The organism is Kitasatospora sp. NPDC096140 (assembly GCF_040303045.1).
Classification (GTDB): Bacteria; Actinomycetota; Actinomycetes; order Streptomycetales; family Streptomycetaceae; genus Kitasatospora.
Genome location: NZ_JBEOUW010000033.1, coordinates 57157 through 104588, shown reverse-complemented (window position 1 = coordinate 104588; position 47432 = coordinate 57157). Strand labels below are relative to the sequence as shown.

The following is a 47432-nucleotide window of genomic DNA, read 5'->3' as shown; positions in this document are numbered from 1 at the left end:
ACACGGACCCGGCCGCCACGAGATCCTGGAACCGAGTCCGCGCCGCGCGAGTCAAAGCCGGACAGTTGGGGGGAATCCCCTATCGAACACCCTCTGAGGGGACGAGTGTGGTCGACCCGAGCGGGTTCGGGCTGCGGCTTGCCGAGCCGGCTGCCTTCGATGCGACGGTTGCCGCGGTTCCCTTTCTGCGGGAGGACGGGGCTTCGGCGGGTCAGGTCAGGAACTCGGCGAGCCCGTGTCGATGACGATCATCTTTTCCAGCGTGTACCCGTCCAGGTCCGGATGGTGCCATCGCTGGCCGGCGCGGATGCGGTGGAAGCGGAAGGTCCTGTTGGTGGTACCTGTGCTGACGATGCATCGGATCTGCAGTGGAGGTTCGGTCGAGCGGCCGAGGTGGCAGATGTGCAGGGCCAGCGTGAGCCCCTGGGCCAGTAGTAGCCGTTGATCGGCCTCGGCGATGACGGGCTCACCGTCAGCCAGGACGTCGACGGTCACGGGCACGTAGTCCTCTGCACTGTGAGCACGTGGGCAAGGATCCCTCACGGTCCTGGTACTGGGTGAGTTCGCCTGTTTCGCCACCGTCAGTCCCCCGTGTGGTCCGGTCGAATGGTGACCTCAGGCGGGTGCCTGCTCGTCGGGGGTGCAGCAGGCCGTGGTGCCGCAGCCGGTGTCGGGGGTGCTGTCGGCGCTCTTGCCGAGGGTGTCGGCGTCGGCCTTGACGACGTAGACCTCCCAGGGTTCCTTGCCGGGGCCGGTGGCCCAGACCTTGTCCTGGAGGGCGTAGCAGCAGGTCGTGTTGGTCTCCTCGAAGGTGGCCAGGTCGGCGTCCTTCAGGCGGGTGGCGGCGGCGGTGACCTGCTCGGTGGTCTCGACTTCGACGCCGAGGTGGTCCAGGCGGGTGTCTTCGCCGGGCTCGCCCTCGATGAGGACGAGCTTGAGCGGGGGCTCGGCGACGGCGAAGTTCGCGTAGCCGGGGCGGCGCTTGGCGGGCGCGGTGTTGAAGAGCGTGGTGTAGAAGGCGATGGAGCCTTCGAGGTCGGCGACGCGCAGGGCGAGCTGAACACGGGACATGGTGGTCTCCCCGATCCGAGGTCTTGATTCGACACCTGTCGATACAGCGAGCTTGCTCCACAATTAGATGGCTGTCAACATAGACGTATGTCGAATTCAGAGCTGGTCGTGCTCGGGCAGGACGAGGCCGCGGTGTGCTGCTCGCCGATGGTGCGCGAGCCGCTGGGCGAAGAGGCCGCCGTGGACCTGGCGCGGATGTTCAAGGCGCTGTCGGACCCGGTACGGCTGCGGTTGCTGTCGCTGATCGCTTCACACGAGGGCGGGGAGGCGTGCGTCTGCGACCTGACCGGACCGTTCGACGTGTCCCAGCCGACCATCTCCCACCATCTGAAGGTGCTGCGCGAGGCCGGGCTGGTGGGCTCCGAGCGGCGCGGGACCTGGGTCTACTACTGGGTGCTCCCGGCGGCCCTGGCCAAGCTGTCCGCCCTGCTGCAGGCCCCGGTCGGCACGGACGCCGGAGGTGCGAGATGAGTGCGACAGCCCCGCTCGGGCGCCGGGCGGCGGTGGAGTTCACCGGGAGCGGCGCGCTGGTCGCCGTCGTCGTCGGCTCCGGGATCCAGGCGAGCAAGCTCTCCCAGGACGTCGGGTTGCAGCTGCTGGCGAACTCGCTGGCCACCGTGTTCGGGCTCGGCGTGCTGATCGCGCTGCTCGGCCCGGTCTCCGGCGCGCACTTCAACCCGGTCGTCACGCTGGCCGCCTGGTGGGCCGGGCGCCGCGGCGACGGGCCGACAGCACGCGAGGTCGCCGCCTACGTTCCGGCCCAGGTCGCCGGGGCGATCGGCGGGGCGGTGCTGGCGGACGCGATGTTCGCCGAGCCGCTGGTGCGCTTGTCCGCCCACACCCGATCCGCGCCGCACCTGTGGCTGGGCGAGGTCGTGGCGACCGCCGGGCTGGTGCTGCTGGTCCTCGGACTCGCCCGGGTCGGCCGCGCACACCTGGCCCCGGTCGCGGTCGCCTCCTACATCGGCGCCGCCTACTGGTTCACCTCCAGCACCTCGTTCGCCAACCCGGCCGTCACGATCGGCCGCGCGTTCACCGACACCTTCGCCGGCATCGCACCCGCCTCCGTTCCCGGCTTCGTCGTCGCCCAGCTGGTCGGCCTGGTCGTCGGCTGTGCCCTGGTCCTCGCGCTCTTCGGCCGCTCCGCACCCGCTGCCGAGGACATCGTGATCCCGCACGGCGAGCACCAGAGCGCATCGACCGGCCGCTGAACCGCCGCCCTGCCCCGCCCCGTTCCGTCCCGTCCCCCCGCCCTGCCCCGCCTCTGCTCGAAGGAAGAACCCGTGAGCTCTCCCGCTGTCCCGTCCGTGCTGTTCGTCTGCGTGCACAACGCCGGCCGCTCCCAGATGGCCGCCGCGTTCCTGACCCACCTCGGCCGTGGCCGGGTCGAGGTCCGCTCGGCCGGCTCCGCCCCCGCCGACACCGTGAACCCGGCCGTGGTCGAGGCCATGGCCGAGGCCGGGATCGACATCTCCGCCGAGGTGCCGAAGGTGCTGACCGTCGAAGCCGTGCAGGCGTCCGACGTGGTGATCACCATGGGCTGCGGCGACGCCTGTCCGTACTTCCCCGGCAAGCGGTACCTGGACTGGACGCTGGACGACCCGGCCGGCCGAGGCGTGGACGCCGTGCGCCCCATCCGCGACCGGATCGAGCAGCGCATCCGCCACCTGCTCGCCGAACTCGGCATCGAGCCCACCGCCTGACCACCTCCGACGTCGGCCGTGGTCCGCCGCGTAGGGCGGTCTCATCCCACGGCCTTCGCGCTGGTCGAGTGCCCCGGTCGGCCCTGGTGCGCCGGGAGTTTGAGCAGGTCGCGCATCGTGGCGGAGGGCATGTAGCAGCGGAGCAGGGAGAGGCCGATCCGGGGCAGATCGGCCTCGTCGCGGTAGAGGAGGAACATGGGTTCGTGGCGGGGCTGGAACTTCGCCTTGAAGGCGTGGAGCGAGCGGAAGCCGTAGTACGGCTCCATGGTGGCGCCCAGTTGGTCGAGGATCCGGTCGAGCACGGTGGGGGCTTCGGTGGTCTCGGTGCGGGCGAGTGGGGCGCCGGAGAGGGACAGGAAGCGGGCGCCGTCCTCGCGGAGGGCCAGGCAGCTGGAGGCGATCATGAACTCGACGACGGGCCGGAAGCCGTCGCGGCGGCGCATCATGTCGAGCGTCCAGCCGTGCGGGCTCCCGTCGCCGTCGTAGACCGGCATCCAGGACGTGACGCCGTGGATGTGGTCGTCGCCGTCCGTCGCGAGGCCGACCCACATCCGCGGGTCCAGGGCCTCCTCCACCCCGCCGAGGGTGAAGCCCATCTCCGGCAGGCCCTTGTCGCCGACCCACTCCTCGGAGATCGCGCGGACCTGGGACTGGACCGGGCGGGGCTGTTCGGCGAGGGCGACGAGCCGGTACTCCACGCCGTCCTTCTTGGCCCGGTTCAGCGCGGTGCGCACGTCCTGCCAGGCCTTGCCGCGGAACTCCAGGTCGGGCAGGTCGATGATGGTGTCCTCGGCCACCTGGACGGAGCGCCAGCCCAGTCGACCGGTCGCCCCTGCGGCCTGCCCGGTGGCGGAGAACAGGCAGGGGACCAGTCCGGAGTGGTCGCACATGTCGGCGAAGCCGGCGATGGTGCGGGCCCAGGTCCGCTCGGCGCCCACCGGGTCGCCGAGCGCGACGGCGACGCCGGCGTGCACCCGGTAGGCGAGGTAGCCCTCGTCCTCGTCGTCGGGGAAGAAGTAGGAGTTGTCGCGCCAGGTGGTCATCCAGGAGAGGTTGCCGCCGCCGTGACGCACCAGGAGGTCGGTGGCGCGCTCCTGCGGGTCGGTGTCCGCGGTCCGGTCGTGAGCGCCCGCGGGGTGCGGGCGGGTGGCCGGGGCGTGCCCGCGTTCCCTGCGGCGCGGGCGTCTGGCCCGGAACGCCTCCCGGCCGGCGAGCAGGACGACGGCTTCGGCAGTCCACAGGACGGCCGCGGGCACGAAGACCGCCGCCCCCGTGACCGTGACCTCGGCACCCACGATGTGGGCGACGACGTAGGCCACCGCCACGAACAGGCCCAGCAGGACGTTGGCCAGGCAGAGCGCCATGCTCCAGCGCCAGGCGGCCCGGCGCCCGCCGCGCAGCCCGTTGACCAGCAGGGCGATCAGCACCAGTGAGATCAGGAGTTGCCAGCCCGAGCCGCCCTGGCCCTCGGTGTTCCCGAGCGGACCGCGGCTCGGCGACAGCCAGACCACCGTCTGGATCGCCGCGATGACGACCAGTCCGGTGACCGCCAGCAGCCGCCACTCACGCCGGCTGAGCCGGCCCGAGGTCGGGGCCGCGCCGGGCACCTTCAGCCAGTGGGTCGCGATCAGTGCGCCCGTGACGGCGAGCGCGTGCTCCACCTCGACGAGGCTGCCGACGTAGAGCAGCCACACGACGACGTACGTGAGCAGGCCCATCCTCAGGCGTTGCCGCCACGGCGAGGGCAAGGCGGCGGAGGCCAGCGCTCCGGCGCACAACGCGCCCGCGGAGAGGCCGACGTCCACGGCGCGCGCCTGCTCCTGGGCCCAGGCCCAGTCCGCGTGGCGCAGCACCAGGAACAGCAGGGCCGCCAGCAGCACCGCGCCGAGCTGGCCGACGATCGTCGTCGCCGCGGCCCACCGGGTGCCGAGGCGGGCCTCGGCGAGCCCGACGAGCAGCACGATCCCGAGCGTGACGAGCAGGTAGTCGGCGGGGGTCGCGCACAGCAGCGACCCGGTGACCAGCGTCCACCAGCGGCCGGCCTCGAAGGAGGGCAGACCGTACGCCACGTCCGGGTACCAGGAGCGGTCGGACAGTGAGTTCCACAGGCCACCGAGGCTCAGACCCACCAGCAGGATGACCACGGCCGTTCCGGTGGTGAAGGGCAGCCGCCGGGCCGTCGATGCCATCGCGGTCACTGCTGATCCGGTGCGCCGCCACCGCGGGCTCGTGTCTGCGGGCACCTCGTACCTCCGTGCCGATGGTCCCGCCGGGGCTGGAGCGCGACCGGCAGCCCTTCACACAGCGTAGACCAATCCGGTTGGCCCAGCCCGGCGGGCGCCGCTCGCCGACATCGGCTCCCGACGGTACGGACCGCGCCGCCCCGGTCATGGATCGGAGTGGCGGGGGCGGCGCGGTCCGGGCTGCGGGGTATCAGCGGAACGGCTGGGCGTTCTGCGAGCAGCTCGCGCCGTCCGGCGGGAGGGTGCCGCCGGTCAGGTAGCCGGAGAGGAACGCCTGGGCGCACGAGCTCGGGTTGAAGAGCTCGGTGTGCCCGTAGCCGTTGACGGTGACGAGGCGCGCCCCGGGGAGCAGCTTGGCGACGGCCTGGGCGTCGCCGTAGGGCGTGGCCGGATCCCCGGTCGTGCCCACCACCACGATGGGTGTGTCGACCTTGTTCCACGGGCCGAGGTACGAGGAGGCGGCCTTGGCGGGCCAGTTGACGCAGTAGGCCGTCCAGGGCCAGTTCTGGCTGACGGTCCCGGCCCGGCGCAGCGAGGTCTGCGCCTGGTCGATCGCGGCGCTCACCGTGGCGGGGTTGGGGCTCTCACCGCAGATGACCGCGAGTTGCTGCTCCACGCCATGGTAGGGCTGGGGCGCGGCGCTTCCGCCGGCACCGGTGCTTCCGCCGCCGGCCGACTGCGGTCCCGTCGGCGACTGCGCTCCGGTCGGTGACTGGGCTCCCGCCGGTGACTGCGGGCCGGTGGGTGACTGGGCTTCCGCCGGTGACTGCGTGCCGGGTGCGGTGCCGCTCGGTGCCGGACTGGTCGTGCCGGCCTGCCAGAGTGCCTGGAGCTGTGTGGCGAGTCCGGTCCAGCCGGGGAAGGCGCTGAACCCGGGGACGGGTCGGACGACGTAGAGGCTGTTGGTCATCAGCGCGACGAGGTCGCTGTCGGTGACGCCCGGCTGCGAGGGATCGACGACGAGGGGTTGTTGTCCCGCGCGGGTGAGCAGGGTCTGGAACTTGGCGCTGGTGGCGTCGGGCGTGCCGGCCGAGAACGCGCACTGCTGGGTGGTGCTGTTCCCGCACAGCCGGAGGAAGTCCTGCACCACGGCCGCCGTGGAGAGGTCGGATCCGGCGCGGACGAAGGTGCTGAGCGGCGAGGTGTTGTCGGCCCACGCCGTGGGGTCGACGGCTCCGTCGAGGATCATTCGCTGCACGTTGGACGGGAACATGTTGGCGTACGTGGCGCCGAGGAAGGTGCCGTAGGAGGTGCCGTAGTAGAACAGCTTGTCCTCACCGACCGCCTGGCGCATCAGGTCGAGGTCGCGGGCGTTGTCCGCGGTGGACACATGGGTCAGCAGCTCGTCGTCGCGCCCGGCGCAGGCCTGGAAGAGCTGCCCGTAGGCGGATGTCCACTGTTGCTGTTGCGCGCTGGTCAGGGGTGGGAAGGACGTGGAGGAGAGGAGGGCGCCCTCCTGGTCCTCGGTGTCGAAGCACTGGACGGTCGGCGAGCTGAGACCGCCCATGCCGCGCGGGTCCCAGGACACGATGTCGAAGGTGGAGAGCACATCGGGGCCGAAGCCGTCGATGCCGGCGGGGAGGAAGACCGAGCCGAGTCCGCCGGGGCCGCCGGGGTTGTAGAAGAGCGTGCCGAGCGGTTTGGCGGATCCGCCGGCGAGGTGCTTGACGAGGCCGAGCTTGATCGTGCGGCCGGTCGGGTTCGCGTAGTCCAGCGGGGCCGTCATGGTGGCGCACTGGTAGCCGTCGAGGCTCGGGTCTCCCGGCTGCGCGGCGGGGCATCGGCTCCAGTGCAGTTGGGGGACCGCGGTCGTCGACGTGGGGGAGCCGGTGGTGGACGGCGAGGGACTCTGCGCCTGGGCGGCGGTGGCGGGCAGGAGCAGGGAAGCGGCGAGCAGGGCTGCCGCCGACGAGGCTCCGAGCGGTTTCGGTGCGTTGAGCATGGCTACCTCCCGTCGCCGCCTTCGGCGGCAGACACCTTCGGGGGACCGACCGGCCGTGGACGGGTGGCGGGGAGGCGGAGTGGCGTCTGCCGGACGGCGACGTCCTTCATGCCGACCGCGGACCCGCGGGCCGGCTCAGTCGTCGCGGCCGGCTTCGTCCCCGCCGGCGGCGGGCTTGGGGAGCTTCTCCTGGAGGTAGGACACCAGCTCGCCCGGGCTGCGGGTCTGCAGCAGCACGCGGCCGGGGCCGGTCAGGTCGCACACCAGGAACTGCCCGGTCTTCAGGGACCGGATGGTCCGGCCCCGCGCCATGCGGCGGGCGTCGAGTGCCACGCCGACGTCGTAGCCGACGATGTGTCCGGCGGCCACGGTCAGTTGCTCGCCCGGGCCCAGGTCGACGGCGTCCAGTGCCCCGTAGCATCCGAGGACCACGGTGCCCGTGCCCTCCATGCGCAGCACGAAACCGCCCTCGCCGCCGAGCACGTTCTGCATGCCGGCCCACTTCGTCTGCGGCGTGACCTCGGCGGAGCATCCGAGCCAGTTCCCCTGTGTGACCTGGACGGGGCGGTCGCCGGTGACCTCCAGGGCGGTCACGTCGCCCGGCAGCTCGTGCACCAGGTCCACCCAACTGCCCCCGCCGTGTGCCGTGTAGCGGGTGAGGAAGAGCGAACTCCCGCCCAGGGCGGCGCGTTTGAGGCCGGCCAGGACGCCGCCCTGGGCCATCGCCTCGATGTCGAGGTCCGGCCCGCAGCGGTACATCGAACCGGACTGTCCCACCAGCGACTCACCCGGGGAGAGCAGGCACCGGGCGACCGCGAATCCCGGCTGGTGACGTGTCTCGACCTGCATCGCGACCTCCACGACCCCGCGATCGGGGCGCCCTCCTCATCGTGGCACAGGGGGCTGCCGGTTTCCCGCCGGGCGGGACCGCGCTCAGCCCTGCCGCTTCGCCGTTGCCGTTGTCGACGACGGCAACGACGGCGACACTCCCCGGGCCCTGGGCAGCAGGCCGGTGAGCAGGCCGTCGACGGTGGTGTCCACGACGGCGGTCACGTCGTCGCCCGTGATCATGCCGCTGTTGAGCAGGACCGCCAGGCCGTGCAGCGTCGAGAACACCAGCCGCCCCGCGGCCTGTTCGTCGTCGGTGCCGAGCTCGCCGTCGCGCCGGGCGGCCGCGACGGCCTCGAAGGGCACGGTGTACGCGGCGTGGGCCGCGGCCCGTGTGGCGTCCGTACCCTCCCGGTGCTTGCTCGCGAACATCAGCTCCACGAGCGGCATCCGGCCTGCGGTGAACGCGATGTAGGTGTGGGCGATCGCCCGGAGCCGGGCCTCGAAGGAGGGGCCCGCGTCGCCCAGCGCTTCGGCGATCCTCTCCGACAGGCTCTCGAAGCCCCGGACGGCGAGCGCCTCCAGCAGTGCCGCCCGATCGGCGAAGTGCCGGCGGGGCGCGCCGTGGCTCACACCGAGGTCGCGGGCGAGCGCGCGCAGTGACAGGTCCTCCACGCCCGAGGCGATGACCGAGCGTTCCGCCTGGTCCAGGAGCTCGGTCCTCAGGTTGCCGTGGTGGTAGCTCCGTTCTGACATGTCCGGATGCTAACAAACGGCGATGTTGTCATTGACAACATTGGTCGGCGCTGGCAGCCTGGAGCCATGAGTACCTCGCACAGCAAGTGGACCGCCGCAGACCTCCCGGCGCAGACCGGCCGCACGATCGTCGTCACCGGAGCCACCAGCGGTCTCGGCGCCGTGACCGCGCGTGAGTTGGCCCGCGCCGGTGCCCACGTGGTGCTGGCCGTCCGGGACACCCGCCGCGGCGAAGCCCTCGCCCGGGGCCTGTCCGGCAGTACCGAGGTGCGGCGGCTCGACCTCGCCGACCTCTCCTCGGTCCGCGAGTTCGCCGAGGGCTGGCACGGCCCGCTCGACGTCCTGGTGAACAACGCCGGCGTGATGGCGATCCCCGAGGCGCGCACGGCCGACGGCTTCGAGATGCAGCTCGGCACCAACCACCTCGGGCCGTTCGCCCTCACCAACCTGCTGCTGCCGCACATCACCGACCGCGTCGTCACGGTCGCCTCCAACGCCCACCGCAGGCCCGGCGTCGACATCGACTTCGACGACCTCAACTCGACGAAGTCGTACAGCCCCTGGCGGGCCTACCAGCAGTCCAAGCTGGCCAACCTGCTCTTCGTCCGGGAGCTCCAGCGCCGCCTCACCGCGGCCGGCTCCACCGTCACCGTGCACGCCGCGCACCCCGGCTACGCCGCGACCAACCTGCAGAGCGGCTCCGCCGGCGCCGGCCAGCGGTTGGTGCTGGCGATCGCCAACCGCCTGGTCGCCCAGTCCGAGGAGCAGGGTGCGCTGCCCTCGCTCTACGCGGCCACCCAGCCCCTGCCCGGAGCCAGTTACACCGGCCCTGACGGCCGCGGCGAGCTGCGCGGCTACCCCGCCCCCGCCCAGCTCAGCGCCAACGCCACGGACGACACCAAGGCCCGCCGCCTCTGGGACGCCTCCGAGAAGCTCACCGGCGTGGGCTTCCCCGCGACCCTGGACCACTGAGCGGCGCCCGCGGGCACGCCGTTCACCCTCCGACCATTCCGGTCGGCCACGCCTACGGGCAGGCGCGGCCCGCCCGCGCGCTCGCTGTCCGGACCGCCGGGCGGCTGACCGAGTGCGTCACGGAGGGGGAGTGGCGGCGCGGAAATGGGTCGCCCGGTCGGGTGCGGTCGGGGCATGATCCGCACCTGTGACGATGTCGAACCACTCCCTGGTACGGGCGGCCGCCCGCAACAACGCCGAATGGTGTGCGGTGATGAGCCGATCGCACGGCTCGGTGGGCGCCTTCGAGGAGGAGGCGTGGGCTGCCGCGAGCCGCACACCCCTCTACTACCCCGACGCGGTGACGCTGCTGCCCGGGGCGGACGCGGCCGCGCTGGTCGCCCGGATCGACAACGCGGTCCCCGGGGCGTCGGTCAAGGACAGCTTCGCCGACCTCGATCTGACCGAGGCCGGCTTCCGGGTGCTGTTCGACGCGCAGTGGGTCCACCGCCCGGCGGGCCCGCCCACCACCGCGTCGGACCTCGCCTGGGAGGTGGTGGACAGCGCCGACGCCCTGCGCGCCTGGGCGCTCGCCTGGGACGACGGAGCCGGCTACGCGCACCTCTTCCGGCCCGAACTGCTCGACGACCCGGCCACCTTCGTGATCGCCGGACGGTCTCCCGACGGCCGGGTGGTGGCCGGTGCGGTGGCGAGCCGCAGTGACCGGGTGGTGGGGATCTCCAATGTTTTCGCCCTGGACGGGGGCGTCGACGCGGCCTGGCCGGTCGTGCTGGAGGCGGTCCACCGGCTGTTCCCCGCCCTGCCCCTGGTCGGCTACGAGGGTGACGACGATCTGGTGGCCGCCCAGCGGCACGGCTTCGAGGCGGTCGGTCCGCTGCGGGTCTGGATCGGCTCGGGCCGCGCCTGACGGCTGGGTTGCGCCTGACCGCCGGGCCGGGCCTGACCGCTGGGTTGCGCCTGACCGTCGGGCCGCGCCTGACCGCCGGGCCGCGCCAGACCGCCGCGCCGCGGCCCCGTCCGGCCCCTGTCCCTCGATGCGGACCCGCCGTCGCACGAGCTCCGCTCGGGAGGTCCGACCGGCACGAGGGCTCCTGACATGCGATCAGGCATGCGGAGCGGCCCTGTCCGCTGCCAGGCGGGTGAGCCACTCGCGCAGCAGGTGCTGCTCGGCCTCGCTCAGGACGTCGGCGTCGTCGGGGAGAGCGGCGCGCAGCGCGCGGGCCGCCGCGGCGGGGCCGGCCTCCGCGGCGGGGACCGTCGGTTCGGCGCGGGTGACGGCGGCGACCATGGCCTCGCGGAGCGTGGTCAGCAGCGCCGGGTTGCGGCGTTCTGCCGGGGTGGAGCGCCAGGTGGTGACCGCGCCTCGGCCGGTGGCCTGGATGATCTGGGCGGCCAGCTCCTCGTCGACCCGCAGCCACCCCCCGGCCGCCAGTCGGCGCACCCGGCCGTGCAGGATTTCCAGGCCCGCGCGGTGTGCCGTGTCCGCCTCCCGGCCGGTGGCCCTGTCCATGACCGCGAACAGCTCGGGGCGGGAGATCCCGAACTCCACCACCACGTCCCAGCCGCGGCGCAGGTCCTCCACCGCGTCCTGCGGATCGGGGTCGAGTTGCGCGCGCTTGCTCTCCAGGAACTGCGCGTAGCCGTGCTCGGCGACGGCCTCAAGCAGCCCCTCCTTGTCGCCGAAGAGGCGGTAGATCGCCGGCGGTTGCATTCCGGCCGCAGCGGCGACCGCGCGGGTGCTCATCGCGTCCGGGCCGCCGTTCTCCAGGAGCTCGACGGCCGCCTCGACGATACGGCGACGAGGGCTGTCGGTGGTGTCACGCGTAACCATGGATCGATGGTATCGGAGGTTTGATTCCATCGATATTCCGGTGTTACTGTCAAAGTGATTCCGCTGGAAACACCGTTGGGGGAACCAATGATCATCGTCACCGGAGCCACCGGGAAGCTCGGCCGCCGCACCGTCGAACGCCTCCTGGAGCGCGTCCCCGCCGACCGCGTCGGCGTCAGCGTCCGCGACCCTCGCAAGGCCCAGGACCTCGCCGACCGCGGCGTTCGTGTCCGGCAGGGCAGCTTCGACGACCCCGCCTCGCTCGTGCACGCCTTCGAAGGGGCCGAGCAGGTGCTCCTCGTCTCCCTCGACCGAACGGGCGAGGAGTGCGTCAGCGGCCATCGCACCGCCATCGACGCAGCCGTGAAGGCCGGCGTCGGCCGCATCCTCTACACCAGCCAGACGGGCGCCGCCCACGACTCCCGCTTCCAGGCATGCCGTGACCACGCCCGGACCGAGGACCTGCTGCGCGCCACCGGTCTGCCGTGGACCGCGCTGCGCAACGGCTTCTACACGGCCAGCGCCTTGCTGTTCCTGGAGTCCGCCCGCCACACCGGCGACATCGCCCTCCCCGCCGACGGCCCCGTCGCCTGGACCGGCCACGACGACCTCGCCGAGGCCACTGCGGCGATCCTCACCGCGGAGGAGGGCCGCTTCGAGGGGCCCACCCCGCCGCTCACCGGCGCGGCGACGCTCGACTTCAGCGCCATCGCCGAGGTCGCCTCCCGGGCCACCGGACGGCCCTTCACCCGCACCGTCGTCCCCGACGACGCCTTCCGGGAGCAGGCACTGGCGCACGGCGCCCCGGCCTCGCTGGCCGACCTGATGGTGAGCATCTTCGCAGCAGCGCGGAACGGCGAGTTCTCCGCCGTCGACTCGACGCTGGCCGAGCTGATCGGGCGAGAGCCCGCCACCTTCGGCGCCCTGCTGACGCGTGCCTGGGCCGAATAGATCCCGAGGGAGCCGATGTCCACGCGTCCGCCGCCGGTGATGTCGGCGGGGACGGCCGGAAGACCGCCTCCTGTAGGCGAAGTCGAGGGGCGGTCTTCCGGGGTTTCCTCAGGGTGTGGGGAGCGTAGCCCCTGCCACTGACACCGCCACGTGACGTCGACACTGCCACGTGACGTCCCGGTGCCGGACGATCCGCGCCGGCTCCAGGTCCGCGAACGGGCCGGGCGCCCCGAAGCGGCTGGCCGGGCTGCGCCTGCGCCGGTTGGCCATCGGATGGGCGGGTAACCCGCAGTTATGGGCACTGGCACCGGCATGACAGGCGGTGACGGCGGGCTCACCCTGGATGCGGGCGGCCGTCCGACCATCGGCGTCGAGGAGGAGTACCTGCTGCTCGACCCGGACAGCGGTCTGCCGCTGCCGCACGTCGACGCGGTGCAGGAGACCGCCGGACTGCACCCCGCCGTGCACCACACCGAGCTGCAGAACGAGCTGCTCCAGGCGCAGGTGGAGGTGGCCACCCCGGTCTGCCGGGACCTCGCCGAGGTCGGCGGCCATCTGCTGCGCCTGCGGCACGCGCTCGCGGCCGCCGCCGAGACGGCCGGCTGCCGGCTCGCCGCGTGCGGCACCGCCCCGTACGCCCCCTCCACGCCCCCGGCGATCGTCGACGCCCCGCGCTACCGCGCCATCAGGCAGAACATGTCGCGGCTGGCTGACGAGGCGCTCATCAACGGCATGCACGTACACGTGGCCGTGCCCGACCCGCAGACGGGTGTCGAGGTGCTGAACCGCCTCCGGCCCTGGCTGCCGGTGCTGACCGCTCTGTCGGCCAACTCGCCGCTGTGGTACGGCTCCGACACCGGCTACGCGAGTTGGCGCACGGTGGTCTTCAGCCGCTGGCCGATCAGCGGGATCCCGCCGTACTTCAGGGACGCGGAGGACTACGACCGCCGCATCGACCACCTGCTGGACGCCCGGCTGATCCGCGACCGAGGCCAGCTGTACTGGCAGGCCCGGCTCTCGGCGAAGTTCCCGACCGTCGAACTGCGCGCGATGGACGTCCAGCTGCGCGCCGACGAGGCGGTGATGCTGGCCGGGCTGGTGCGCGCGCTGGTCGTCACGGCGATGCGGGACGCGGCCGCCGGACGTCCCGCGCCCGATCGGACGCCGGAGAGCCTGGACGGCGCGGGGTGGCACGCCGCCCGGTACGGAATGGACGGCACCCTGCACGATCCGGCGACGGGACTGTCCCAGCCGACCGGCGAGCTCGTCGGCTCCATGCTGGCCGCGCTCCGTCCGGTCATGGACGAACTGGGTGACACCCGCGCGGTGGTCCCGCTGGTCGAGCGCCTGCTGGACGAGGGCAACGGCGCCGAACGCCAGCGTCGGCACCTGGCGGAACACGGGCGCTCCGGACTGATCGCGATGATCGCGGCGGAGAGCGCGGCGGCCTGAGCGCGGTGGCCGGAGCGGGGTGGCCGGAGCGTGACGCCGCGGCGACGAGCGTGACGGCGCGGCGACGAGCGTGACGGCGCGGCGACGTCCGGCCGCCCGTCCTGGCCACCGGGGCCGCGCTGCCACGGCGGTCCAGCGATTCGTCGTCCGCGCTTCGGGGCGTCGTCCTCGGAGCCGTGGCGTCTCTCCACACCGGGTGGAGCGAGCCGACCGCGCTGGGGGATGATCTCCTGCGTGACTGAGGAAGTGGTTGCAGGTGCGGACGACGCTCGTGCATGGGACGAGCGACTGGGCTGGGCATTCGGTCTGATAGCGGACGATCCGGCTGAGCGGGCTGCGGCGCTGGTTCGTCTGGCCGAGGCGCAGAGGAAGGTCTCGGACGCGCTCGGTCGGTTCAATGAGATGTGGTGGCTGACGTCGTCTTTGGGAACGGAAGAGCAGTACCAGGAGTCGGCCTTGGTACAGGCGCGTCGGATGTATCACCAAGCCCAGAGGAGTTCGCTGCCTGACGGGCTGTGGGGTCTCCATGCAGCCGGGGATCTGGCGACCTGGCCGGGGCTGCCCTATGCGCTGCTCTTCCTGGAGTGGGAGGCGAGATACCCGCGGGAGTGGACGCACCATGCGAAGGCGTGGGGTACGAAGCAGGGGCTCATCCGGGACCTGGCCCTCGCCCGCCCGGAGGACGCGGTGAAGGCGAAGCTCACCGATCTGGTCGAGATCGTCGTCCATCGTGCGTACCGCTGCAAGGACCGCGAATACGTGCGGGTCGCCCGGGCCGTCGACAGCGCCGACCTGCGCGACCGGCTCGATCGTGCAATCGACTCGGACAGTCCGTGGGCCCGGTGCCAGGCAGGGTACGTGCTCTGGCTCCTTGACCGCCCTGACGTGCCGAACACCCGTCATGTCTGGCGGTCCTGGGTGGCCGGCAGGGCCTCGGCGTAGCCGCGGAACCTGTTTGTCAGTACTGGGTGAGAGGGTGCGGCCATGAACCTCGACGAGTTCTGGGCCGTCATCGAAGGAGCCCGCACCGACGCCGCCCCGGCTCCCGGAGACCCGGGCCAAGCCTTCACATCGGCCCTGGTCGAGCGGCTCGCGGCGATGTCGAAGCAGACGATCCTCGAATACCAGCAGTGCTTTGATCAGCTCCACGGGGCGATCCACCGCTGGGACTTGTGGGCCGCCGGCTATCTCATCGGTGGAGGATGCTCCGACGACGCCTTCATGGACTTCCGCGCCGGACTCATCGCCCAGGGCCGGGATTGGTACGAGCGGGCCGCCACCACACCTGATGTGCTCGCCGAGAATCCGGACGTCATCGCTGCAGCCGCCGAAGGCGACGACGAGGCCCTGTTCAACGAGACCGTCAACTACGCAGCCTCCTACGCCTACGAGCGCATCAACGGCGAAGAACCCGACGCCAGCTTCTACGACGACTACGCACGGTTCTGCGGACCCCGCACCGACCGGGAGCCTGCCGACATGGGCGAGGACTTCGACTTCGACGACGCCTCAGAGATGCATGCGCGCCTTCCCCGACTGGCCCGACTCTTCCTCACCCACGACAACTGAGGAGGTGGTCCGCACCAACCGCTACGCGGTGCCGGTGAGGCTGACCGGCAGGCGCGTTTCGGGTGCTGCTTCATGCCCTCACCGAACCCGCCGTGTGGGTCCGGTGAGGGCAGTGGAGCCTGCGACCCGGCCCGAATGCCGTGGTGGTCCGACCAGCGGGCGGTCACCCATGGCACTTGAGGTGCTGTTCATGAGGAGTCATGTGCCAGGTCCGCTCGGGTCGGGCCGGCTGTTCCGTCGGCCTGATGCGCGAGTCCGGGTACCGGCCGTCGGCGTCGGTGGTTCCCGGGGCCTTGGCGGGGCCGGCCGGTCAGCGGCCGGCGAGGTGGCGGGAGAGTTGCTCGACCGCGTCGAGCTGGGCGGTGGTGAGGCGTCGTGCCTCCCAGATCACCGCGGCCACGTCGGAGGCCCGGGAGTGGAGCGGCGGCAGGTCGTCGGGCAGGCGGATGCCGCCGAGCGCGGCCAGATCGCCGGCGGGAATGCCGAGCACGCCCGCGAAACCGGCCACCAGCTCGGGGGTCGCTTCGACGGTGCCGCGGCCCACCCCGCCGATCGTGGACGCCGCCAGGTAGATCCGCCCGTCGGTCACCGCGTACAGGGCCTTCGCCGTGGACAGCCAGGTGAGGTTGCGACTGTGCGCCAGCTGCAGCAGCACCGCGCCGAAGCCCGGCTCGTACCGGTGGTGCGGCCGGTCGACACCACCCCTTCCCTCCCGCCGGACCAAGGGCTGCGCCCGGATCGCGTCCAGCAGCGGGCGCCGGTTCCCGGCGGGCATGACCATCGTGTTGTAGACGACATGGCTGACCGACCAGTGCGGATTGCGGGTGACCGGCGTCAGGTCGTCGGGTAGCGGCTGCCCGGCCAGGACGAACAGGTCGGCGGTGTGCAGCCCGATCGCCGGTCCGAGGGCCCTGACCAGCCCTTCGGTCGGTACCCGTCCGTCGAGCACGGCCTGCAGCTCCTCCGTCCCGGTGCCGGCCGCCGTCGACAGCACGGAGACATCGATCGTTCGATGCTCCATCAGGCGCGCCAGCAGCACGCCGAACTCCAGCACTCCTGTCATACCGTCAGCCTATCGACCCTTGTGCAGAGGCCATCGGGAGCCCGCCCGGCGGCCCTTGGTGCACCGACTGTTGCACCGAGGTCCGGCGCGGATCCGGACACCCTGACGACTCGTGGCGGCGTCAGGCCCCCGCCGGGTTCCGCGGCTCGCGAGTACCCGGCGTGAAGCCGGCCTGCGCGGCGAGCGCGAGGGCAGCGGTCGGACGCAGGTCCTCGGGATCGGCCAGGTAGGCCAGGACCGGCGTCAGTTCCTCCACGGTCAGGCGCTGGGCGCGGGCCGCGTCCAGCAGCTCCTCCAGCCGCCGGTAGAACCCGGCGACATACGCCCACTCGTCCTCCTCCTCCTCCTCCTCCTCCGGGACGCGTTCGTGGACCCGGTCGGCCAGCAGGTCCTCGGCCTTCGTCGCCGAGCCGGTCAGGCGCGCGCCGGGGTCCGTGACACCGGGCGCGCACCGCCACTGCCCGTCCCCCGGCTCCCACCAGAAGCAGAACCCGGCCCGGTCCGCCGGCACGGGCACCCAGCGCGGCGCGCCCGCGAGCAGCTCCTGCCCGTCGCGCGCGGTGCTGAAATCGACGTCGAAGCCGCTGACCACGGCCCTGCCCCCCGGCAGCCAGGTCAGCCGCCAGCCGTTGCCGCTCCCGTCGTCGTGGCTCAGCACGCCGTCCGGCTCCACCCAGTACCCCAGCTGCTGCCCGATGCCCTCCTGCAGCACGGCGGTCACTCCGCCCAGCAGCCAGGACTCGGCGGGCGGCGGCGGCACGAAGTCGGACACGGCGGGCTCCTCGATGGTCCGGGGAATCGGGTACGTCTGCCCGGACGTCTGCCGGCCCCGGCAGGTTCCCGGCGAGATGCGCGGGTCCGTCCGCCGGCGGGCAGGCGGCCCCGAGGGCTGCTTCGGCCGCGGGCCGCCTCCGGTGCCTGGAATTATTGACTGGTCGCGATGGAGGGCATGGGCCAGACTCCGTGGCCATGGACGGCACGATTGCCCAGCGGGTTGGTGAGCTCGACGCGGATTCGAGCGAAGTGGCAGAAGACGCTCAGCACGCGCTGATCGCCATGGGGCCGGAGGTGCTGGACGAGTTGATCGCCGCAGTGCCGCAGCTGGGGGCGTTCGGGCAGCTCTGCGCCATCGACGTCTTCACCGCGCTGAAGGATCCGCGGCCGGGCGACGTGCTGATCGGCCTGTTGGACAGCGAGAACGCCACCGTTCGCCAATGGGCGGCCGAAGCCTTGGCGGGCCTGGGGATCCAGCGTGCCGTGCCCGATCTGCAACGGGTCTACGAAGCCTTCCGGCAGCGAGGGGAGGCCCCCGATGACAGCGAAGGAGAGGCGCTGCGCTGGGCGCTGACGGATCTCGGCGCCCGCGAGCTCGTGATCCCGCCACGGGCCGATGCGCTGCGGGCCTCGCCGGGGAACCTGGACCCGGCATGGCCGACGGCTCACCTTGCCGAGGTCATCGAGGATCTCGCCGCTCACGGTCAGGCGGTGCTCTACTTCCAGGTGTGGCAGATCAAGCCGGACGACGGGGCCTACTGGCGTCGGGGTCCGGGCATCGACTGGGACATCGACCGCCGCTTGCCCTGGGCCCGGATCGTGACCGAATGCCGGGACTGGGCACTTCTGGCAGCCGAAGAAACCGACAAGGCCCCCGATCTGGTGGCGACGATTTCTTGGATTGACGCCTCGGATCTGTGAGGCCCCGAGTCGAGTTCGGCTGTTTCGGCTATCCGGTCAGCCGGTCTCGGCCGCGCAGGCGAGATCCTGCGCCGGTCGCTCCCCGGTGGTCAGGAACGTGGTCACCGCTCTGTCGCCGCACTTGTTCTTGGCGAACAGGTACGAACCGTGCCCGCCCGCGTCGACGGTCACCATCCTGGCCCGGTCGCCGAGGGCCCGCCGCAGCTGCAGGGCTCCGGTGAGCGGCGTTCCCGGGTCGCGGAGGTTCTGCAGCAGGAGCACGTTCGACGGGCCCTCGCCCGTAAGGCGCACCTGCGGCTCGACCGGCTCGGACGGCCAGAACGCACACGGCGTGATGTTGGCCCCGGAGGCACCCAGCATCGGGTACTTGACCCGGTCGACCTCGACATCCACCTGGTACCGCAGCACCGACTTCGGCCAGCTGGAGTCGCCGCAGAGGGTGTAGAGCCGGGCGGCGGAGGGATTGTCGGAAGCAGGCACGGGTGGTGGCAGTGGCCGGCCCTGGTCGAGCAGCCGCCAGTTCTCGGCCAGCTCCGGCATGCCGAAGTCGCTGTAGAGGGCGCCGAAGTTGAGCCCGCGGAACAGTGAACCGTCGACCCCGCCGACCGGCTTGCGGTCCAGCCGCGCGGCGAGTTCGAAGAACTTCGCCGTCACCTCTTCAGGCGTGGCGCCCAGTCCGTACGTCGCGTTCTCCGCGGCGGCGAACTTCGCGAAGTCCGGGAACCGGTCCGCCATGCCACGACCGAACAGCCGCATGGCCGTGCGGTCGTACCCGCCCGGCCCGAGGTTGCTGTCGAGCACGATCCGGTCGGTGCGCTCCGGGAACAGCTGCGCGTACACCGCGCCGAGATAGGTGCCGTAGGAAACCCCGTGGTACGAGATCTTCGGCTCGCCGAGGGCTTCCCGGATCCGATCCAGATCGCGAGCCGCGTTCGCGGTGGTGACGTGCGGCAGCATGTACCCGCTTTCCGAGGCGGCGCACTGCTTGGCGACGGTCTCGGCGATCTCGGCCTGCTTCACCACATCGCCCGGATTCCTCGCATACGGCAGGTTGCCCGGTGCCATCTGCTCCTCGGTGAGATCACAGGTCACCGGCGTGCTGTGGCCGACGCCGCGCGGATCGATCCCGATCACGTCGTAGGCGTCCCGCACCTCCTGGGGCAGCAACTGGCCGAGTTGACCCGCCCACCGCAGCCCCACCCCGCCCGGACCACCCGGGTTGGTGAACAGCACCCCTCGCCGCTGCGCCGGCTTCCGGCTCGCCAGCCGGGAGACCGCGATCTCGATCTTCCTCCCGTCCGGCTGCCGGTAGTCCAGCGGCACCAGCACCGTCGAGCACTCCAGGCCGGCCCACGCGGCATCCTCCGGGCACGCCCCCCAGTGCGCCGCACCCGGTGCGGCCGCCGCGGACACCCCCGGTACCAGTGCGGCTGCCAACACGGCGACGCCGAGCACCACGGACAAGCTCCTGCGCATCCGACCTCTCCCCGGCTCCCGACGCGATCACGTCGTCCCGACCAACGTAAGCGACGCCGTTGCGGCATGGTCGACAGGAATCGACGGGCCAGGCCCGATCAGGTGATCGGAATGACACCGCAGGCACCGCTCCAGTGACACCGTGGCTTCAGGGCGAGCAATCCGTCATCGCTGCGGAACGCGTCAGCCGGGCAAGTCAGTACCGGTTGAGACGGACCGCCCGGCCTGGATCGCCCAACTGCCCACCGCCGACACCGCCGTGGCCGCGGCCACACTGCGCCACTGGGCGGGGGTGCAGCCGGAAAGGGCGCCCGGGCCGCGGTGGCGTGGCGATATGGTGCCGGTCATGGGAAGTCGTATACGTGCGGACCGGCCGCTGCGTGACCTGCTCGACCGGCTGGGGGCCGACGAGCCGCAATCGGCGCGGCGGCGCAGGGTGCTGGGCGGCGCCCTGGTCGTGGTGGCGCTGTTCGGGTCGAACGCGGCGGAGCAAACGTGGCTCGGGACCTGGCCCGAGATGTGGATCGGCACGGAGGACCTGCTCCAGTGCGCCGCACTGATCGTCACCGCGTTTCTCCTGACGGGGCGTTCGCGGATGGTCGCGTGGGCCGCGGCCGCGAGCGTGACCCTGATGCTGATCGGTACCTTGATCGACGTGATGACGATGGGGGGCGACGGTGATTCCTACGTGGCATTTGCCGTGTCTCTGGTGATCAAACTGCCCACCGTGGTGGTGCTGGCGGTCCTGGTCAGGAGCGGCAGGGAGTGGTGACGGACCGGCTGCGGGTAGGCCGGGGCGGCCGAGGCGCAATCCCGTTGCTCCTGACTGCACGTAGGTGGATCCGGACTCCGGACAGGGCCTGATTCTCTTTGCACTGCTCTCGCCACGCTCGGAGCGCGGAGCCCTCCTCTGTTCTCAGCCATGTCACTTGATGCTGCGTGTTCTTGACGGACGTCAGGGGTCACGTCACCTGCCCGTGCTGGTGGTGACCTGTGGTGGCAATGCCGGAATGCCGGTCCGAACGCCCGGCTCACGCACCCCATGGTGCGGGCTCCCGGGGGAGATCGTCCGGGTGACCGGGGCCGGTCACCCGGACCAGCAGGCCTCCCCGCGCGTGGAGCGCTGCGGCGCCGTGCCCGCCCGCTTCGGGGGCCGGGTGCGACGACCCGGCAGCCGGGCGGCGGAGGGTGAGGGAACCGCCTGTCGTCCCTCACGTACACCGAGGGCCCGTCCCACCGAGCCGAACGGGTGTATGCGTACGGCTGGTCGGCCCGGAGGGGTTGTCGCGACGACCCTTGCACCAGCACGGTGAAGGCAGGCCACCAGTGGGGGAAGCGCAACCCGAGCAAGGAGTTCCTTCCCATGTCACGCAGGACGATCCTCGTCGTCGTCTCCGCCACCGTTCTGACCGCTGCTGCGGCTGCGGCTCCGTTCTGCTTCGCCGGTACCTCGGTCACGCTGCCGTTGGGTAGCGGCGGCGCGGAGTGCGAGCTCGCCTGGAAGAAGGACGGCGTGACCTTCAGGGCCCTCACGCCCGGGAGCAGTCCGACGGCGTTTCGGCTGGTCGACGCGACCGGCACCGCCACCATCGACCTGGCTTCGGTCGGGAACCCCGTCGCGTTGGCGAACTCGGTCTACATCCGCGCGACGACGAAGGGCGGGTTCGCCCTCACCGACGCCGCCGGCCACTATGTCCAGATCTCGAACAGTGACGGCAGTCTCACCGGCGACACCACCTTCGTCGTCCAGACGACCGTGGATCCTGCCGGCACCCGCATGCCGGTCCTGAACGTCGCCGCCCGACCGACGATCACCCCCGACGTGCGCTCCGTCGTCCCACCGCGGGTGGACCTGGCCCTCTCCGACGCGCGCCTCTCGGTCCAACCCGAGTTCGCCGACGCCGTCAACGAGGCTTTCGGAGCCGGCTCCGTCGCACCCGGGGACCTTCTTGCCACGTGCGGTGGCACCGTCACCGCCTGAACGTCGCCTCCCGGGCGGGGTCGGTAGGTGTGGGGACCGCCGGCCGGGTCCGTGGGCTCCGGGCGGCGGCGAGGAAGGCGGCGTGGGCGACGACGCGGTCGATGCGTTGGGGGCAGTAGGTCTCCTTCCCCGTCCACAGGTGGCAGTCGCAGACCCCGCCGGATTCCTGCCAGCGGGCGAGCCAGTGGGCGGCACGGGCGAGGGTGGGGGCGGTGCCGGGGGTGCGGTGGGTCAGGAGGGCGAGGACGGCGTACCCGGTCTCGCCGGCGGTGGCGCGATGGTGGGCGCCCCACCCGCCGTCGGGTCGTTGGGCGCCCAGGAGGGCTTCGGCGCCACGCCGGGCCGCGGTGCCGGCAGGTAGGGCGAACATGACCTGGGCGGTGGTGTAGATCCAGGAGGTGTGCCACTTGTCGCCGCTCCAGCGGCCGTCCGCGTCCTGGCGCTCGCGCAGGAAGCGGTGGGCGGGGCCGGTGGGCCCGGCCGGGTCGGCGTGCGTCCGGGCGTGGAGGGCGTGGGCGGTGGTGGTCAGCGAGGGCTGGAGTTCGCCCGGGTAGGTGCGGTAGTGGTCGTCGTGGCGGAAGCGTTCGACCACGGCGGGGTCGCTGGGGCGGCCCGCGAGGGCGAGCGTGAGGCTCGCGGTGGCGGTGATGTCCCCGTCCGGCACGAAGTGCTCGCTCATGCCCAGGCCTGCGGGGGTGTACGCCGCCTGGAGGACGTCGAGCTGGCGGGCGCACGAGGTCGCGAGGTGCGGGTGGTCGAGCAGGCCGGCCAGGGCCAGGGCGTGCAGGGCCCAGGTCCGTTCGAAGACGTCGATGGGCCAGACCGTGGGCAGGAGGGGCGGCCGGTTGGCGGTGGCCCGCGCGAGATAGGTGCGCAGGGTGTCGGCCGGGGCCTGGCGTCCGAGGTGGTGGGCGGCCGGGGCCTGGCGTTCGAGGTGGTGGAGGGCGGTCGCGGTGGCGGCCGGGCTGTGGCCGACGCCTCCGCTGCCGTCGAGCGGTAGCGGAGGCGTGGCGCGGCCCCAGCCCTCCCAGGAGTGGACGGCCGCGGTGCCCGCGGCGTGCGGTGCGCCCTGAGCGATCAGCTGCCGACGCCGCTTGCCCAGGACGCGCAGCGCGTCGTACGGGGCGGTGGGCAGCGTGGGATAGGCGGTGCGGGCTTCGGCGAGGAGCGGAGGCAGGAGCAGTTCCAGTCCGACCGGGATGTCCTGGGGCACCGGTCCGTTCCACACCTGCGCGGCGTGCCGGTGCAGGAAGGCGATGCCGCCTTCGGTGGCCGGCCGGTGGGCGGGGTGGGGGGTGAGGGCGAGGACGGCTGCGAGCGTGGGAAGGTCGCGGGCGTGGGGGGTCAGCGGGTCGCCCCAGCCGCCGTCTGGCTGCTGCCGGGTGGTGAGCCAGTGGAGCATCTCGCCGGTGCGGGGGCGGTGCGGCAGTAGGGCCGCGGTGCGGGCGGTGTCGTAGACGGCGGGGGTGATGGCTCCGCCGCCGGCGCCGAGGTCGTCGACGAGGGCCCGCAGCCGGTGCAGGGCGTGGTCGTGGGCGGAGCCGCGGGCGCTCACGAGCCGGTCCCTCCGTCGGGGGCGGCCTGGTGGCGGGAGGCGGCCTGGTAGCGGGGGGTGGCGAGGTGCCAGGCGACGGTGTCCGCGGCGAGGCGTTCCACGTCGGCCAGGTGGGCGGCGAGCGCCGGGTGATCCAGGCCCAGGCGCGGCAGGGTCGCCTTGAGCTGCTGGTAGGCGGCCAGTTCCTTTGCGGCGGCCCGGGCGGTGGCGTCGACGCCCTGTTGCAGGGTCAGGCCCTTCTCGGCGCGCAGGACGAGCACGGTGTTGAGGGGGTGCCTCTCCCCGCGCAGTTCCTTGGCCAGGGAGTGCACGTCGTTGGCCAGGACGTGGAAGTTGACCATCATGGCGCCCAGGGCCTCGACCACGGGGTGGCCCAGCAGGTGCGCGGGTACGGGCCGCTCGTGGATGAGCGGGTACAGCTCGTGCAGCGGGCGCACGCCCAGGACGACGGGCCGCAGGTGCCGGTACTCGGCCAGCGTGGGTGAGCGCCGGTGGCGTTGGAGGTCCGCCTCCCACAGGTGGGCGCCCAGGTAGTCGCTCAGTGCGGTGCGGAAGCGCCCGGTGTGCTCGGGCAGGCGGAAGGCGCGCAGGTGCCGGGCGAGGCGGGCGGTGAGCCGGGTGAGCGGCAGGTCGTCCGGGGTGACGGGCTCCCCGTCGAAGGCGGCCAGGACGCGGTCGTAGACGCGGGTGAGGGCGGCGGGGTCCTGGCGGGTGATCCAGTCCTCGTGCAGGCAGAACTGGGCGTAGTAGAGCATGGCCAGGCGTAGTCCGTGACGGGAGGTACCGGGGTAGAGCCGGCCGGTGAGGGGCCCGAGGCCGATGTCGGCGAGCCTGCGTCGCAGCCGGGCCGGGGCGTCGATGCCGTCCAGGAGTGCCAGGACGTCGTTCTCGGCCGTCTCGGCGTGCGGGTGCGGGTGGGCACCGAAGGTGGAGGGGAACGGGCAGGGGATGTCCGGGAGGACGGGGAGGTCCTCGGTCATCGGCTCGGTTCGCCGCGAGTCCCGGCTCCTCGGGGTGGCGCCGCTCACCGGGCGCTCGCCCGCAACTGCAGGCCACGCGGCATCAGGAGGGCGCGGGGCCGCGGCGACGCCCGGGTGGAGGAGGCCAGTTGCCAGTTCCGGGTGATGACGGCGAGCCCGGTCACGACGCTCTCCACGCCCTGGCGGTCGCCGATGCACTTGCGGGCCCCGGCCCCGAAGGGCACGAAGGCGGTGCGGTCGGGCGGGCCGTCGCGCCAGCGCTCCGGGTCGAAGAGCTCGGGCCGGGGGTGGAGCTCGGGACGGCGGTGCAGGAGGTAGGGGCTGAGGGCGACGGCGGTGCCCGCGGGCAGCCGGGCGCCGCCGAGGTCCGTGCTCTGCGCCACCGAGCGGGTCAGGAGCCAGGCCGGCGGGTAGAGCCGCAGAGCCTCGGTCACCACGGCCCGGGTCAGGACGAGGCGGGGCAGGTGTTCCGGTGCGCAGGCGGCGTCGCCCACGACGGCATCGCACTCTGCACGCACGCCCTCGGCGACGGCCGGATGCTCGGCCAGAAGGTGCAGCGACCAGGCCAGGGTGACGGCATTGGCTTCCACGCCCGCGTGCAGGAAGATCTGGACCTGGTCGACGATCTCCGTCTCGGACAAGGCCTGCGCGCCGTGGCCGCCGGCCTCGGAGCCGGCGACGCCCAGGAGAGCGGAGAGCAGGTCCCCGTGGTCGCGCCGCTCCGCACGGCGGGCGCGGATGATCGCGGCGACCTCGCGGCGAAGCCCGGCCGCGGCGTCCCGGTAGCGCCGGTTGGCAGGCAGCGGTAGCCGGTTGAGGAGAGCGGGGCTGAAGGCGCGTCGGAAGATCCCGTCATCGAGGACGGCGAGCATTCGGCGGATCCGCTCGCCGGTGGTATCGGGCAGCGAGGTGCTGAACAGGCTCCCCAGGATGCCGCGGGTCGCGAACGCCACGGACTGGGCGATGACGTCGAGAACCTGTCCGTCGCGCCAGGACCCGGTCGTCTCCTGCGCGGCACCGATCGCTGCGGCGACGACGTTGGGCAGCCGGTCGGAGTGGAAGGACGGCTGGCACAGACGCCGCTGGCGCCGGTGGTCGCGGTGCGCGCACGTGACGAGCCCGTTGCCGACGACCTCGCGGACCCGCTCGTACAGCGGACCGCCCTTGTCGAAGGTCCGGTCGTCCAGGAAGACCTGGCGGACCAGCTGAGGGTCGCAGACCAGGACCAGGGTGCTCGGCCCCAACCGCAGCCGCAGCAACGGCCGGTCACCGGGCAGTCCGTCCAGGAAGGCCAGCGGATCCCGCACCATGGCCGGGGTGTGCCCCAGCACCGGCCGGGCCCCCGGCGCCAACCGGATCGAAGCGAGCTCGGAGCGGACGCCGAACGCCATCACAGACCTTCCACCGAGGTGCGCGGGCGGCAAGCCTCCCGCGCACCCGCCCCCGACACGGGTGACGCCACTCCGTGCGTCACCCGTGCGAGTGAGGGTGCCGGCGGGCTCGTCGCCGGTGGCCACCGACCTCCCCGGGCGTGCCGGGCCCCACGCCGGCAACCGGTCGGCAACCGGTCGGCAACCGGCCGGCAGCCGGCCTGCGTCACACCCTGGTTGACCGGCGGTCAGGGACGGCTCCGGTCCGCTGCACGGCAAGGGCGGGGGAACCAGTGCGGGACGGCCGCCCTGCCCCTCACCAGGGCACTGAGCCGGCGTCCTCGAAGAACTGACCGGTCGGGCCGCCGTCGGGCAGTGTTGCGAGCTTGACGGCAATCGCCGCGCCCTGTTCGGGGGTGCGCACCCCGCGGAAGCCGTTGAGGTCGGTCGCGACGTAGCCGGGGCAGCCGACGTTGATCAGGATGTTCGTACCGCTCAGCTCCCGGACGTACTGGAGTGTGACGGCGTTCAGGAACGTCTTCGACGGCGAGTACGCCGCGGCCACCGGGCCGATCGCCTGCTCGCCGTCGGCTCCGGACTGCCGGGCGAGGGAGCCGACGCTGCTGGACATGTTCACGATCCGCGGTGAGGCGGAGCGGTGCAGCAGCGGCAGCATCGCGTTGGTGACGCGGATGACGCCGATCACGTTGGTCTCCACGACCGTTCGGATCGTGGCGGGATCGACCCGGGTGGGTTCCTGCGGCATGCCGCCGGTGATGGCGGCGTTGTTGACGAGCACGTCGAGGTGCCCGGCACGGTCCTCGATCAGCCGTGCGGCAGCGGTCACGCTCGCGTCGTCGGTCACGTCCAGGGGGACACCGAACGCGTCGACGCCGGCCGCGCGCAGTCGGTCCACCGCGGCCTGGCGGCGCTGGGTGTCGCGGGCGCCGACTCCGACGCTCCAGCCGAGGGCGCCCAGACCTGTGGCGATCTCGTAGCCGATTCCCTTGTTCGCGCCGGTCACCAGCGCGATCGTTCGTTCGCTCATGGGAACCATGCTGCTCCCGACCCGGGGCCGTGGTCCAAGACCGATCAGGTGGACACCGATACCGTCCGGGTATTGATCCGGGGTAGCGTGACCGCATGGAGACGCGGGAACTGCAGTACTTCGTCGCTGTCGCCGAGGAGCTGCACTTCGGGCGTGCCGCCCAGCGCCTCGGCATCGCACAGCCACCCCTGTCACGGGCGATCCAGCAGCTCGAACGGCGGCTCGGGGTACTGCTTCTGGACCGGACCAGCCGAACCGTCGCGCTGACCGAGGCCGGCGCGGTGCTGCTGGTCGAGGGCCGGGCGGCCCTGGGAGCGGTCGAGGCCGCCGAACGCCGGACCCGTCGCGCGGCCCTTTCCGCGACCGACGGCCCCGGCCTGATCCTGGTCACGAAGGCCAGCGCGTCCCGTGAACTGCTGGCGAACCTGCTCGACGCGTACGCCGCCGAACCCGGCGCGGTGCCCGTGGAGGTCATCCTGTGCGGACCGGCCGAGCAGGGGCGGCTCCTGCGCCAGGGTCAGGCCGATGTGGCGCTGCTGCACCGGCCGTTCGACTCGACGGCCGGGCTCCACATCGAGGAACTCGGCACGGAGGGTCAGGTGGTGGTCCTGCCGGCCGGGCACCCGCTCGCCGCCCGGGCCCATGTGCACATGGCCGACATCACCGGGCTCCCGGGTCTGCCCCTGCCCCGTTGGCCCGACCCCGACGGCACCTACCCGCCCGGGCCCGGCCCCCAGGTCCGCGACCACGCGCAGTTGTTGCAGCTCGTCGCGCTCGGCCGGGCCTGCTCGGTCGCACCGGAGTCGTGCCGGTCCCAACTGCACGACGATCTCGCTGCCGTGCCCGTGCTGGACGCGCCGAAGGTCACCACCGTGATCGCCTGGCCGCCGCACAGCCGGTCCAGGGCCGTCGCCGACCTCGTCCGGACCGCGACACGCCTCCAGTAGCTCCACCGTCCGGTCGCTGATCACCTGAAGACGATGCCGTCGGCCCGACGGCCACCCCGCTCGCCGGGAGCCGAGGGGTCCCGGCGACATCCGGCTGTTCGCCCCTCGGCCAGGCATCGGTCCCTAGGGACGGGCGCCGCTCCATGGGTCCCCCGGGACCCAGTTGCCGTGGAGGCCGAGGGGGACCCGCACGGGAAGGTGGACGCGGGCGACCGGCTCGCCCGTGAAGTCCCGGGCGGACAGGATCACCAGATCCGCCGCGCCGCGCCCGGGGTCGTGCACATAAGCCATCACATATCCGTCGTCCTCGGCGACGGGCGACTCCGTGGGGACGAACACGCCCTCGCCCACGGCCCCGAACCGGCCGAACTCGTGTGCCTCGGTCGTACCGCGTACCAGGTCGTGCTTGAGCAGCGCACTGCTGAACCCCTCGTTCGGCCGCGGGTCGCCCGGACCGGTGGGCGGTGCGTAGAGCTCGACCGCGGCCGAGTACCCGTATCGGTGAGGGCGTCCGATGCAAAGGGAGTTGACCCGGGGAAACTCCTGAATGCGGTCGTCCAGCCGGTCTTCGCGGACCTTTCCGGTGACCAGGTCGACCCGCCAGCGGTCCAGAGTGGGACGGCTGGTGCCGAAGTCCCTGATGTCGAAGCCCTCGGGGTGTCGGACGATGTCGACGACCACGTCCGTGCCGTCGTCGTAGGCGTTGAGCGTGTGGCCCACCAGGCTGGGGGCGACCTCGAACCAGCGCACCTCGCCGCCCGTGCGTGGCATCACTCCCACCCGCGCCTGGTGGGACTCGTCCCAGACGAAGGGGACTCCGGTCGGCAGCTGAGCGGCACTGAACACCACCGGTGCGTCGAAGAGGACCACATGGTGTTCGGTCAGCGCGAAGTCGTGCATGTAGGGATTTCCGGGCGTATGGATCAGCGTGGTCCGCACCACCGTGCCGGATTCGTTCATCACGATGTGCTGGACGTGCGGCGAGCCGTACAGGAAGGCGAGCGAGTGCAGCTCCCGGGTGTGCGGGTCGAAGACGGAATGGGCATTGGAGCTGTAGCCCTCAGGAGTCGCTCCGAGATCGCAGGGGCCCACCGTGTCGAGGTCGTAGCTGAGTTCGTACGGGCGTATCCCGCCCTCCAACAGGGCGAACGTGCGGCCCGCGAGTCCCGCGACCTGGACGTTCGGTGCCATGTCCAGTCGCTCGTCGACGGGAGTCCCGCGCCGTGGTTCCCCCAGCCGGTCGGCGACGGCCGATGAGCGCACCCAGCGGTTGCGGTACCACTCGGCACGGCCGTCGCGGATGCGGACGCCGTGCACCATGCCGGCACCGAGCGTCCAGATGTGGGCGGCGGGGTCCTCGATGCCGAGCGGGTTGGGGCCGTTCCGCAGATAGCGGCCGTTGAGGTGGGCCGGGATCCGGCCGGTGACCGGCAGGTCTAACGCAGTGACCTCCTCGGTGACCGGCGCGAAACTCCCCGACAGATAGCGGTTGATCGTCATGACGTCCGTCCTTGTCCCTGCTCGTCGGCGAGGAACGCCTGTCCCACCGCCGCCATCAGTGTGGTGAAGCGGCGAGCCGCGGCCTCCGGCGGGAAGTGGCCGGCGATCTCCAGGCTCACCGCCCCATGTGCCGCCGCCCAGAGAAGCTTTGAGATCTCGTGCGCGTCTCCCGGCCCGAACACGCCGGAATCGATGCATGCCTGTACGGCCGCCACGGAGGCGTCGAAGGCGCTCTCGGCTGCGCCCAGGGCTTCGGCACTCGGCCGGAAGCCGGGCATCGCCTGCTCGAACATCACCCGGTAGTAGGCCGGTTCGGCCAGTGCGTGTGCACGGTAGGCGCCCGCGAGGTCGTTGAGGTGGGTCAACGGGTCCTCCGCCCGGGGGACTTGCTGCTGCACGCGCCGCAGGCGGGCGAACCCCTCCCGGTACAGCGCGTTGACCAGCCCTTCCTTGCCGCCGAACATGGTGTACAGGACCTTGGTCGAGGCGCCGATCCCGGTCGCGATCCGCCGCATCGTCAGCGCGGCGGGCCCCTCCGTGACCAGCAGGTCGATGGCGTGGTCGAGGATCACGGTGCGTACGGCTGCTTGGCCGGCGCGTTGAGCGTCCTGGTAAGACGTGTTCACGGTAACACTGTAGCCCATGGGTAACGTTGTTACCCGGGGCCCGGGCGACTCGCCGCGTCGCACGCACCAGGTGAGGAAGACGGCCACCAGGATGAGCAACACCGCGGTCGGGAGGGCCACCTGACCGTGGGTACGGTGCGCGAGGCCCGCCGGGTCGCGGGTGCGGGCCTCCTTCCGGATGCCGTGCCGGTCCGGGGCTCGGCCGGGTGGTGTGGATCTCGGTCGGGCCCGGTGTGGATCTTGGTTCGGGGTGGTCCTGCCCGACACCTACCGACTGGTACGTGTCACGATGCCGGGCACACCGCACGCAGCCGGCCGCGACGGGCCGGAGCGGCCGTGCCGTTTCCGGTGCACGCGCGAGTCGGCCTGCCCTCACCGGGAGGAACGCTGATGACCGACGAGGACCTGCCGACGCACCTGTGTCGTCTGGGACTGACGCGCCGTGAAGCGGAGGCCTACACGGCGCTGCTCGCCGTCCGGTCCGGCGACGGCGAGCAGCCGGCCCGGAACCCGGGGCGTGACCGGGAAGCCCCCGGGGACGGTGGCCCGGACGGGGACCCGGCACTCGACGAGAACCTCGCACAGCTGCGCAGACTGGGCCTGGTCACCGTCTCGGAGACCGGGGGGCGCCGGCACGTGCCCGTGGAGCCCACCGTCGCGCTGGAGTTCCTGGCGCACAGCCGCGCCGCGGAGCTCCGCGAGGCCCAGCAGGCAGCCGTCAACGCCTATGGCGGGTACCGGCGTTCGGTCAGTCCCCAACCGACCGAGAACCTGGTCGAGGTCGTCACCGGCGACTCCATCGTGGAGCGCATCGAGACCATCGAAGCGGCCGCCGAGAGCGAGGTCCTGCGCTTCGACTCGCCGCCCTACCACACGAACCGGGCGGCCAACCCGATCCAGATCGAGAACCTCCGGCAGGGCGTGGCGTACCGGGTCGTGTACTCCAGGTCCGCCGTCCAGGACGCCGCCTACTACGCCGTCAACATCAAGCCGTGCATCGCCGCCGGGGAACAGGCCCGGATCCTGCCCACCGTCCCGGTGAAGCTCACCATCTTCGACGGCAGACTGGCCATCGTGTCGATGTCGTTCGTCGAGGCGGAGGTCAACGACTCCCTGCTGCTGGTCCGCCCGTCGAGCCTGTTGTCCGCGCTCACGGGGCTGTTCGAGGCGTCCTGGCGGACGGCGTTGCCGATGCACCTGAGCGGCCGCGTGCCGTCGGCACTCGCCCCGATCCACCGGCGCATCATCGAGCTGCTCGCCACCGGGGTCACCGACGAGACCATCGCCGAACTGCTGGGTGTCAGCCGCCGCACCCTCTCGCGCCACCTCGAACAGCTCAACTCCCGCGCCGGATCGGTCACCCGCTTCCAGATGGCGCTGCACGCGGCGCGCAACGGCTGGATCTGACCAGGTCGGGAGCGGTTCCGGGGATGGGTGCCCGCACTCGCCGCGCGACCGGCCGTATCCGACCTTTGTGGCCACAACGCGCCAATGGCGGCAAGTGGCGCCTGGCGGAGCATTTCTGACGGTATTTCTATTCCCCACGGCCCCCCACCGGCTGGAGCGCGAATCCTCCGCACGGTGCGGTGGGTGGGCCCGTTCCCCGGGATTCGATCGTGCCCCCCACGACCGGGCCGGGGTGAGCAGCCCCCGCTCAGCACCACCACTTCCCTGACCCCACAGCAGGAGAACGTCCATGCCCCAGAAGTTCGCCCCCGGCGCCGGCACCGTGGTCTGCGTCGCCGCGCTCGTCCCCGCCGGTGCCCAGGCCTCCACCGCCTCGCTGCCCGGCGAGAAGCCGTGGGAGTCCGACGTGAGCTCCGTGACGACGAGGGGGTGACGGGCGGGGCTTCCGCAGGCCGGTCGCAGAGGCCGCGGGCCCTCGCCCCCCACCTCCGGACAACGCCCCGGGTCCGCGCGACCCGACGCGCCGCACCGCCACCCGGGCCGCCCGCCGTCCCACCCGTCGTCCCCACCCGCCGTCCCACCCGCGTGCCGCAGGCCGGATGAGCCCGACCGTCATGGATCCGCTCGAACGGCGACAGCCTCCGCGTCGTCGGCCGACACGCGTCCCCCGTCCACGTTCCCGAACCGGCGAACCCTCGCCGCACTCCCCCAAGGGGTTGCCTTGTCCCTGTACCGCACCCGTCGCACCCGTCGTCACGCCCGCGGGACGAAGCCGACGACCGTGATCGTCGCCGCCACCGTCGTCGCCGCCGCAGCGGCCGCCGTGGTGATCAGCCCGGCGAACGCCGCCCCGCACGCCACCGACGGGGCGCGGACGGCTGCAGAACCCATAGCCGGCCGCTACCTCGTGGTGTTCAAGGACGGCGCGGTGGCGTCCTCGGACGTCGCCCAGGGAGCCGCCGCAGAAGCCGGTCGGGCGGCCACCGCCCAAGGTGTGCAGGCCGCGCAGACGTCGGCCGCCTCCGTCGCCGGCCGGCTGGCGAACGCCCACGGCGGTTCCGTCCGCACCGTCTTCGACACGGCGCTGCAGGGCTACGTCGCCGAGATGACACCGGCCCAGGCGAAGTCGGTGGCGTCGGACCCGGCGGTCGAGTCCGTGGAGCAGGACAGCGTCCGGCACTCGGGGTCTGCTCCGGAGGCTACCCAGGCTTCCTCGGTGGCCAGTTGGGGTCTGGACCGGATCGACCAGCGCAACCTGCCGCTGGACAACAGCTACACCGCGCCGAACACCGCCTCCAACGTCACCGTCTACCTGGTCGACAGCGGACTGCGCACCACGCACAGCCAGTTCGGCGGGCGGGCCGTCATCGGGGTGGACCTGGTCGGCGACGGCCGCAACGGCGCCGACTGCATCGGGCACGGCACCCACGTCGCGGGCACCATCGGCGGCAGGGACTACGGCGTGGCCAAGGGCGTGAAGCTGGTCTCCGTCCGCGTCACCCCCTGCAACGACTCCATCCCGACCTCGGCCATCGTGTCCGCCGCCGACTGGATCACCAAGCACGCCGTCAAGCCGGCCGTGGTCAACATGAGCATCAACGGCGGCGTCAGCGCCGCCGAGGACAAGGCGATCCGCAACTCCATCGCCTCCGGGGTCACCTGGGTGGTCTCCTCCGGCAACGGCAACGCCGACGCGTGCAGGAACTCGCCCGGTGACATCGGCGAGGCCATCGTGGTGAACAACTCCACCTCCGACGACCAGCGCCGCTCGGACTCCGACTGGGGTACGTGCACCGACCTGTTCGCCCCCGGCACCGGCATCACCTCCGCCTGGAACACCGGCGACAACGACAGCCACAAGCTGACGGGCACCTCGATGGCGGCACCGCACGTCACCGGTGCCGCGGCCCTCTACCTGTCGGCCCACCCCACGGCCACCCCCGCCCAGGTCCAGGACGCGCTGATCAAGGCCGCCACCCCCGGCAAGATCGGCAACGCCGGGACCGGCACCCCCAACCGGCTCCTCTACGTCGGCGGGCCGGCAAACGCCGCCAAGTAGCCGGAGCCTCGCCGATGACCACGGCTCGGGGCCCCTGAAGCAACCGCCCCCTCCGTAGCCCGGCCCGGTACCGGCAATCCGGGTGTCCCGTTCCCCGTCCGTCCAGGGCGCAGGGACACCACGCTCCGGTACCGGCCGCCGTCCCACCTCCCCACCCACCTCCCCAGACAGGAGACACACATGTCCGCCGTCACCCCCCGTCGTCACCGCCGTTCCCGGAAGAAGCTCCTGCTCGCCGTCGCCCTGCCGACGGCCCTGGCGGCGGGCACCGCCACCGCCACGGTGAGCATCGGTTCCGCCTCCGCGGCGGTGGCCGTGCCCAAGCCGGACCACGTCGTCGTCGTCATGATGGAGAACCACGCCTACAAGCAGATCATCGGCAGCAAGGACGCGCCGTACCTGAACTCGCTCGCGACGGGCGGCGCGGTCCTCAAGGCCTCCTACGGCATCACCCACCCCAGCCAGCCCAACTACTTCGCCGTCTTCTCCGGCAGCACCCAGGGCATCACCAGCGACGACTGCTACAAGGTCGGCTCCATGTCGGCCGCCAACCTGGCCTCCGAACTGACCGCGGCCGGGAAGACCTGGGGCAGCTACAACGAGTCGCTGCCCAGCGAGGGCTCCACCACCTGCAAGAGCGGCAACTACGCCCAGAAGCACAACCCCTGGTTCGCGTTCAAGAACGTGCCGACCAGCACCGGCCACACCTTCGGCCAGTTCCCCACGGACTTCACCAAGCTGCCGACGGTCTCCTTCGTCACCCCCAACCTCTGCAGCGACATGCACAACTGCTCCGTCGGCACCGGCGACAGCTGGATCAAGAACAACCTCGGCGCGTACGCCTCCTGGGCCAAGACCCACAACAGCCTGCTGGTCATCACCTACGACGAGGACGACAAGCAGAGCGGCAACCAGATCCCCACCGTGCTGTACGGACAGCCCGTCAAGGCCGGCAGCGCGCCGACCACCAAGTACAACCACTACGACATGCTCCGCACCCTGGAGGACCTGGCCGGGGTCGGCAAGCACGCCGGCAAGGCCGCCGACGCCACCGACATCGCCGGCGTCTGGAGCTGACGCGTGTACCTCGCGGACAGCCGCCGCCCCGCGGCGTCCGCCGCCGCCCCGGCCCCCGGGCCGGGGCGGTCCGCGCGGATCGCCCCCACCGTCCTGGCCCTCGGCACGGTCAGCCTGATCACCGACGTCTCCTCCGAGATGGTCACCGCCGTCCTCCCGCTCTACCTCGTCACCGCCCTCGGCGTCACCCCGCTCGGCTTCGGCCTGCTGGACGGCGTCTTCAACGGCGCCTCCGCCGTCCTGCGGCTGCTCGGCGGCTTCCTCGGCGACCGCGGCGGCGGACGCCACAAGGCCGTCGCCGCCGCCGGCTACGGCCTCTCCGCGCTCTGCCGCCCCGCGCTCCTCCTCGTCCGCACGGCGCCGCTGATCGGCCTCGTCCTCGCCGTCGACCGGGTGGGCAAGGGACTGCGCACCGCGCCCCGCGACGCCATGATCTCCCTCGCCACCCCGCCCGAGCACCGCGGCCGCGCCTTCGGCGTCCACCGGGCGATGGACACCGCCGGCGCCCTGAGCGGCCCCCTCCTCGCATTCCTCCTCCTGCGCGGCGCCCCCGGCGGCTTCCACGCCGTGTTCCTCGTCAGCTCGTACGTCGCCGCCCTCGGCGTGCTGGTCCTGGTCGTCCTCGTCCCCGGCCGCAGCCTGCGCCCGGCGCCGCGGGCCGTCGTGGCACGGCTGCGCCTGCGCGAGCTGCTCCGCCTCCCGGCGCTGCGCAGGATCACCGCGGGCGCCGCCCTCCTCGGCCTCGCCACGGTCAGCGACTCCTTCGTCTACCTGCTGCTCCAGCGCCGACTCGACCTCCCCGCCTCCTGGTTCCCGCTGCTGCCGCTCGGGACCGCCGCCGTCTACCTGCTGGCCGCCGTCCCGGTCGGCGCGCTCGCCGACCGGATCGGGCGCCGGCGCCTGTTCGTCCTGGGGCACGGCGCCCTGCTGGCCGGCTACGGCCTGCTGCTCGCCCGGCCCGGCGGCGGCGCGGTCCTCGCCGCCGTCGTCCTCGCCCTGCACGGCCTCTTCTACGCCGCCACCGACGGCGTCCTGGCCGCTGCCGTGGCGAGCGCCGTACCCGCAGGACGGCGCGGCGCGGGCCTCGCCCTGGTCGGCACCGGCCAGGCGGCCGGCCGGTTCGCCTGCTCGATCGCGGTCGGCGCGCTCTGGAGCCGCTGGGGCGACACCGTCGCCCTGGCCGCGATGGCCGCGGCCCTCACCGCCGCCGTCGCGGTCGCCACCCGCCTGGTGGGCCGGGCCGCCGAGGACGGGGCGCAGCATCCGGCCGACTGACCACCCGCCCTGCGCTTGCTTCTCCGCCCCCGCCTGTTGCCCGTCGAAGAACCCTGTCGAAGAGGACCCGTACATGACTTTCGGTCGCCGTCTCCTCGTCCTGTGCACCGCCGCCGCCGTCCTCGCGGCGGCCGGCGTGTGGACCGTCCTGCACGCCAGTGACCAGGCCCGGGGCGCGGGCCGGACGGGCGACGGGCCGCCGGCCCGGGCGGGCGCCGTCGGCCTGGGCCCGCACGGCGACGGGGCCCGGCTGGTGTTCCGCAGCATGACCTGGGGCACCCAGCGCGACCACCTCGCCGCGGTCCCCCTCGACGATCCCCGGGGCACCCGGACGGTGGCGACGCCCGCTTGCCTGCGGTTCCACGCCGCCGCCGGTACCGGGATCTGCCTCCAGGCCGTCCACGGCGTCCTGGCGGACACCTACCGCGCAGTCGTCCTCGACGCCGACCTGCACGAGCGCCGCCACTACGACCTCGCCGGCATCCCCACCCGGTCGCGAGTGTCCCCCTCGGGCAACCTCGTCGCCTGGACGGTCTTCGTCGGCGGCGACTCCTACGCCGGCACCGACTTCTCCACCCGGACCTCCATCCTGGACACCCGCACCTGGACCCTCCAGGAGGACCTGGAGACCTACGCCGTCACCCTGGACGGAAAGCCCTACCGGGCCGCCGACACCAACATCTGGGGCGTCACCTTCGCCGACGACGAGCACTTCTACGCCACCCTCGCCACGGGCGGACGGACCCACCTGGTCGCCGGGGACGCCGTCCGGCACACCCTCACCACACTGCACGACAACGTCGAGTGCCCGTCCCTGTCGCCGGACGGCACCCGCATCGCCTACAAGAAACGCGTCCCCGGCCTGAGCGAGGACGCGCCCTGGCGGCTCTACGTCCTCGACCTGACGACCATGGCCGAGACCGCGACCGCCGAGGACCGCTCCCTCGACGACCAGGCCCTGTGGCTCGACGACCGCACACTCACCTACTCCCTCCCCAGCGACGACGGCAGCGACCTGTGGACCGTCCCCGCCGACGGCACCGGCACCCCGACCGTGCTCGCCCCCGCGGCCCTCGCCCCCGCCGTCGTGCGGTGACGAACCGACCGGAGCTGCCGCCGCCCGATGCGCGCCGTCCGTGCCCCGCGTGGCGGCGCGACGGGTCCCGGTCCCTACTGCCCGGTAGACATGCCGTCATCACGCGTGCGCAGACGGTAGTCTGGCGCCCCGGCGAAGCGAGGGCGGACCATCTCCGGCACCCAAGGGGATTGGTGCGCACCGGACTTCAGCCATGACCCGAGGAGATGACACACACGTGACCGGTCACCACTCACATGCCGGCGAGGGCTTCGACGCCCCGGCGCCGGAGAGCGCGTACGCCGCTGCGCTGGGGCCGGCGGCCGAGGACGCGGCGGTGACCCGGCTGCGGACCGCGCTCCGGCACGACGGCGAGTACCCGCGGGCCTCCCTGGAGCGGGAGTTCCGGCTGCGCCGGGCCGCTCTGGCCGACCGCCTGGCCCTGCGCAGCGGGGACGAGAGCGACGCCACCGAGGCCGCGCGCACCGCGTACGAGCTGCTCGCCTTCGACCTGGCCGACGGGCGGTTCGTCCTGGGCCCGGCCGGGCCCGCCCTGTCCACGTGGGAGGCATCGGCCCGGCCGTACGTGCGCCAGGAGTACGAGCGGTGGGCGGAGCTGACCGACGGAGGCCGCGACGCCACCCTGAGGGGACCGGCCGACAGCTGACCCCCGGCCCGCCGTCCGGCGGCGTCCGCTCGGTGGCCCGCCCCGGCCTGCCGGGTCGGCCTGCCTCGGTCCGCCACGCGGCGGCTGCGCCCCGCCCCCTGTCTCGGCTCCGTTCGGCCCCGGCGGCCCGCCCGGGCTCGGGCCCGGACGCTCCGGGTCAGTGGGCGGGGCGGATCCGGAGGGCGTTGATGCCCCAGTGGATCGACGGGGGAGCAGCCCGACTTCAACTGGGACCACCCCGAGGTGCGGGAGGAGTTCGAGTCGGTGCTGCGGTTCTGGTTCGACCGCGGCGCCGACGGCTTCCGGGTCGACTCGGCAGCCCTGCTGATCAAGGACCCGGCGCTGCCGGTGGACGACCCCGAGGAGCACGCCTACACCGACCGAGAGGAGGTGCACCAGGTCTACCGCTCCTGGCGCCGGGTGGCCGACTCCTACTCCGGCGGCCGGGTGCTGATCGGCGAGGTCTGGCTGCCCGACGCCGAACGGCTCGCCCGCTACCTGCGCCCCGGCGAACTGCACACCATCTTCAACTTCCCGTACCTGGAGTGCGCCTGGGACGCCAAGGCGCTGCGCACCGTGATCGACGACACGCTGCGGCTGCACCGGGCCGTGCACGCGCCGGCCACCCGGGTGCTCTCCAACCACGACGTGGACCGGGTGGTGACCCGCTACGGCCGCGAGGACACCTCCTTCGCCATCTACGCGCGTCGCCACGGCCGCCCGGGCGACCTGCCGCCCGGTCGACCTGCCGCCCGGTCGACCTGCCGCTCGGCACCCGCCGGGCCCGCGCGGCCGCGCTGCTCACCCAGGCGCTGCCCGGCTCGGTCTACCTCTACCAGGGTGAGGAACTGGGCCTGTGGGAGGTCGAGGAGATCCCCGACGAGCTGCGCCAGGACCCGATGCGGGAGCGCAAGGGCCGCAACCCGGCCGACCCCGGCCGGGCGGACCGCTCGGCCCGGCCGGCGAGCTCCCCGAGGACACCGCCCTCTGGTTGCAGGTCTGACGCCCCCCGGAACTCGTCCGGTCGATCACGTGCGGAGCCGGATGAGGAGGGCGGCCGCGGTGACCGTGCCGAGGCAGGCGCAGCCGCGATTGTCGCACCTGGTGGCGACCGCTCGGGCGTGCGGCGGTGGGTCGGCTACCGACCGTAATCGTCGGAGGCGGCCCGGAGGCCGCCGGCCGGGGAGCGGAGGTCGCGTGCTCAATCAGGGTGCTGACACTTGGGGCACAGCACGTGGCGGCCCTCGGGTGTGATCACGGTGCCCCAGCTGAGGCATTCTTCGCAGCCGCGGGCCCGGTCGATGTTTGCGCGGACGGTAGGAGCATGGGGGTGGGCTCCATGGGTCATGGGTGATTTTCCTCTGTAGAGCACGATCACTTGCGACCAGTTTGCCATGGTTCGTATAGATATGTGGCATGGGCCGTCGGCGCCGGCCGACGCGGGCACGGCGTCCGGTCCGGGCACGAAGGCCGAGCAGTGCCTGGAAGCCGTCCCGTACCGGGGGCCGCGCAGGTGACCCTGTCCGATGGGCGGGGGAGCTGTGGAAGCCCGGCCCTCCGGTCTGCCGGAGGGCCGGGCGGATGTCGGTTCGCTCTTCCGGGATTCCGAAGGAGCGGGTGAGGTAGTCGATGATCTCGGGAGCCTGGGGGAGGAGCTCGGGCCGCTGCGTGGCGAGGGCGCTGCGGGTGGCGGCCAGGGCGGCGCTGCTGGTGGCGGCGCCCCGTGCGGCGGAACGGGCGCGAGCACCCGGCTGACGTAGGTGACCCGGTGCAGTACGCGCCAGCACGGGGCTTCGCCGAGTTCTTCGCCCATCCCCTCTCTCGTTCGGATGGGGTCTGGCCGCCGCGTAGCCGAGGTCAGGACCGTACCGGCTGCCGGACCCGGCGGTGAACGACTTCTCCCGCCGGACGTCGTGACGCGCGGGTGGGCCCGGGACGCCCAGCGGCGCGGGCCCACACAATGGAGCGGTCAGATCCAGGTGTAGTTCTGGTCGGTGACCGGCTCCAGCTCGAACGTCGGCAGCGGCGCGTGCGGCGAGGGCAGCTGGGCGAGGACCTTGCCGATCGGCGGGAACAGCGGCAGGTCGCCGACCTTGCGGTAGTCGATCCACTCGATGGTGCCGACCTCGTGGCTACCGTCGGGCAGCTCGTCGAACTCCTGGGTTGCCAGGGTGGCGCGGACCTCCGGGGTGACGTGGGTGCGGTAGATCAGGTGGATCTTCCGGGGCGGCGCGGTCGGCCCGGGCCGGGTGACCCGGGCATCCGCCATCGCGACCAGCTCCAGGTCGCCGGCCTGGTCCGGCGCGAGCCCGAGCTCCTCCTGCAGTTCCCGGACGGCGGCGGCGCGGAAGTCCTCGCCGGCGGCGACGTTTCCGCCGATGGTGGTGTAGTGCGTCGAGTCGGTGCGGTCCCGACGCAGCAGCGCGACGTCGTCGCCGCAGAAGACCAGGCCGGTCACCCGGACCTTGATCCTGCTGAACGGCTTCTCGGTCGTCGCTTCGGTGGTGCTCATGGGTGTGGATCTCCTCGGTGGACGTGGCCGGACCGGATGTAGCCCGGCGGTGCCTCCCGGCACAACGGCCGGGAGGAGAACGGGGTTTGGTGTCGCTTCCTAGAGTGCCCCGGGGAAGCCGTGGAGGGTGCGGGCTTCGCTCTGCGGGACGTGCTCGATCCCGACGCCGGTCAGGGGGATGCGCCGCAGACGGCAGCCGGTGGCGCGCATGACCGGGGAGAGGTGGCAGGGGTCCATCTCCTCGACCATCAAGGCCGGGTGAGCGGTGCTGGTGTTCTTGCCCCCGGTGACGGCCGGCGGCAGGTACCCGTCGGGAGAAGGGCATCGGGGTGATCCGCCAGATCGGCCCGCGGTCACTGGACACGCTCGCGTGCCCGAAGCCGCGCTCCTCGCGGCCGCCCCCATGGGTGGGGTCAAGGGCGAAGAGCCAGTAGGTTCGTGTGGTCGGGGCGGGGCGAGCCGTAGGGGGTGTGCATGAGTGACAGCCAGGTCACGATCAAGCTCACGAGTGACGAGGCGCTGGTGCTGTCGCACTGGCTGGAGAAGTTGCAGATGACGGATCTCAGCCGCGTTGTCGACGATCCGGCGCTGTGGGCACCGATCCATCGAATCGCCGGAACGCTGGACAAAGCGCTTCCTGGGCTGTTCGCATCTGACTATCACGAGCGGCTTGAAGCCGCTCGTCAGCGGCTTCGGCCGGAGGACTGATCGAGCGGCCGGAACTCTTCACGGCACCTCAACGCAACGCCCGTCCCGGGACAGGGCGCGGGCGGGTGCCCGGACGTTGTGCGGGGCTGGGGTCCCTGCCCTGGCGGGTCCGCCGTTGCCCGCTGCCAGGTGACCTGTGGGTCTCCATGTTTCCGGTACACCCTCGGCTTGTACGCTTGTTCGCCTGGAAGGTCTGCGGTTTTTTGGAGGGAGGCCCCGGTGCGCGTCCGCCGGTGGATATGTGTGGTCGCGGGAGCCGTCGCGCTGAGCAGCCCGACGGTCGCCTATGCCCGCGGTGGGGGTGGCGGTCACGGGTTCGGCGGTGGCGGCGGTGGCGGGGGCAGCCACGGCGGTGGCGGTGGCGGTGGCGGCTTCCACGGGTCCGGTGGCGGCTCCGGAGTCGGTTTCGGGACCGGCTTCGTCGCCGGTAGCGGCGGGCTCGTCGCCGTGCTGGTGATCGTGGCCGTGGTCCTGCTGATCCTGTGGCTCAGGTCCCGGCGCCGCAAGGCGGCGTTTGCGGGCGGCCTGAACACGGTCTCGGACCGTACGGCGCACCGTGCGGACGAGCAGGCGCGCGAGCGCTCCGCCCAGGTCTCGGCCCGGGTCGATGCCATCGCCGACGCCGATGCGACCTTCGACCGCGCGGCGCTGGAGCAGCGCGCGGTGTGGCTGTACGTGACGGCCCAGCGGGCGTGGACCGGACACGACCACGCGACGCTGCAGCGGATCCTGTCCCCGGTGCTGTACGGCAAGTGGTCCGAGGAACTGCGCGACTACGAGTCGCGTGGCGAGGTCAACGTCGTGGAGATCGTCGACGGTCCGGTCGTCGAGCTGGTCGACGTCGCCAACCGGGCGGGCGAGGTGAACGACACCGTCACCTTCCGGATCACCGCGACGCTGCGCGACTACGTACGCCGTGGCGACGGCCGGCAGGCCGTGCGCAAGGACGGCTCGACGCGCCCGGTCGAGTACTGGACGCTGCGCAAGAGTGCGGTCGGCGAGTGGATCGTGTCCTCGATCGAGCAGGCCGCCGAGGGAGCGCACCACCTGAGCAACGCCATCGAGACCGACGGCTGGGACCAGAAGGAGGTGGCCCGGGACGCGGTGCTTGAGGTCGCACAGAAGAGCACGGTCACCGGGGCGAGCGACATCCTCTCCCTCACCAACATCTCGTGGAGCACGGACGCCGACCGTGCCGCCGGCGATCTGAGTGTCCTCGACGGCCGGTTCGACAGGGCGGTTCTGGAGGTCGCCGTCGAGCGGTTCCTTGAGGAATGGGTCATGAACGACGGCAGCCTCGACTTCACCGCCGTCCGCACGGCCCGCCGGACCGTCCTGCGCGAGGCCACCGTCACGTCGGTCACCGTGCGCTCGCTGGTCTCACGCGAGCCGGTCGTCTTCCGTGTCGCGGTCGACGCGCAGGGCGTCTACTACGAAGTCGACCGCCGCACCGAAGAGGTACTGCGCGGTGACGCTCACAAGCGCAGGCCGATCGCCTTCACCTTCGACCTGCGGCTGGACGACACCTCGGCCAAGGCCTGGACCGTGATCGACGCCGACACGCAGTAGCCACACCCCACCGCCGCCACCCCCGCCGTCGCCCGCTGGTTCAGCACCCTTCCCTGGCCGTGCCGACGGTCTCGGTCCGGTACGCGCGCAGGCCCCGGCTCTCGTAGTTGCGCAGCGCGTTGGGGTGGTCCTCGGTGTCGGTGTGCAGCCAGACCCGCCGCACGGCCCCGGCGTCGAGCGGCTCGGTGGCCCACGCCTGGCGCAGCGCGAGCGTCAGCGCGTAGCCGCCGAGCCCGCGCCCGACGTACTCCGGGACGAGCCCGAACGTGGTGATCTCCACCTCGCCGCCCGGATGCGGCTCCAGGTTGGCGACCCCGGCGGGCTCTCCCCCGTACGTCAGCAGCCAGTACCGGCGCCGGGGATGCTCGGCGAGGTGCGCCGCCCAGTCGGCAGCGGTACGGGCGGTACTGCGCCAGCCGTGCGGCGCCCCGACCCGCGCCTGCACGGCCTGCACCCCCGGGGACGCCCCGTCGGCCGCGACGAGGCCCAGCGCATCCACGGCCGGCGACGGCCGCAGCTGGCCCGGGTCGGTCATTTCCAGGTACGTGACGGTCTTCTCCATGCAGGTGACACTACGGTCCCACCCCGACACCCCCACCACCGGGCCGCAGCCCGAAGCGCCCCGCCCCCACGCTGCCGGGCTCCGGAGCCTGCCCCGCCAACCCCCGCCGCCCGCAGGCGCGTTGCGGCTCCCCGACCGCGGCCGGTGCCATGAGCGACGATTGGCCACGGCCACTGCCGGACGACCAGGAGAGACCACCCGATGGACGAGGACGCCGGCCTGCGCCGTTTCGGCCTCCGCCCCGACCGCACGCACCTCGGCGAGATCCGCGCACTGCTCGGCGAGCACACGGCACGCGAGAAGCACGCCCAGGGCGAGGGCGACACCGAGCTCATGAAGCTCTGCTGCGTCCAACTGTTCAACAGCGGCGACCCCGACGACGCCCTCCTCATCTGGAGCGCGAAGCAAGCCGGCTTCGACGCAGCCTGCTCGATCGACGTCGAACTCCTCCTCGGCCACGGACTGGAGGCGACGAAGACCCACCTGTCGACCCACCCCTCACCATCCGCAGCGGAAGCGCTGGCCCGACTCCGCGAGCTCGAATCCCTGGGCGCATTCGAGGGCTTCTCGGTGGAGGAGCTCTCTTCCGGGTACGACCGGTACTACGAGGAGGAATGAGTCCTGCGGCCGGTTCCATTGACCGTTGACCGTGATCAGCTCGATGGCTGCCAGGAAGCACGGGCCGGTGGCCCGGGGCGCCCGCCGCGCTCAGTACTGGCGGGACTGCTTCCACTGGACGTACCCGTTCAGGTTCGTGGCGACGAGGTAGGCCCGGAAGGCGTCCATGATGAGCCGCGGTCCGTACGCCGAGGCGAAGCCGATGGCCTCGCGGGTCCAGCCGCCGTGGCCGCCGGTGTCCTGGACGTCCTCCAGGTACAGGACGCCCGACCCGCGCTCCCGGACGGCGACCTGGCCCCAGCCGGCCGGCGCCATGGCGATGGCCGCCGACTTCTTCCGCCGCGGACCCGCGCCGGGGCGCAGCAGCACCCCCGGTGTCCCGTACCGCCCCGGTGGCGTCCCTCGCCGGACCAGCGCCGTACGCGTCGCTCGGGGCTGGAGTGGTTGGCTAGGCTCGCGCCATGGAGGAGAACGAGGCCCTGGAGCCGCTGCGCCGGGTGTTGCTGGAGCGCGATCTGGGTGGTTGTCCGGGGACGGTTTCCGCGGCGGTGGAGGCCGCCCGGACGGCGTTGGCCGGTGGGGTGGACACCTTGAGCCTGTGGGAGCTCGGTGTGCTGTCCGAGTCGGACGCTTCGGAGGCGCGTCGGCTGCTGTTCGAACTGGAGCAGGAACTCTGGCCGTTGCTGCGGCTGCCCACCACCGTTGAGGGTCGTGACCGGGCGTTGGCCCGGTACTGTCTGCGGGACCTGCTGGACGGCCGACTCGACCCGTTGGCAGCGGCCGAGCGGATCGGCTATGAGCTGTGCCCCGCGGACGACCCCGGCTCGCCACTGCGGCCGGTCCGCGGATGGCTGTACCGCGCGGAGGACCAACAGGAGCACTGCGGCGGGCTGACGAAGGAGCTGGTGGCCGAACTGCACCACCTGGCCGCCCAGTTGCTGGCCGGTCCACTGTCCTGACGGCCGGGTCCCGAGAGTGTTTCCCGACCCCGACCCCGACCCCGGCGCCGGGAAACCGAGATCACCTGTCGATCGGTCGAGAAGAAGGTCGCTTCACCGGATCGACGATCGGGTGAAGCGGCGGGCGCGGCGTCAGGTCAGCCGGAGGTCCTCGCGGGGGAGGGCGCGTGCCCACGCGGCTTCGAATGCCGAGGCGAGCCGGTGGGCATTCGAAGGCCGTCTGACGCGTATTCACCACGGATCGGAGTCGGGGTTGCCCTAGGGTGGCGTCATGGACGAGCGCGAGAAGTGCGTCGAGTACGCGGTGCCGGTCCTGCCGAGCCGGGACCTGGGGGAGACCTCGGAGTTCTACTCCCGCCTGGGCTTCGAGGAGCGTGGGCGCTGGGACGGGGAGGACGGCTACCTGATCGTCGTCCGGGGCACGCTCGAACTGCACTTCCGCCACGATCCCGACGTGGACCCGCTGGCCACGGCCGGCAGCTGCTACCTGCAGGTCCGTGACGCGGACGCCCTCCACCGCGACTGGGCACGGCTCGGCGTGCCCACCGACCGGGCCACCGGCAGTCGGCTGACGTCGCCCGTCGACACCGCCTACCGGATGCGGGAGTTCGCGCTGGTCGACCGCAGCGGCAACCTGCTGCGCATCGGCAGCCCGGGCAGGCAGCGCTGAGGCCAACGGCATCGCGACCATCTGATTCTCGGCTACCCGTACGCCCGGTGGATGCGAGGACGCCGTGGTCGTGTGGTCATGGCGGGGGCGCGGCGGTGTTCGGGGGAGTGGGGTCGGCCGCCGTTCGGGGCAGGGTGGCTTTGAGGCGGAGGGCGCTGAGCAGCCCCAGGGTCAGGGCGCCGGCGGCGGTGTAGGCGGCCAGGGAGGTCGCGGACGTGAAGGATTCCTGCGCGCGTTGGCCGGCGGTGCGGGTCGCGCTCCGGTCGAGGAGAGGCCGGATGCCGGTGCCGCCGCTGCGCTGGACGGCGGTGGCGATGGCGTGGGCCCGGGCAGGCGGGAGGCCCTCTGTGCGCAGGGCGTGGGTGAGGTCGGAGGAGAGGGTGGTGAAGAGCACGGTGCCGAGCAGGGCGATGCCGAGCGCGGAGCCGATCTGGCGGGTGGTGCTCTGGATCCCCGATCCCTGGCCGGACTGGGTGACGGGGACGTCGGTGAGGACGATCCCGGTGATCTGGGCGGTGGCCCAGCCGACGCCGATGCCGTAGACGAGGAGGAAGGGGGTGACCTGCCAGCCGTTGCCGTGCGGGGAGAGCACGAGGCCGATGCCGGCGACACCCACCAGCTCGCAGGCAATGCCGGCGATGACGAGGTTCAGGGTGCCGATGCGGGGGGCGAGGACGGCGCTCAGGCCGCTGGCGGCGAAGCTGCCGACGGCGAGTGGCAGGAGGGCCAGGCCGGCGTCGAACGCCGAGTAGCCGAGGACGTTCTGGAACCACAGGGGCAGCGAGAAGAGGATGCCGAATTCGCCGAGGCTGACGATGCCGGCCACGATGTTGCCGTTGCGGAACGAGGGGATGGAGAAGAGCCGCAGGTCCAGGAGCGCGGTCCTGCCGTGGCGGTTGCGGTGCCGTTCCACCACGACGAAGGCCACCAGGCAGGCCAGCCCGCCCGCCAGGGCGACGGGGACGGGCGAGAGGTGCCGGCCGAGCAGCGGGAAGGGCTTGAGCGGGGCCCACCAGCCGTAGGTGCGGCCCTCGATCAGGGCGAACACGATGCCGGTGAACCCGAGGACCGACAGGGCGGCCCCGGCGAGGTCGACGCCGCGTTCGGCTCGTTCGCTGCGGCTCTCGGCGACGAACACGAGCACACCGGCGGCGACGAGGGCCCCCAGCGGCAGGTTGATGGCGAAGGCCCAGCGCCACGACAGGTGGGTGGTCAGGTAACCGCCGAGCAGGGGTCCGAGGGCGGCGGTGCCGCCGATGGTGGACCCCCAGACGGCGAAGGCCTGCGCGCGTTCCCGCCCCCGGAAGCCGGCGTTGATCAGCGCCAGCGATGTCGGGAGCATCATCGCGCCGCCCGCGCCCTGGACGAGGCGGGCGCCGATCAGGGCGGGGCCGCCGGTGGCCGTCGCGGCGGCGAGGCTGGCGGCGGTGAAGACGGCGGTTCCGGTCAGGAAGACCCGGCGGCGCCCGAGGCGGTCGCCGGTGCGCCCGGCCAGGAGCAGGAGGGCGGCGAAGACGAGGGTGTAGGTCTCCTGCACCCACTGGGCGTCGCTGGAGGTGATGTGCAGGTCGTCGACGATGCTGGGGATGGCGACGTTGACGATCGTGGAGTCGACGATGATGAGGGCCACTCCGAGGCTGATCGCCACGAGACCCCACCAGCGGCGCGGACCGGCGGCCGTGGCGCCGGCCGGGTCGGATGTGTTCGCTCGGGCGGTGCTGCTCATCGTCACTCCTCACTGGCGGGTCGGTGGTCCGACGGGAGGGAGGTGGTGCGGGTGACGGTGTCCGCGGCCCGCACCCGCCGGGCGGGGCCGCGTGCCCGGCGGGCGGCTGCGGGGTCAGCGCCGCAGTGAGCCGGTCGAGCATGTCGGTGTCGGCGACGGCGTCCAGGATCGCCAGCAGCACATCGAGCAGAGGACCGTTGCCCGCCGCCACCGCCCGGCAGATCAGATCCACCAGGTCGGCTGAGCCCGGCCGGCGGGAGCGGGCGACACTCACGGAATGCCTGCCGCGCGGTTCACCGGGCCGGGGCCGCCCGGCGCGCGGCCGACCCGCACGCACCGGGCACGGCGCCGTGGGTCACCGCTGTGCCAGCACCCGGGGAAGCCGCTCGGCGACCGCGTCCGCGAGACGCTCGAACTCGGCCCGCAGGAACGGCGCCGCGAGGCGAGCCAGGCCGTGAAAGCGCAGCGACGCGCGGTAGACCACCAGCGCGCGGCCCTCCGAGGCGCGGACCGTGATGTCGTCCGTGGCCGTGACGGTACGGTTGCGTCCGACGAACACCAGCCGGTCGGGCCGGTACTCCTCCAGGCGGTAGTCCAGGTCGGTCTGCCGCCCTCGAAACCGCGAGGTGTTGCGCCAGCGCGCCCCCGCCACGAGCGGACCGGGGTCCAGGCGCACGCAGGCCACGGTGCCCGGATCCCACTCCACCGTGTTGCCGAAGTCCGCCAGGTACCCCACCACCTCCCCGGCAGGGCGCCCGACCACCATGCCGCGTTCCACGCTGATCATCAGCTCGCCTTTCCGTCGTGGCCCGCGGCCTCTGCGGGCCGCCGCCCTCCTGTTCGATGCGGACGCCTCCGCGGATGGCTGCCGTGGCCGAGCACCCGGGACACCGGCGGCCCCGGCATGCCGTCTTCCGGCGGTGCGCAGGCCGTGCGCCCGCGCCCGGGCCGTCACGGGCCTCGGACGTTCTCACGGGCCTTGGACGTTC

The 47432-nt window shown here is 72.5% G+C and carries 48 protein-coding genes and 1 pseudogene (1 of these 49 running past the window's edge); 26 read left to right on the top strand and 23 right to left on the bottom strand.

Going from position 1 to position 47432, the window contains the following annotated elements:
* Positions 1–216: 216 nt before the first annotated feature.
* Entirely contained in the window at positions 217–495 is a 279-nt protein-coding gene (locus ABT048_RS29315; protein WP_350524551.1) for a hypothetical protein, read from the bottom strand.
* Between the two features lie 120 nt (positions 496–615).
* The gene (locus ABT048_RS29310; protein ID WP_350524550.1) at positions 616–1071 is read right to left on the bottom strand and encodes an ArsI/CadI family heavy metal resistance metalloenzyme; all 456 of its coding nucleotides are present in this window, start codon (positions 1069–1071) and stop codon (positions 616–618) included.
* Between the two features lie 87 nt (positions 1072–1158).
* Between ABT048_RS29310 and ABT048_RS29305 the strand changes: the two genes are divergently transcribed.
* From ABT048_RS29305 to ABT048_RS29295, 3 genes are all read left to right on the top strand, one after another.
* Positions 1159–1542, top strand: coding sequence for an ArsR/SmtB family transcription factor (locus ABT048_RS29305; protein WP_350524549.1), 384 nt, complete (start codon positions 1159–1161; stop codon positions 1540–1542).
* A complete protein-coding gene (locus tag ABT048_RS29300) occupies positions 1539–2282 on the top strand; it encodes an aquaporin (protein ID WP_350524548.1) in 744 nt (247 codons plus the stop codon). The genes ABT048_RS29305 and ABT048_RS29300 overlap by 4 nt, the downstream gene beginning before the upstream one ends.
* 72 nt (positions 2283–2354) lie before the next feature.
* Entirely contained in the window at positions 2355–2774 is a 420-nt protein-coding gene (locus tag ABT048_RS29295) for an arsenate reductase ArsC (RefSeq protein ID WP_350524547.1), read from the top strand.
* A gap of 41 nt (positions 2775–2815) precedes the next feature.
* Here ABT048_RS29295 and ABT048_RS29290 read toward each other — a convergent pair whose 3' ends face one another.
* From ABT048_RS29290 to ABT048_RS29275, 4 genes are all read right to left on the bottom strand, one after another.
* A complete protein-coding gene (locus ABT048_RS29290; protein WP_350524555.1) occupies positions 2816–4963 on the bottom strand; it encodes a bifunctional lysylphosphatidylglycerol flippase/synthetase MprF in 2148 nt (715 codons plus the stop codon).
* A 244-nt stretch (positions 4964–5207) separates the two neighbouring features.
* Positions 5208–6959: an alpha/beta hydrolase gene (locus ABT048_RS29285; RefSeq protein ID WP_350524546.1), complete on the bottom strand. Its 1752-nt coding sequence runs from the start codon at positions 6957–6959 to the stop codon at positions 5208–5210.
* A 135-nt stretch (positions 6960–7094) separates the two neighbouring features.
* A complete protein-coding gene (locus ABT048_RS29280) occupies positions 7095–7808 on the bottom strand; it encodes a TIGR00266 family protein (RefSeq protein ID WP_350524545.1) in 714 nt (237 codons plus the stop codon).
* 84 nt (positions 7809–7892) lie between these two features.
* On the bottom strand, positions 7893–8543 hold the full coding sequence (locus ABT048_RS29275) for a TetR/AcrR family transcriptional regulator (protein WP_350524544.1): 651 nt from the start codon (positions 8541–8543) through the stop codon (positions 7893–7895).
* Between the two features lie 66 nt (positions 8544–8609).
* Here ABT048_RS29275 and ABT048_RS29270 point away from each other — a divergent pair, with 66 nt between their 5' ends.
* Positions 8610–9515 carry an oxidoreductase gene (locus tag ABT048_RS29270; RefSeq protein ID WP_350524543.1) on the top strand — a complete coding sequence of 302 codons (906 nt, stop codon included), beginning with the start codon at positions 8610–8612 and terminating at the stop codon, positions 9513–9515.
* A gap of 193 nt (positions 9516–9708) precedes the next feature.
* Complete coding sequence (locus tag ABT048_RS29265) at positions 9709–10422, top strand: hypothetical protein (RefSeq protein ID WP_502894091.1); 714 nt, start codon at positions 9709–9711, stop codon at positions 10420–10422.
* 195 nt (positions 10423–10617) lie between these two features.
* Here the strand turns inward: ABT048_RS29265 and ABT048_RS29260 are convergent, their stop codons facing one another.
* Positions 10618–11346, bottom strand: coding sequence for a TetR/AcrR family transcriptional regulator (locus ABT048_RS29260; RefSeq protein ID WP_350524541.1), 729 nt, complete (start codon positions 11344–11346; stop codon positions 10618–10620).
* Between the two features lie 87 nt (positions 11347–11433).
* Between ABT048_RS29260 and ABT048_RS29255 the strand changes: the two genes are divergently transcribed.
* The 4 genes from ABT048_RS29255 (at position 11434) to ABT048_RS29240 (ending at position 15318) form a co-directional block, all read left to right on the top strand.
* Entirely contained in the window at positions 11434–12297 is an 864-nt protein-coding gene (locus ABT048_RS29255; protein WP_350524540.1) for an SDR family oxidoreductase, read from the top strand.
* A 312-nt stretch (positions 12298–12609) separates the two neighbouring features.
* Positions 12610–13749: a carboxylate-amine ligase gene (locus ABT048_RS29250; RefSeq protein WP_350524554.1), complete on the top strand. Its 1140-nt coding sequence runs from the start codon at positions 12610–12612 to the stop codon at positions 13747–13749.
* A 234-nt stretch (positions 13750–13983) separates the two neighbouring features.
* Positions 13984–14691: a hypothetical protein gene (locus ABT048_RS29245; protein WP_350524539.1), complete on the top strand. Its 708-nt coding sequence runs from the start codon at positions 13984–13986 to the stop codon at positions 14689–14691.
* A gap of 42 nt (positions 14692–14733) precedes the next feature.
* Positions 14734–15318 (top strand): DUF4240 domain-containing protein, encoded by a 585-nt coding sequence (locus ABT048_RS29240; RefSeq protein ID WP_350524538.1) that lies wholly within the window; start codon positions 14734–14736, stop codon positions 15316–15318.
* Positions 15319–15628: 310 nt separating this feature from the next.
* On the opposite strand, the gene ABT048_RS29235 is transcribed toward ABT048_RS29240, so the two are convergent.
* Positions 15629–16381, bottom strand: a complete 753-nt coding sequence (locus ABT048_RS29235; RefSeq protein WP_350524537.1) for a hypothetical protein — start codon at positions 16379–16381, stop codon at positions 15629–15631.
* A gap of 121 nt (positions 16382–16502) precedes the next feature.
* Positions 16503–17153, bottom strand: a complete 651-nt coding sequence (locus ABT048_RS29230) for a hypothetical protein (RefSeq protein ID WP_350524536.1) — start codon at positions 17151–17153, stop codon at positions 16503–16505.
* A 197-nt stretch (positions 17154–17350) separates the two neighbouring features.
* Between ABT048_RS29230 and ABT048_RS29225 the strand changes: the two genes are divergently transcribed.
* A complete protein-coding gene (locus ABT048_RS29225; RefSeq protein WP_350524535.1) occupies positions 17351–18076 on the top strand; it encodes a HEAT repeat domain-containing protein in 726 nt (241 codons plus the stop codon).
* Positions 18077–18112: 36 nt separating this feature from the next.
* Here the strand turns inward: ABT048_RS29225 and ABT048_RS29220 are convergent, their stop codons facing one another.
* Positions 18113–19552: an alpha/beta hydrolase gene (locus ABT048_RS29220; RefSeq protein WP_350524534.1), complete on the bottom strand. Its 1440-nt coding sequence runs from the start codon at positions 19550–19552 to the stop codon at positions 18113–18115.
* 346 nt (positions 19553–19898) lie between these two features.
* Between ABT048_RS29220 and ABT048_RS29215 the strand changes: the two genes are divergently transcribed.
* Positions 19899–20324 (top strand): hypothetical protein, encoded by a 426-nt coding sequence (locus ABT048_RS29215; RefSeq protein ID WP_350524533.1) that lies wholly within the window; start codon positions 19899–19901, stop codon positions 20322–20324.
* Positions 20325–20915: 591 nt separating this feature from the next.
* Positions 20916–21533: a hypothetical protein gene (locus ABT048_RS29210; RefSeq protein ID WP_350524532.1), complete on the top strand. Its 618-nt coding sequence runs from the start codon at positions 20916–20918 to the stop codon at positions 21531–21533.
* Here the strand turns inward: ABT048_RS29210 and ABT048_RS29205 are convergent.
* The 4 genes from ABT048_RS29205 to ABT048_RS29190 form a co-directional block, all read right to left on the bottom strand.
* A complete protein-coding gene (locus ABT048_RS29205) occupies positions 21523–23088 on the bottom strand; it encodes a prenyltransferase/squalene oxidase repeat-containing protein (protein WP_350524531.1) in 1566 nt (521 codons plus the stop codon). The two genes, ABT048_RS29210 and ABT048_RS29205, sit on opposite strands and share 11 nt — an antisense overlap.
* Positions 23085–24068: a terpene synthase family protein gene (locus tag ABT048_RS29200; RefSeq protein WP_350524530.1), complete on the bottom strand. Its 984-nt coding sequence runs from the start codon at positions 24066–24068 to the stop codon at positions 23085–23087. Before ABT048_RS29200 ends, ABT048_RS29205 begins: the two co-directional genes overlap by 4 nt.
* A gap of 44 nt (positions 24069–24112) precedes the next feature.
* Positions 24113–25459, bottom strand: coding sequence for a cytochrome P450 (locus ABT048_RS29195; protein ID WP_350524529.1), 1347 nt, complete (start codon positions 25457–25459; stop codon positions 24113–24115).
* Positions 25460–25754: 295 nt separating this feature from the next.
* Positions 25755–26486, bottom strand: coding sequence for an SDR family oxidoreductase (locus ABT048_RS29190; RefSeq protein ID WP_350524528.1), 732 nt, complete (start codon positions 26484–26486; stop codon positions 25755–25757).
* A gap of 95 nt (positions 26487–26581) precedes the next feature.
* Here ABT048_RS29190 and ABT048_RS29185 point away from each other — a divergent pair, with 95 nt between their 5' ends.
* Positions 26582–27433: a LysR family transcriptional regulator gene (locus ABT048_RS29185; protein ID WP_350524527.1), complete on the top strand. Its 852-nt coding sequence runs from the start codon at positions 26582–26584 to the stop codon at positions 27431–27433.
* Positions 27434–27556: 123 nt separating this feature from the next.
* On the opposite strand, the gene ABT048_RS29180 is transcribed toward ABT048_RS29185, so the two are convergent.
* Both ABT048_RS29180 and ABT048_RS29175 read right to left on the bottom strand, forming a co-directional pair.
* Positions 27557–28933, bottom strand: coding sequence for a carotenoid oxygenase family protein (locus ABT048_RS29180; protein ID WP_350524526.1), 1377 nt, complete (start codon positions 28931–28933; stop codon positions 27557–27559).
* Positions 28930–29679: a TetR/AcrR family transcriptional regulator gene (locus ABT048_RS29175; RefSeq protein WP_350524525.1), complete on the bottom strand. Its 750-nt coding sequence runs from the start codon at positions 29677–29679 to the stop codon at positions 28930–28932. Before ABT048_RS29175 ends, ABT048_RS29180 begins: the two co-directional genes overlap by 4 nt.
* A gap of 270 nt (positions 29680–29949) precedes the next feature.
* Here ABT048_RS29175 and ABT048_RS29170 point away from each other — a divergent pair, with 270 nt between their 5' ends.
* The 8 genes and pseudogenes from ABT048_RS29170 to ABT048_RS29135 all read left to right on the top strand — a co-directional run.
* Positions 29950–30966: a helix-turn-helix domain-containing protein gene (locus ABT048_RS29170; protein ID WP_350524524.1), complete on the top strand. Its 1017-nt coding sequence runs from the start codon at positions 29950–29952 to the stop codon at positions 30964–30966.
* A 289-nt stretch (positions 30967–31255) separates the two neighbouring features.
* A complete protein-coding gene (locus ABT048_RS29165) occupies positions 31256–31399 on the top strand; it encodes a hypothetical protein (protein WP_350524523.1) in 144 nt (47 codons plus the stop codon).
* Positions 31400–31687: 288 nt separating this feature from the next.
* Positions 31688–33025, top strand: coding sequence for a S8 family peptidase (locus tag ABT048_RS29160; protein ID WP_350524522.1), 1338 nt, complete (start codon positions 31688–31690; stop codon positions 33023–33025).
* Between the two features lie 180 nt (positions 33026–33205).
* Positions 33206–34102 carry an alkaline phosphatase family protein gene (locus tag ABT048_RS29155; RefSeq protein WP_350524521.1) on the top strand — a complete coding sequence of 299 codons (897 nt, stop codon included), beginning with the start codon at positions 33206–33208 and terminating at the stop codon, positions 34100–34102.
* 3 nt (positions 34103–34105) lie between these two features.
* A complete protein-coding gene (locus ABT048_RS29150) occupies positions 34106–35377 on the top strand; it encodes an MFS transporter (RefSeq protein WP_350524520.1) in 1272 nt (423 codons plus the stop codon).
* A gap of 73 nt (positions 35378–35450) precedes the next feature.
* Positions 35451–36473, top strand: coding sequence for a TolB-like translocation protein (locus ABT048_RS29145; RefSeq protein ID WP_350524519.1), 1023 nt, complete (start codon positions 35451–35453; stop codon positions 36471–36473).
* Positions 36474–36690: 217 nt separating this feature from the next.
* The gene (locus ABT048_RS29140; RefSeq protein ID WP_350524518.1) at positions 36691–37119 is read left to right on the top strand and encodes a hypothetical protein; all 429 of its coding nucleotides are present in this window, start codon (positions 36691–36693) and stop codon (positions 37117–37119) included.
* A 210-nt stretch (positions 37120–37329) separates the two neighbouring features.
* Positions 37330–38060 (top strand): annotated as a pseudogene (locus ABT048_RS29135) (alpha-amylase family glycosyl hydrolase); the annotation flags it as partial.
* 1028 nt (positions 38061–39088) lie between these two features.
* Here ABT048_RS29135 and ABT048_RS29130 read toward each other — a convergent pair.
* Together ABT048_RS29130 and ABT048_RS29125 are read right to left on the bottom strand one after the other, a co-directional pair.
* Positions 39089–39631: an NUDIX hydrolase gene (locus ABT048_RS29130; RefSeq protein WP_350524517.1), complete on the bottom strand. Its 543-nt coding sequence runs from the start codon at positions 39629–39631 to the stop codon at positions 39089–39091.
* Positions 39632–39730: 99 nt separating this feature from the next.
* A complete protein-coding gene (locus tag ABT048_RS29125) occupies positions 39731–39880 on the bottom strand; it encodes a hypothetical protein (protein ID WP_350524516.1) in 150 nt (49 codons plus the stop codon).
* Between the two features lie 225 nt (positions 39881–40105).
* On the opposite strand from ABT048_RS29125, the gene ABT048_RS29120 reads away from it, so the two are divergent.
* Both ABT048_RS29120 and ABT048_RS29115 read left to right on the top strand, forming a co-directional pair.
* The gene (locus ABT048_RS29120; RefSeq protein WP_350524515.1) at positions 40106–40339 is read left to right on the top strand and encodes a hypothetical protein; all 234 of its coding nucleotides are present in this window, start codon (positions 40106–40108) and stop codon (positions 40337–40339) included.
* A 243-nt stretch (positions 40340–40582) separates the two neighbouring features.
* Positions 40583–41908: a Tim44 domain-containing protein gene (locus ABT048_RS29115; protein ID WP_350524514.1), complete on the top strand. Its 1326-nt coding sequence runs from the start codon at positions 40583–40585 to the stop codon at positions 41906–41908.
* 40 nt (positions 41909–41948) lie between these two features.
* Here the strand turns inward: ABT048_RS29115 and ABT048_RS29110 are convergent, their stop codons facing one another.
* Positions 41949–42470 (bottom strand): GNAT family N-acetyltransferase, encoded by a 522-nt coding sequence (locus ABT048_RS29110; protein ID WP_350524513.1) that lies wholly within the window; start codon positions 42468–42470, stop codon positions 41949–41951.
* A 201-nt stretch (positions 42471–42671) separates the two neighbouring features.
* Here ABT048_RS29110 and ABT048_RS29105 point away from each other — a divergent pair, with 201 nt between their 5' ends.
* Positions 42672–43088 carry a hypothetical protein gene (locus tag ABT048_RS29105; protein ID WP_350524512.1) on the top strand — a complete coding sequence of 139 codons (417 nt, stop codon included), beginning with the start codon at positions 42672–42674 and terminating at the stop codon, positions 43086–43088.
* Between the two features lie 90 nt (positions 43089–43178).
* On the opposite strand, the gene ABT048_RS29100 is transcribed toward ABT048_RS29105, so the two are convergent.
* Positions 43179–43457, bottom strand: coding sequence for a hypothetical protein (locus tag ABT048_RS29100; protein ID WP_350524511.1), 279 nt, complete (start codon positions 43455–43457; stop codon positions 43179–43181).
* A 92-nt stretch (positions 43458–43549) separates the two neighbouring features.
* On the opposite strand from ABT048_RS29100, the gene ABT048_RS29095 reads away from it, so the two are divergent.
* Complete coding sequence (locus ABT048_RS29095) at positions 43550–44047, top strand: hypothetical protein (protein WP_350524510.1); 498 nt, start codon at positions 43550–43552, stop codon at positions 44045–44047.
* A 271-nt stretch (positions 44048–44318) separates the two neighbouring features.
* Complete coding sequence (locus tag ABT048_RS29090; RefSeq protein WP_350524509.1) at positions 44319–44717, top strand: bleomycin resistance protein; 399 nt, start codon at positions 44319–44321, stop codon at positions 44715–44717.
* A 76-nt stretch (positions 44718–44793) separates the two neighbouring features.
* Here ABT048_RS29090 and ABT048_RS29085 read toward each other — a convergent pair whose 3' ends face one another.
* The 3 genes from ABT048_RS29085 to ABT048_RS29075 all read right to left on the bottom strand — a co-directional run.
* Positions 44794–46443 carry a DHA2 family efflux MFS transporter permease subunit gene (locus ABT048_RS29085; RefSeq protein WP_350524508.1) on the bottom strand — a complete coding sequence of 550 codons (1650 nt, stop codon included), beginning with the start codon at positions 46441–46443 and terminating at the stop codon, positions 44794–44796.
* A 355-nt stretch (positions 46444–46798) separates the two neighbouring features.
* Positions 46799–47230: an SRPBCC family protein gene (locus tag ABT048_RS29080; protein WP_350524507.1), complete on the bottom strand. Its 432-nt coding sequence runs from the start codon at positions 47228–47230 to the stop codon at positions 46799–46801.
* Positions 47231–47394: 164 nt separating this feature from the next.
* Positions 47395–47432, bottom strand: partial view of an oxygenase MpaB family protein gene (locus tag ABT048_RS29075; RefSeq protein WP_350524506.1) — the 3' end only. The gene runs 916 nt beyond the window's last position; 38 of the gene's 954 nt are visible here — the last part of the coding sequence; its start codon lies off the right edge, out of view; its stop codon occupies positions 47395–47397.

What these genes read in the sequence shown, in the direction of transcription:
- ABT048_RS29250 (WP_350524554.1), top strand. Translation starts at nt 12,610, where the DNA reads ATGACAGGCGGTGACGGCGGGCTCACCCTGGATGCGGGCGGCCGTCCG.
- ABT048_RS29110 (WP_350524513.1), bottom strand. Translation starts at nt 42,470, where the DNA reads ATGGAGAAGACCGTCACGTACCTGGAAATGACCGACCCGGGCCAGCTG.
- ABT048_RS29215 (WP_350524533.1), top strand. Translation starts at nt 19,899, where the DNA reads ATGGGAAGTCGTATACGTGCGGACCGGCCGCTGCGTGACCTGCTCGAC.
- ABT048_RS29120 (WP_350524515.1), top strand. Translation starts at nt 40,106, where the DNA reads ATGAGTGACAGCCAGGTCACGATCAAGCTCACGAGTGACGAGGCGCTG.
- ABT048_RS29155 (WP_350524521.1), top strand. Translation starts at nt 33,206, where the DNA reads ATGTCCGCCGTCACCCCCCGTCGTCACCGCCGTTCCCGGAAGAAGCTC.
- ABT048_RS29310 (WP_350524550.1), bottom strand. Translation starts at nt 1,071, where the DNA reads ATGTCCCGTGTTCAGCTCGCCCTGCGCGTCGCCGACCTCGAAGGCTCC.
- ABT048_RS29260 (WP_350524541.1), bottom strand. Translation starts at nt 11,346, where the DNA reads ATGGTTACGCGTGACACCACCGACAGCCCTCGTCGCCGTATCGTCGAG.
- ABT048_RS29185 (WP_350524527.1), top strand. Translation starts at nt 26,582, where the DNA reads ATGGAGACGCGGGAACTGCAGTACTTCGTCGCTGTCGCCGAGGAGCTG.
- ABT048_RS29195 (WP_350524529.1), bottom strand. Translation starts at nt 25,459, where the DNA reads ATGGCGTTCGGCGTCCGCTCCGAGCTCGCTTCGATCCGGTTGGCGCCG.
- ABT048_RS29165 (WP_350524523.1), top strand. Translation starts at nt 31,256, where the DNA reads ATGCCCCAGAAGTTCGCCCCCGGCGCCGGCACCGTGGTCTGCGTCGCC.
- ABT048_RS29080 (WP_350524507.1), bottom strand. Translation starts at nt 47,230, where the DNA reads ATGATCAGCGTGGAACGCGGCATGGTGGTCGGGCGCCCTGCCGGGGAG.
- ABT048_RS29255 (WP_350524540.1), top strand. Translation starts at nt 11,434, where the DNA reads ATGATCATCGTCACCGGAGCCACCGGGAAGCTCGGCCGCCGCACCGTC.
- ABT048_RS29170 (WP_350524524.1), top strand. Translation starts at nt 29,950, where the DNA reads ATGACCGACGAGGACCTGCCGACGCACCTGTGTCGTCTGGGACTGACG.
- ABT048_RS29290 (WP_350524555.1), bottom strand. Translation starts at nt 4,963, where the DNA reads ATGGCATCGACGGCCCGGCGGCTGCCCTTCACCACCGGAACGGCCGTG.
- ABT048_RS29180 (WP_350524526.1), bottom strand. Translation starts at nt 28,933, where the DNA reads ATGACGATCAACCGCTATCTGTCGGGGAGTTTCGCGCCGGTCACCGAG.
- ABT048_RS29305 (WP_350524549.1), top strand. Translation starts at nt 1,159, where the DNA reads ATGTCGAATTCAGAGCTGGTCGTGCTCGGGCAGGACGAGGCCGCGGTG.
- ABT048_RS29220 (WP_350524534.1), bottom strand. Translation starts at nt 19,552, where the DNA reads ATGCGCAGGAGCTTGTCCGTGGTGCTCGGCGTCGCCGTGTTGGCAGCC.
- ABT048_RS29225 (WP_350524535.1), top strand. Translation starts at nt 17,351, where the DNA reads ATGGACGGCACGATTGCCCAGCGGGTTGGTGAGCTCGACGCGGATTCG.
- ABT048_RS29105 (WP_350524512.1), top strand. Translation starts at nt 42,672, where the DNA reads ATGGACGAGGACGCCGGCCTGCGCCGTTTCGGCCTCCGCCCCGACCGC.
- ABT048_RS29085 (WP_350524508.1), bottom strand. Translation starts at nt 46,443, where the DNA reads ATGAGCAGCACCGCCCGAGCGAACACATCCGACCCGGCCGGCGCCACG.
- ABT048_RS29235 (WP_350524537.1), bottom strand. Translation starts at nt 16,381, where the DNA reads ATGACAGGAGTGCTGGAGTTCGGCGTGCTGCTGGCGCGCCTGATGGAG.
- ABT048_RS29145 (WP_350524519.1), top strand. Translation starts at nt 35,451, where the DNA reads ATGACTTTCGGTCGCCGTCTCCTCGTCCTGTGCACCGCCGCCGCCGTC.
- ABT048_RS29265 (WP_502894091.1), top strand. Translation starts at nt 9,709, where the DNA reads ATGTCGAACCACTCCCTGGTACGGGCGGCCGCCCGCAACAACGCCGAA.
- ABT048_RS29240 (WP_350524538.1), top strand. Translation starts at nt 14,734, where the DNA reads ATGAACCTCGACGAGTTCTGGGCCGTCATCGAAGGAGCCCGCACCGAC.
- ABT048_RS29275 (WP_350524544.1), bottom strand. Translation starts at nt 8,543, where the DNA reads ATGTCAGAACGGAGCTACCACCACGGCAACCTGAGGACCGAGCTCCTG.
- ABT048_RS29300 (WP_350524548.1), top strand. Translation starts at nt 1,539, where the DNA reads ATGAGTGCGACAGCCCCGCTCGGGCGCCGGGCGGCGGTGGAGTTCACC.
- ABT048_RS29270 (WP_350524543.1), top strand. Translation starts at nt 8,610, where the DNA reads ATGAGTACCTCGCACAGCAAGTGGACCGCCGCAGACCTCCCGGCGCAG.
- ABT048_RS29210 (WP_350524532.1), top strand. Translation starts at nt 20,916, where the DNA reads ATGTCACGCAGGACGATCCTCGTCGTCGTCTCCGCCACCGTTCTGACC.
- ABT048_RS29090 (WP_350524509.1), top strand. Translation starts at nt 44,319, where the DNA reads ATGGACGAGCGCGAGAAGTGCGTCGAGTACGCGGTGCCGGTCCTGCCG.
- ABT048_RS29190 (WP_350524528.1), bottom strand. Translation starts at nt 26,486, where the DNA reads ATGAGCGAACGAACGATCGCGCTGGTGACCGGCGCGAACAAGGGAATC.
- ABT048_RS29285 (WP_350524546.1), bottom strand. Translation starts at nt 6,959, where the DNA reads ATGCTCAACGCACCGAAACCGCTCGGAGCCTCGTCGGCGGCAGCCCTG.
- ABT048_RS29125 (WP_350524516.1), bottom strand. Translation starts at nt 39,880, where the DNA reads ATGGTCGAGGAGATGGACCCCTGCCACCTCTCCCCGGTCATGCGCGCC.
- ABT048_RS29095 (WP_350524510.1), top strand. Translation starts at nt 43,550, where the DNA reads ATGGAGGAGAACGAGGCCCTGGAGCCGCTGCGCCGGGTGTTGCTGGAG.
- ABT048_RS29200 (WP_350524530.1), bottom strand. Translation starts at nt 24,068, where the DNA reads ATGACCGAGGACCTCCCCGTCCTCCCGGACATCCCCTGCCCGTTCCCC.
- ABT048_RS29130 (WP_350524517.1), bottom strand. Translation starts at nt 39,631, where the DNA reads ATGAGCACCACCGAAGCGACGACCGAGAAGCCGTTCAGCAGGATCAAG.
- ABT048_RS29280 (WP_350524545.1), bottom strand. Translation starts at nt 7,808, where the DNA reads ATGCAGGTCGAGACACGTCACCAGCCGGGATTCGCGGTCGCCCGGTGC.